This is a genomic window from Vulgatibacter sp. (genome assembly GCF_041687135.1).
Lineage (GTDB): Bacteria > Myxococcota > Myxococcia > Myxococcales > Vulgatibacteraceae > JAWLCN01.
In genome coordinates, this window is sequence record NZ_JAWLCN010000001.1 from 392301 (window position 1) to 448695 (window position 56395).

Annotated in this window: 53 protein-coding genes (2 of these 53 only partly in view); 16 read left to right on the plus strand and 37 right to left on the minus strand. The window is 70.0% G+C overall.

Annotated features, from left to right (window positions below; translation table 11 throughout):
* Positions 1–1218, plus strand: partial view of a glutamine amidotransferase gene (locus tag ACESMR_RS01825; protein WP_373044563.1) — the 3' portion only. 1065 nt of this gene lie to the left of the window's left edge; 1218 of the gene's 2283 nt are visible here — the last part of the coding sequence; its start codon lies beyond the left edge, outside the window; the stop codon is at positions 1216–1218.
* A gap of 89 nt (positions 1219–1307) precedes the next feature.
* Positions 1308–1775 carry a hemerythrin domain-containing protein gene (locus ACESMR_RS01830; protein ID WP_373044565.1) on the plus strand — a complete coding sequence of 156 codons (468 nt, stop codon included), beginning with the start codon at positions 1308–1310 and terminating at the stop codon, positions 1773–1775.
* A gap of 3 nt (positions 1776–1778) precedes the next feature.
* Here ACESMR_RS01830 and ACESMR_RS01835 read toward each other — a convergent pair whose 3' ends face one another.
* The gene (locus ACESMR_RS01835; RefSeq protein WP_373044566.1) at positions 1779–2201 is read right to left on the minus strand and encodes a hemerythrin domain-containing protein; all 423 of its coding nucleotides are present in this window, start codon (positions 2199–2201) and stop codon (positions 1779–1781) included.
* Between the two features lie 711 nt (positions 2202–2912).
* Positions 2913–4244 (minus strand): RNA polymerase sigma factor RpoD/SigA, encoded by a 1332-nt coding sequence (locus ACESMR_RS01840; RefSeq protein WP_373044568.1) that lies wholly within the window; start codon positions 4242–4244, stop codon positions 2913–2915.
* A gap of 252 nt (positions 4245–4496) precedes the next feature.
* Here ACESMR_RS01840 and ACESMR_RS01845 point away from each other — a divergent pair, with 252 nt between their 5' ends.
* From ACESMR_RS01845 to ACESMR_RS01855, 3 genes are all read left to right on the plus strand, one after another.
* Positions 4497–6407 carry a DEAD/DEAH box helicase gene (locus tag ACESMR_RS01845; RefSeq protein ID WP_373044569.1) on the plus strand — a complete coding sequence of 637 codons (1911 nt, stop codon included), beginning with the start codon at positions 4497–4499 and terminating at the stop codon, positions 6405–6407.
* A 141-nt stretch (positions 6408–6548) separates the two neighbouring features.
* Positions 6549–8033: an RAD55 family ATPase gene (locus ACESMR_RS01850; RefSeq protein ID WP_373044571.1), complete on the plus strand. Its 1485-nt coding sequence runs from the start codon at positions 6549–6551 to the stop codon at positions 8031–8033.
* Entirely contained in the window at positions 8033–8407 is a 375-nt protein-coding gene (locus ACESMR_RS01855) for a response regulator (protein ID WP_373044572.1), read from the plus strand. The genes ACESMR_RS01850 and ACESMR_RS01855 overlap by 1 nt, the downstream gene beginning before the upstream one ends.
* On the opposite strand, the gene ACESMR_RS01860 is transcribed toward ACESMR_RS01855, so the two are convergent.
* The 3 genes from ACESMR_RS01860 to ACESMR_RS01870 all read right to left on the minus strand — a co-directional run bounded on the left by ACESMR_RS01860 (position 8404) and on the right by ACESMR_RS01870 (position 11022).
* Positions 8404–9234: a sensor histidine kinase gene (locus tag ACESMR_RS01860; protein WP_373044573.1), complete on the minus strand. Its 831-nt coding sequence runs from the start codon at positions 9232–9234 to the stop codon at positions 8404–8406. The genes ACESMR_RS01855 and ACESMR_RS01860 overlap by 4 nt on opposite strands.
* Before the next feature lie 79 nt (positions 9235–9313).
* A complete protein-coding gene (locus ACESMR_RS01865; RefSeq protein ID WP_373044575.1) occupies positions 9314–10573 on the minus strand; it encodes a M23 family metallopeptidase in 1260 nt (419 codons plus the stop codon).
* Between the two features lie 89 nt (positions 10574–10662).
* Positions 10663–11022 carry a hypothetical protein gene (locus tag ACESMR_RS01870; protein ID WP_373044577.1) on the minus strand — a complete coding sequence of 120 codons (360 nt, stop codon included), beginning with the start codon at positions 11020–11022 and terminating at the stop codon, positions 10663–10665.
* 238 nt (positions 11023–11260) lie between these two features.
* Between ACESMR_RS01870 and ACESMR_RS01875 the strand changes: the two genes are divergently transcribed.
* Positions 11261–12163 carry a DUF481 domain-containing protein gene (locus ACESMR_RS01875; protein ID WP_373044578.1) on the plus strand — a complete coding sequence of 301 codons (903 nt, stop codon included), beginning with the start codon at positions 11261–11263 and terminating at the stop codon, positions 12161–12163.
* A 21-nt stretch (positions 12164–12184) separates the two neighbouring features.
* Here the strand turns inward: ACESMR_RS01875 and ACESMR_RS01880 are convergent, their stop codons facing one another.
* The 3 genes from ACESMR_RS01880 to ACESMR_RS01890 all read right to left on the minus strand — a co-directional run bounded on the left by ACESMR_RS01880 (position 12185) and on the right by ACESMR_RS01890 (position 15493).
* Positions 12185–13432 (minus strand): hypothetical protein, encoded by a 1248-nt coding sequence (locus tag ACESMR_RS01880; RefSeq protein WP_373044580.1) that lies wholly within the window; start codon positions 13430–13432, stop codon positions 12185–12187.
* Between the two features lie 79 nt (positions 13433–13511).
* Complete coding sequence (locus tag ACESMR_RS01885; RefSeq protein ID WP_373044581.1) at positions 13512–14207, minus strand: response regulator transcription factor; 696 nt, start codon at positions 14205–14207, stop codon at positions 13512–13514.
* Positions 14204–15493, minus strand: a complete 1290-nt coding sequence (locus tag ACESMR_RS01890; protein WP_373044582.1) for a sensor histidine kinase — start codon at positions 15491–15493, stop codon at positions 14204–14206. Before ACESMR_RS01890 ends, ACESMR_RS01885 begins: the two co-directional genes overlap by 4 nt.
* A 154-nt stretch (positions 15494–15647) precedes the next feature.
* On the opposite strand from ACESMR_RS01890, the gene corA reads away from it, so the two are divergent.
* On the plus strand, positions 15648–16799 hold the full coding sequence (gene corA / locus ACESMR_RS01895) for a magnesium/cobalt transporter CorA (protein ID WP_373044584.1): 1152 nt from the start codon (positions 15648–15650) through the stop codon (positions 16797–16799).
* Here corA and ACESMR_RS01900 read toward each other — a convergent pair whose 3' ends face one another.
* Both ACESMR_RS01900 and ACESMR_RS01905 read right to left on the minus strand, forming a co-directional pair.
* Positions 16800–18071, minus strand: coding sequence for a multicopper oxidase family protein (locus ACESMR_RS01900; RefSeq protein WP_373044585.1), 1272 nt, complete (start codon positions 18069–18071; stop codon positions 16800–16802).
* 64 nt (positions 18072–18135) lie between these two features.
* Positions 18136–19608, minus strand: coding sequence for a TolC family protein (locus tag ACESMR_RS01905; RefSeq protein ID WP_373044587.1), 1473 nt, complete (start codon positions 19606–19608; stop codon positions 18136–18138).
* Positions 19609–19753: 145 nt separating this feature from the next.
* Here ACESMR_RS01905 and ACESMR_RS01910 point away from each other — a divergent pair, with 145 nt between their 5' ends.
* Positions 19754–20125: a cupredoxin domain-containing protein gene (locus ACESMR_RS01910; RefSeq protein ID WP_373044588.1), complete on the plus strand. Its 372-nt coding sequence runs from the start codon at positions 19754–19756 to the stop codon at positions 20123–20125.
* Between the two features lie 20 nt (positions 20126–20145).
* Here the strand turns inward: ACESMR_RS01910 and ACESMR_RS01915 are convergent, their stop codons facing one another.
* The 8 genes from ACESMR_RS01915 to ACESMR_RS01950 all read right to left on the minus strand — a co-directional run bounded on the left by ACESMR_RS01915 (position 20146) and on the right by ACESMR_RS01950 (position 30459).
* A complete protein-coding gene (locus tag ACESMR_RS01915) occupies positions 20146–20850 on the minus strand; it encodes a VOC family protein (RefSeq protein ID WP_373044590.1) in 705 nt (234 codons plus the stop codon).
* Between the two features lie 126 nt (positions 20851–20976).
* Positions 20977–21990, minus strand: a complete 1014-nt coding sequence (gene cydB / locus ACESMR_RS01920) for a cytochrome d ubiquinol oxidase subunit II (RefSeq protein ID WP_373044591.1) — start codon at positions 21988–21990, stop codon at positions 20977–20979.
* 2 nt (positions 21991–21992) lie between these two features.
* Entirely contained in the window at positions 21993–23453 is a 1461-nt protein-coding gene (locus tag ACESMR_RS01925; protein ID WP_373044593.1) for a cytochrome ubiquinol oxidase subunit I, read from the minus strand.
* Between the two features lie 209 nt (positions 23454–23662).
* Positions 23663–25162 (minus strand): SpoVR family protein, encoded by a 1500-nt coding sequence (locus tag ACESMR_RS01930; RefSeq protein ID WP_373044594.1) that lies wholly within the window; start codon positions 25160–25162, stop codon positions 23663–23665.
* Between the two features lie 6 nt (positions 25163–25168).
* Positions 25169–26281: a DUF444 family protein gene (locus ACESMR_RS01935; RefSeq protein ID WP_373044596.1), complete on the minus strand. Its 1113-nt coding sequence runs from the start codon at positions 26279–26281 to the stop codon at positions 25169–25171.
* Positions 26282–26374: 93 nt separating this feature from the next.
* A complete protein-coding gene (locus ACESMR_RS01940) occupies positions 26375–28441 on the minus strand; it encodes a PrkA family serine protein kinase (RefSeq protein WP_373044598.1) in 2067 nt (688 codons plus the stop codon).
* Positions 28442–28882: 441 nt separating this feature from the next.
* On the minus strand, positions 28883–29689 hold the full coding sequence (locus ACESMR_RS01945) for an ABC transporter permease (protein ID WP_373044600.1): 807 nt from the start codon (positions 29687–29689) through the stop codon (positions 28883–28885).
* Positions 29686–30459 (minus strand): ABC transporter ATP-binding protein, encoded by a 774-nt coding sequence (locus tag ACESMR_RS01950; RefSeq protein ID WP_373044602.1) that lies wholly within the window; start codon positions 30457–30459, stop codon positions 29686–29688. Before ACESMR_RS01950 ends, ACESMR_RS01945 begins: the two co-directional genes overlap by 4 nt.
* A 116-nt stretch (positions 30460–30575) precedes the next feature.
* On the opposite strand from ACESMR_RS01950, the gene ACESMR_RS01955 reads away from it, so the two are divergent.
* Positions 30576–31640, plus strand: coding sequence for an FAD:protein FMN transferase (locus tag ACESMR_RS01955; RefSeq protein WP_373044604.1), 1065 nt, complete (start codon positions 30576–30578; stop codon positions 31638–31640).
* A gap of 72 nt (positions 31641–31712) precedes the next feature.
* Here ACESMR_RS01955 and ACESMR_RS01960 read toward each other — a convergent pair whose 3' ends face one another.
* The 6 genes from ACESMR_RS01960 to ACESMR_RS01985 form a co-directional block, all read right to left on the minus strand.
* A complete protein-coding gene (locus ACESMR_RS01960; RefSeq protein WP_373044605.1) occupies positions 31713–32603 on the minus strand; it encodes a hypothetical protein in 891 nt (296 codons plus the stop codon).
* Positions 32604–32681: 78 nt separating this feature from the next.
* Positions 32682–33107, minus strand: a complete 426-nt coding sequence (gene ruvX / locus ACESMR_RS01965) for a Holliday junction resolvase RuvX (protein ID WP_373044607.1) — start codon at positions 33105–33107, stop codon at positions 32682–32684.
* A gap of 1 nt (position 33108) precedes the next feature.
* The gene (locus ACESMR_RS01970) at positions 33109–34248 is read right to left on the minus strand and encodes a hypothetical protein (RefSeq protein WP_373044608.1); all 1140 of its coding nucleotides are present in this window, start codon (positions 34246–34248) and stop codon (positions 33109–33111) included.
* A complete protein-coding gene (locus tag ACESMR_RS01975) occupies positions 34245–34652 on the minus strand; it encodes a secondary thiamine-phosphate synthase enzyme YjbQ (RefSeq protein WP_373044610.1) in 408 nt (135 codons plus the stop codon). The genes ACESMR_RS01970 and ACESMR_RS01975 overlap by 4 nt, the downstream gene beginning before the upstream one ends.
* 1 nt (position 34653) lies before the next feature.
* On the minus strand, positions 34654–35799 hold the full coding sequence (locus ACESMR_RS01980) for an ArsA family ATPase (protein WP_373044611.1): 1146 nt from the start codon (positions 35797–35799) through the stop codon (positions 34654–34656).
* A 23-nt stretch (positions 35800–35822) separates the two neighbouring features.
* Positions 35823–36731: an ArsA-related P-loop ATPase gene (locus ACESMR_RS01985; RefSeq protein ID WP_373044613.1), complete on the minus strand. Its 909-nt coding sequence runs from the start codon at positions 36729–36731 to the stop codon at positions 35823–35825.
* Positions 36732–36853: 122 nt separating this feature from the next.
* Here ACESMR_RS01985 and ACESMR_RS01990 point away from each other — a divergent pair, with 122 nt between their 5' ends.
* The gene (locus ACESMR_RS01990) at positions 36854–37243 is read left to right on the plus strand and encodes a hypothetical protein (RefSeq protein WP_373044614.1); all 390 of its coding nucleotides are present in this window, start codon (positions 36854–36856) and stop codon (positions 37241–37243) included.
* Between the two features lie 5 nt (positions 37244–37248).
* Positions 37249–38055 (plus strand): ParA family protein, encoded by an 807-nt coding sequence (locus tag ACESMR_RS01995; protein ID WP_373044616.1) that lies wholly within the window; start codon positions 37249–37251, stop codon positions 38053–38055.
* Here the strand turns inward: ACESMR_RS01995 and ACESMR_RS02000 are convergent.
* The 3 genes from ACESMR_RS02000 to ACESMR_RS02010 all read right to left on the minus strand — a co-directional run bounded on the left by ACESMR_RS02000 (position 38049) and on the right by ACESMR_RS02010 (position 39907).
* The gene (locus ACESMR_RS02000) at positions 38049–38540 is read right to left on the minus strand and encodes an HPF/RaiA family ribosome-associated protein (RefSeq protein ID WP_373044617.1); all 492 of its coding nucleotides are present in this window, start codon (positions 38538–38540) and stop codon (positions 38049–38051) included. The two genes, ACESMR_RS01995 and ACESMR_RS02000, sit on opposite strands and share 7 nt — an antisense overlap.
* Positions 38541–38838: 298 nt before the next feature.
* A complete protein-coding gene (locus tag ACESMR_RS02005; RefSeq protein WP_373044619.1) occupies positions 38839–39225 on the minus strand; it encodes an HPF/RaiA family ribosome-associated protein in 387 nt (128 codons plus the stop codon).
* Between the two features lie 67 nt (positions 39226–39292).
* Positions 39293–39907 (minus strand): polyhydroxyalkanoate synthesis regulator DNA-binding domain-containing protein, encoded by a 615-nt coding sequence (locus tag ACESMR_RS02010; RefSeq protein WP_373044620.1) that lies wholly within the window; start codon positions 39905–39907, stop codon positions 39293–39295.
* Positions 39908–40084: 177 nt separating this feature from the next.
* Between ACESMR_RS02010 and ACESMR_RS02015 the strand changes: the two genes are divergently transcribed.
* Complete coding sequence (locus ACESMR_RS02015) at positions 40085–41620, plus strand: zinc-ribbon domain-containing protein (protein ID WP_373044622.1); 1536 nt, start codon at positions 40085–40087, stop codon at positions 41618–41620.
* 15 nt (positions 41621–41635) lie between these two features.
* Here ACESMR_RS02015 and ACESMR_RS02020 read toward each other — a convergent pair whose 3' ends face one another.
* The gene (locus ACESMR_RS02020; RefSeq protein WP_373044623.1) at positions 41636–41815 is read right to left on the minus strand and encodes a twin-arginine translocase TatA/TatE family subunit; all 180 of its coding nucleotides are present in this window, start codon (positions 41813–41815) and stop codon (positions 41636–41638) included.
* On the opposite strand from ACESMR_RS02020, the gene ACESMR_RS02025 reads away from it, so the two are divergent.
* The gene (locus ACESMR_RS02025; protein WP_373044625.1) at positions 41814–42602 is read left to right on the plus strand and encodes a glycerophosphodiester phosphodiesterase; all 789 of its coding nucleotides are present in this window, start codon (positions 41814–41816) and stop codon (positions 42600–42602) included. The genes ACESMR_RS02020 and ACESMR_RS02025 overlap by 2 nt on opposite strands.
* Here the strand turns inward: ACESMR_RS02025 and ACESMR_RS02030 are convergent.
* The 4 genes from ACESMR_RS02030 to ACESMR_RS02045 form a co-directional block, all read right to left on the minus strand.
* Positions 42599–43339: a metallophosphoesterase gene (locus tag ACESMR_RS02030; protein ID WP_373044626.1), complete on the minus strand. Its 741-nt coding sequence runs from the start codon at positions 43337–43339 to the stop codon at positions 42599–42601. The two genes, ACESMR_RS02025 and ACESMR_RS02030, sit on opposite strands and share 4 nt — an antisense overlap.
* A 22-nt stretch (positions 43340–43361) precedes the next feature.
* A complete protein-coding gene (locus tag ACESMR_RS02035; protein ID WP_373044628.1) occupies positions 43362–44015 on the minus strand; it encodes a hypothetical protein in 654 nt (217 codons plus the stop codon).
* 83 nt (positions 44016–44098) lie between these two features.
* Positions 44099–45469, minus strand: coding sequence for a rhodanese-like domain-containing protein (locus ACESMR_RS02040; RefSeq protein WP_373044629.1), 1371 nt, complete (start codon positions 45467–45469; stop codon positions 44099–44101).
* 8 nt (positions 45470–45477) lie between these two features.
* Entirely contained in the window at positions 45478–46002 is a 525-nt protein-coding gene (locus tag ACESMR_RS02045; protein ID WP_373044630.1) for a hypothetical protein, read from the minus strand.
* Between the two features lie 263 nt (positions 46003–46265).
* Here ACESMR_RS02045 and ACESMR_RS02050 point away from each other — a divergent pair, with 263 nt between their 5' ends.
* The 3 genes from ACESMR_RS02050 to ACESMR_RS02060 all read left to right on the plus strand — a co-directional run bounded on the left by ACESMR_RS02050 (position 46266) and on the right by ACESMR_RS02060 (position 48804).
* On the plus strand, positions 46266–46460 hold the full coding sequence (locus tag ACESMR_RS02050; protein WP_373044632.1) for a KGG domain-containing protein: 195 nt from the start codon (positions 46266–46268) through the stop codon (positions 46458–46460).
* Positions 46461–46724: 264 nt separating this feature from the next.
* On the plus strand, positions 46725–47429 hold the full coding sequence (locus ACESMR_RS02055) for a type 1 glutamine amidotransferase domain-containing protein (protein WP_373044634.1): 705 nt from the start codon (positions 46725–46727) through the stop codon (positions 47427–47429).
* Between the two features lie 325 nt (positions 47430–47754).
* Positions 47755–48804 (plus strand): helix-turn-helix transcriptional regulator, encoded by a 1050-nt coding sequence (locus ACESMR_RS02060; RefSeq protein ID WP_373044636.1) that lies wholly within the window; start codon positions 47755–47757, stop codon positions 48802–48804.
* A gap of 132 nt (positions 48805–48936) precedes the next feature.
* Here ACESMR_RS02060 and ACESMR_RS02065 read toward each other — a convergent pair whose 3' ends face one another.
* From ACESMR_RS02065 to ACESMR_RS02085, 5 genes are all read right to left on the minus strand, one after another.
* Positions 48937–50982: a hypothetical protein gene (locus tag ACESMR_RS02065; RefSeq protein ID WP_373044638.1), complete on the minus strand. Its 2046-nt coding sequence runs from the start codon at positions 50980–50982 to the stop codon at positions 48937–48939.
* Complete coding sequence (locus ACESMR_RS02070) at positions 50979–51911, minus strand: transglutaminase domain-containing protein (protein WP_373044640.1); 933 nt, start codon at positions 51909–51911, stop codon at positions 50979–50981. The genes ACESMR_RS02065 and ACESMR_RS02070 overlap by 4 nt, the downstream gene beginning before the upstream one ends.
* Positions 51908–52906, minus strand: coding sequence for an alpha-L-glutamate ligase-like protein (locus ACESMR_RS02075; protein WP_373044642.1), 999 nt, complete (start codon positions 52904–52906; stop codon positions 51908–51910). The genes ACESMR_RS02070 and ACESMR_RS02075 overlap by 4 nt, the downstream gene beginning before the upstream one ends.
* Positions 52906–54507, minus strand: a complete 1602-nt coding sequence (locus tag ACESMR_RS02080) for a UUP1 family membrane protein (RefSeq protein ID WP_373044644.1) — start codon at positions 54505–54507, stop codon at positions 52906–52908. Before ACESMR_RS02080 ends, ACESMR_RS02075 begins: the two co-directional genes overlap by 1 nt.
* A 129-nt stretch (positions 54508–54636) precedes the next feature.
* Positions 54637–56395: the 3' portion of an MXAN_5808 family serine peptidase gene (locus tag ACESMR_RS02085; RefSeq protein ID WP_373044646.1), read on the minus strand. The gene runs 1358 nt beyond the window's last position; only the last 1759 of its 3117 coding nucleotides appear in the window; its start codon lies off the right edge, out of view; the stop codon is at positions 54637–54639.

Below are 56395 nucleotides of genomic sequence, written 5' to 3' on the forward strand. Positions count from 1 at the left end.
ATCAGCTTCTTCATCCTCCGCACGCCGCAGGACAACCCGCGGGCGCAGGAGCACGAGCTGTCGCTCATCCCCTTCCCGGTGGAGGAGATCTTCGACAAGCAGCTCAAATCCTTCGACCTCGTGGTCTTCCAGAACTTCGCCTACCGGCCCTATCGGATGGAGGGCTACCTCCCCAACATCCGCAAATACGTGGAGGAGGGCGGCGCCTTCGTGATGGTCGGCGGCGAGAACTCCTTCGGCGAGGGCGGCTACCAGTCGAGCCCGCTGGCGGAGATGATCCCGGTGGATCCGGCGGGGAGCGCGCCCAACGAGCAGCTCTTCCTGCCCCGGCTCACCGAGGACGGGCTGCGCCATCCGATCACCCAGCTGGCCGCGTCACCGGAGGCGAACCAGCAGACGTGGGCCTCGCTGCCGCAGCTGCCCGGCGTCAACGTCACCAGGCCGAAGGACGGCGCGCAGGTCCTCCTCGATCACCCGCACCTCACCGTCGGCGGCGTCAACGCGCCGGTGCTCGCGGTGCGGGAGTACGGCCGCGGCAGGGCGATGGCGCTCACCACCGACGCCTCCTGGTATTGGTCGCTGGTGGCGGCGGGCCAGAGCGGTGGCTCGTCGCGGACCTACGAGCGGATCTGGTCCAATGCGATTCGCTGGCTGGTGCGGGATCCGGAGCTGACGCCGGTGCGGGTGCAGGTGGTGCAGGACACGGTGGAGCCGGGGCAGCCCGTCGCCGCCACCATCACCGCCCGCCGCACCGACTACGGCCCCGCCGACGGCGCCGAGGTGCAGGTGCAGCTGGTCGACGCGGAGACGGGCAGGGTGGTCGGCGCGCAGCGCCTCGCCACCGGTCCCGACGGCATGGCCCGCGCCGAGCTCGAGGCGCCGGGGCCCGGCGCGTTCAAGGTGAAGGCCGACGCGAGCCTCGCCGGCGCGGCGCTCGGCAGCGGCGAGGATGCGGTGGCGGTGCGCGCCGCCTCGGCGGAGCGCTCCGACGCAAGGCCGCGGCCCGATCTGCTCCGCGCCATCTCCGACGTGACCGGCGGTGGCCACGTCGAGGCGGCGAGCGGCAGCCTGCCGCCGCTGGGCCTGAGCGATCCGGAGGTGGTCGAGGTCGGCAGGGCGAAGGATCGGCCCATCTGGGATCGCTGGTGGGCGCTGGCCGCGCTGGCCTGCTGCCTGAGCGGCGAGTGGGTGCTCCGCCGGCGCTGGGGCTACTTCTGACTGGCGTTCCGGGGCGGGGCGCTTCGTTCCGCCGCGGGGCGAAATCGTCGCGGCACGCCACGTGTAGAACCACGAGGCAAGGAGACGCCATGCACCCGATCTTCGACTACCTGGAAGCGGACCACGACCGGCTCGAGACGCTGCTCGACGAGGCGACGCGGGAGCCGGGTTGGATCGAGCCCGAGCCCTTCGCCGCCTTCCGCCGCGGGCTCCTCCGCCACATCGGGATCGAGGAGAAGCTCCTCTTCGCCGCGGCCCGCAAGGCGCGCGGGGTGCCGGTCGCGGACTTTGCGCGGCTGCGCGCCGATCATGCGCGGCTCACCGCGCTCCTCGTCCCCACGCCGACCGATGCGATCGTCGCCGAGATCCGCGCCATCCTCGGACCCCACAACGAGATCGAGGAGCGGGCGGAGGGCACCTACGCCGAATGCATCGACGCGATCGGTGCGGAGGCCGACGCGCTCTTCGCGCGGATCCGGGCGACGCCGGAGCCGCCGGTGCGGCCCCACTACGACGACAGGCTGCCGCTCCTCCTGCAGAGCGACCGCGACTCCTGAAGCTCAGCTGCCGGAAGCGGTCCGCGCCTTGCGGGCCTGCCGGAGCCGCAGCGAGAGCGCCTGCTCCCACGCGGTGTGGCGCCGGAGCCCGTCCGCGAGCGCCTCGAATTGCTGCAGCGCCTTGTCGATCGCGCGAAGGTGGAGCGCGTAGCGGGCAGCCGTCAGCGCAGCCTGCAGCACGTCGTGATCCTGCTCCATCCGCGCACGCACGACGGCGCCGTCTGCCAGGAGCCGCTCCGCCCACGGGCCGAGGACCTCCTGCGCGTAGGCGACGTGCAGGTGCAGATCGGTGTGGAGCCGCGCCGCCGCGGAACGGGCGCCCCGCACGTCGGGCTCCGCCGCGCGCAGCGAGGCGATCACACCGGCAAGGATCGCCTCGTGGTCGCGGTGGTTCTCCTCCAGCTCGGCAATCCAGGACTGGCGCACGGTCGCTCCTGCTCCCGGGTTTCTCCACGACCTACGACCTACGACCGCCGCGCCGCAAGGTGAGAAACGCCGCACTCCCACGGCCATGGGGTACGGCCATGGGGCGGAAACACACGGTACCTGTCGGCCGCCTCCCATGTCGTCGATATTTCACACACGGTAGCAGATTGCCGGCAGCCCGGCATGACCCGGTGTGTCACAGCCGGTACGGTATTCGAGGTGGAATACGCGGAGTCACGGCGCATCTTGTCCGATGCGCCGTTTCTGTCGCATCCAATGCGGGCAGGAGGCTCGCGATGCGCAGATCGATCGGGCTCGGGGGGCTGGCGCTGGCGCTCCTGGGGGCCTGCGGCGGAAGCGGGGCAGGGGACGACGGCGGGCCCGGGGGCGACTCGGATCCGGCGCCGCTGGGGAGCGTCTCACCAGCGGGTCTCTTCGACGTCCGGCTGCTACCGCGCTACGCCGAGCAGCAGGGCACCCCTCCGCCGGCCGATGCGATCGACCTGCGCCTCGAGGTGGCCGGGGAGGCGGACGGCTCGCTCTCGCTCCGCGTCCAGGGCTCGAGTGACGATGGCCTTCCCCCTCGGCCTGCTCCTGGTCGCCTGCGATGCGGTAGTCGGACCGTCGGTGCCAGCCGAGGAGCGGGGAGCGGGCGATTTTCCATCCGCCGATTGAAGGCGCACGGAAACGACCCGCTCGAGCTCCAGGTGGTCAGTCGTCGTCGGTCGGCGTCAGATCCGCGAAGTCCGGCATCCGCTCCTGCATCCGCTCGCGGAGCTTGCCCACCAGCTTCGCCTCGATCTGCCTGGCGCGCTCGCGGCTGATCCCGAACTGGTCGCCGATCTCCTGCAGCGTGAGCGGCTCGTCGGAGATCATCCGCTTCTCGAAGATGAAGCGGTCCTTGCCCTCGAGGGTCTTGCCGAAGGCCTCGAGCTCCTCGCGGAGCATCGCCTTCAGCTCCGCGTCGCCGAGCTCGTCGTCGGCAGCACGCGCGGGCAGCGAGAGCCTGTCGCCGTAGCTGGCGGCGCCCTCGTCGGAGGAGACCGGCATGTCGATGGAGAGCTCGTCGCCGCCGAGGCGCCGGTCCATCTCCTCCACCTCGCGCTCGGTGACGTTGAGCCGCTCGGCGAGGAGCTTCGGCCCAGCGTCGAAGCCTTCGGCGGCGAGCTTCTGCTGCTCCTTGCGCAGGTTGAAGAAGAGCTTGCGTTGCGCCTGCGTGGTCCCGAGCTTCACCATCCGCCAGTTGTCCATGACGAAGCGGAGGATGTAGGCGCGGATCCACCAGGCCGCGTAGGTGGAGAGCTTCACGCCCTTGTAGGGATCGTATTTCTTCACCGCGTTCATCAGGCCAACGTTCCCCTCCTGGATCAGGTCGAGGACGTTGAAGGCGGCGCGGCGGTATTCGTAGGCGATCTTCACCACGAGGCGGAGGTTGGAGGCGACGAGCCGGTAGGCGGCGTCGAGATCGCCGGTCTGCGCGTAGCGCACCGCGAGGGTGTGCTCCTCCTCGCGGGAGAGGACCGGGTGGCGCGAGACCTCCTGCATGTAGCGCGCGAGCGGGTCGGTGCGGGAGAGGGCGATCGAGGTCTCCGCCTCCTCCTCCTCCTCGTCGACCTCGGTCTCGACGGGCAGCGGCACCACTGCAGCGGGCCGCTTCTCGACCTCGACCACCTCGGCTTCGGCTTCCTCTGTGTCGAGGCCGAAGATCTCGGGGGTGATCTCCCCCTCCTCGGGCTCCGCCTGGACGAGCTCCGCGTCGACCACCTCGGCCTCGGTGGGCCTGCGGGCCTTCGCCGTCTTGCCGGTCGGCGTCGCCCGCTTGCGTGGCGCCTTCTCCGCCGGGTTCTTGCGGGGGCGGCCGCGGGGCTTCTTCTCGGCGGGCGCCTGCTGTGCAGCGGCGGCGCTCTTCGGGGGCCTGCCGCGCCGCTTCTTCGGCGCCGCCTCTTCTCCACCGGACGCGCCGGGACCTTCCGTGCCGGGCTCCGGGGGAGCCGCAGTCCGCTGCAGGTCAGGCGTCTCCTGGGACTTGCGCGGGTGCTTCACTGGTTCTTTCCGGAGAAATTGCTGCGCAACGTGGCGGGTGATATAGGCGTTGCGCTCTCTATGCAAGCGTCCGTGCCACCCTGAAAATTCCCTCGGAACTGCCGAGGAAGCCAACGGGCGCTGCTCTCCGAACCGGTCACGCGGGTTGCGAAAACCGGCACCGGGGAGCTTTCCCGACGCGCCTTCCGGCGCGCAGTACCAGATGGGGTCGGAGGCGCCCGGGCGCCCGGCCCCTGCAGGGGCCGACACGACATGGACGAAACGCTTCTCCCCGCCTCCGAAGCCACCGAACCGACCAGCGAAGAGACGACGCCGTCGAGCGAGTACCAGTCCGACGTCACCTTCGCCGAGCTGCCGCTCTCCGACGAGATCAAGCGCTCCATCGCCGACCGCGGCTACACCCATCCGACGCCGGTGCAGGCCCAGGCGATCCCCAAGGTGATCGAGGGCAAGGACCTCATCGTCCGCTCCAAGACCGGCACCGGCAAGACCGCCGCCTTCTCCATCCCCGTCCTCGAGCGCCTGCCCGCAGGCAGCCGCAAGCCGCTCGGCCTCGTGCTCTGCCCCACCCGCGAGCTCGCGCTCCAGGTGGCGGAGGAGGCGACCGCCCTCGGCCAGCACAAGGACCTGCGCGTCGCCGCGATCTACGGCGGCGCCCCGATGGGCGCGCAGGTGAAGGCGCTGGAGGACGGCGCCGAGCTCATCGTCGGCACCCCCGGCCGTGTCTACGACCACATCCGCCGCGGCACCCTGGACCTCTCGGGCGCGATGGTGGCGGTCCTCGACGAGGCCGACGAGATGCTCTCGATGGGCTTCTTCGAGGAGGTCACCCGGATCCTCGACAAGCTTCCGAAGAGCCGGCAGACCCTGCTCTTCTCGGCGACGGTGCCGCCGGACATCGAGCGGCTCATCCGCAAATACCTGAAGGATCCGGAGACGCTCCTGCTCTCCGGCGACGTCTACACCGTCGAGGGCATCGCCCACGTGGCGTACAAGATGGTGGAGGACTACCCGAAGCCGCGGAACCTGCTCTACCTCCTCGAGCTGGAGAACCCGGATTCGGCGATCATCTTCGCCAACACCCGCGACGACACCTCGCTCGTCACCGCCGTGCTCAACCGCAACGGCTACGACGCCGAGCTGCTGAACGGCGACCTGCCGCAGAAGGAGCGCGAGCGGGTGATGGCCAAGGTGAAGAAGGGCGAGGTCCGCTACATGGTGGCGACCGACATCGCCGCCCGCGGCATCGACATCAGCGACCTCTCCCACGTGATCAACTATTCGCTCCCCGAGGATCCCGCGGTCTATCTCCACCGCGTCGGCCGCACCGGCCGCATCGGCAAGACCGGCACCGCGATCTCGCTGGTGGGCGGCCGCGAGTACCTCACCCGCGGCACCCTCGAGAAGCAGTTCAACATCCAGTTCGAGGAGCGGAAGCTCCCCAACGCCGAGGAGGCGCGCAAGCTCTGGACCGAGCGGCACGTCGCCGAGTTGCGGGAGGGAATGGGCGCGTCGGTCTTCGAGGCCTTCATCCCGCTGGCGCAGGAGCTGAAGAAGCGCACCGACGGCGAGTTCCTCATCGCCTACGCGCTCAAATACTTCTTCCAGCACCACCGGATGGAGAAGGTGAAGGAGAAGCTCCTCGCCGAAGGCGCGGAGGCAGCCCGCGAGGAGGCGCCGCCGCGGCGTCGCGAGCGGGAGGAGCGCCGCGATCGTGGGGCGCGCGGCGAGCGCGGCCCGCGCCGCGAGCGGCCCGAGCGCCGGGAGCCCCGCGAGCGTCGTCCCCGGGCGGTGACCGGCGAGGAGGGCGAGGTGGCGGCGACGCTGCCCGTGCCCCACGTCCACGCCACCGGCAGCGTGGAGGAGCCCGCAGCGCCGCCCACCGAGGAGCTGGAGGGCGAGCCCCGCGAGGATCGCGGCGCCAAGCTCTGGGTCTCCCTCGGCGAGGAGGACGGCCTCGACGTGGAGGGCGTCAAGGCGGCGCTGGCGGAACTCGGCGGCGCCGACGCCGGCAAGGTGAAGCACATCGACGTGCGCCCCGCCCATTCCTTCGTCTACGTGGAGCGCGATGCGCTCGACGCCTTCCTCGCGGCGAACGGCAAGAGCCGGGGCGAGAAGGAAGTGAAGGTCGAGCGAGCGCGGCGACCCCGGCGCCGCCGGTAGAGCAAGCAGCCGAGGGCCGCCGCTCCGCAGAGGACGGCGGCCCTCGGCGCATTAGGGGTGGCAGCTACTTGCCTGCCGTGTTTGTCTGCAGTGCCAGCGGTATCGTGCCGCTAATGGCACGAAGGGGAAAGGAAGGGCGCCATGATCGAGGAGAGCGAGCTCCCTCCTCTGCTTCAGCGGATCCCCACCGGCGTTCGAGGCCTCGACGGGATCCTCGGCGGTGGCCTCTTCCAGGCGGGGATCTACATCCTCGCCGGCAGGCCCGGCGCCGGGAAGACCACCATCGCCAACCAGATGTGCTTCGACCACGTGCGGGGCGGTGGTCGGGCGCTCTACGTGACGCTGCTCGCCGAGACCCACGGGCGGATGATGGCGCAGCTCCGCCAGATGAGCTTCTTCGACATGCAGGCGGTGGGCGGGCCGGTGAAGTACATCAACGGCTTCTCGGCGGTGGAGAGCCGCGGCCTCGCCGGTCTGCTCGAGCTGGTGCGCAACGGGATCCGTGAGCACCGGGCCACGCTGCTCGTCCTCGACGGCATGGTCACCGCGAGCAACTTCGCCAACTCGACCGTCGACTACAAGCGCTTCATCAACGAGCTCCAGACCTGGGTCGGCGTGATCGGCTGCACGGTGCTCTTCCTCACCAGCGCCGGCGGCGCTCCCGGCGAGCAGCCCGAGCACACGATGGTCGACGGCATCATCGAGCTGCGCAATTCGACGTTCGGCCTGCGCACGCTGCGCGAGCTCTCCGTCACCAAATTCCGCGGCAGCGCCTTCACCGAGGGCGGCCACCCGTACCGGATCACCTCCGACGGCGTCGTCGTCTTTCCCCGGCTCGAGGGCTACATCTCGCCGCCGCCACCCTTCGACCCCGGGCGCCAGGAACTCCGCCCCTTCGGTGTCTCCCGCTTCGACACGATGCTCGGCGGGGGCGTGGGCAGCGGCTCCACGACGCTGCTGCTCGGCTCCTCCGGATCCGGCAAGACGATCCTCGGCCTCCACTTCCTCGCGGAGGGCGCCCGCCGTGGCGAGAAGGGGCTCCACTTCGGCTTCTACGAGATGCCCGGTCCGCTCATGGACAAAGCGGATCGGATCGGGCTCGGCTTCAGGGCCCACGTGGAGGCCGGGCGGATCGTCCTCCACTGGCAGGTCGCCGCGGAGCGGATCCTCGATGCGCTGGCCAGCGAGCTGCTCGATCTCGTTCGCACCCATGGCATCAAGCGGCTCTTCATCGACGGCCTCGTCGGCTTCAAGGAGACCGTCTACGCCGACCGGCTCGCCGGCTTCTTCTCCGTGCTGGTGAAGGAGCTCTCCTGCCTCGGGGTGACCACGGTGATCACCGAGGAGACGCGCGAGCTCTTCGTGCGGGAGATCGAGATCCCCACCTCCGGCGTGTCGGCCATCTTCGACAACATCGTCTTCATGCGCCAGGTGGAGATCGGCTCCGAGCTCCACCGCCTCATCTCGGTGATGAAGACCCGCGACAGCGCCCACGACCGCGGCCTCTTCGCGTTCGACATCACCGGCAGCGGCATCGAGGTCGGTGAGAAGTTCCCCGGGCCGCTGGCGATCCTCGGGCAGGCGCGGGATCCGAACGCCCCCGACCCAGCGAACGGAGCGCCGTAGTGGAGGCGCGCCCCCTGACCGTGCTGGTGGTGGACGACGAGTTCACCATCGTGGAGACCCTGGCGGAGATCCTCTCGTGGGAAGGATACCGCGTGGTCACCGCGCCGAACGGCAGGGAGGGGCTCGCTGCGCTCGAGAAGGACGTTCCCGATCTGGTGCTGCTCGACATGATGATGCCGGTGATGGACGGGCTGCAGATGCTCGAGGAGATGCGCCGCCGGCCGGAGGTCCGCCACGTGCCGGTGGTCTTGATGACTGCGGCGCCGATGCAGCTTCCCAGGGGCGAGCAGCTCTACGACGCGCTGCTGCTCAAGCCCTTCGGACTCGATGCGCTGACGAGGACCCTCGGCAAGGTGCTGGGCCGGCAGCTCTAAGCCTGGAGTGGTAGCCGGACGGTGAAGGTGGTGCCCGCGCCCCTGCAGCTGTCCACGGAGACGCCGCCGCCGTTCACCTCCGCGAGGTGGCGGGCGATCCAGAGGCCCAGGCCGAAGCCGGTCACCCGCATCGCCGACGGCAGGCGGACGAAGCGCTCGAAGAGCCGCTCCCGATCCCCCGGCTCGATCCCGGGGCCGTGGTCGCGGACGTGGATGCAGGCCTCCGCTCCCTCCCGCTCGATCGCAATCTCGATGGGCTGGCCCGGCGCGTACTTCATCGCGTTGCCGAGGAGGTTGGCGACGATCTGCTCGACGTGAACCGGATCCCAGCGGCCCTCGAGGCAGGGAGCGCCGACGACGGTGCAGGCGCAGCCTGCCCACGCGAGCGCATCGGCGTGCTGCTCCACCAACTGCCGCACGATCTCGACGAGATCCGCGTCGGAGGCTGCAGGGACGATGCGGCCCGCCTGGAGCTGCGCGGCGCTGAGGAAGGTGGCGAGGAGCTGGTCGATCCGCCCGACCGCGCGGTGGAGCCGCCCGAGGCGCTGCACCAGCCACTCGGCGGGGACCTCGTCGGCGCAGTTGCGAACGCGGCGCGTGATCGCCTCCACGCCCATCGACAACGTGCCCAGGGGGGTACGCAGCTCGTGGGAGACGGTGGCGATCAGGGATTCGGTGGCGCTGGCCGCATCGCCGAGCGCCGCTTCGAGCTCGACGATCCGGGCCCTGGCGAGCTGCAGCTCCTGCCGCAGCACCGCGTTCTCTGGGCCGAGGGCCGAGGGCACATCGTCCTGGGCTGCGGCGGGCTCGGTTCCGATTTCGGGCATTGCGTCCCACCTGCGCACGCCCGCTGCCGGGCTGTCAATTGGCGGGCACTACCCATACAGGCAGTGCTGCAGGGTGGACCTACTGCACCGTGGGCTGCGGTGCCGACTCGGTGGTCGCGAACGCCGCGTTGCCGTCGAGCTGGAGCACGTAGGGATCGATCGCCGCGCGGAAGGCCGGCAGGTCTGCGTCGGGGATCGGATCCGCCGGCGGGAATTTGAGCGCGAGCGGGTTGACGAAGGCGCCCTTGCGCTTCACCGCGTAGTGGAGATGCGGTCCGGTGGAGCGGCCGGTGGTGCCGACGTAGCCGATCACCCGCTTCTGCGCGACCTTGGCGCCGGGGCGGATCCCCTCGGCGATCCGCGAGAAGTGGCAGTAGATCGACTCGAGGCCGTTGTTGTGGCGGATCGCCACCATCTTGCCGCAGGCCCCGCCCCAGCCGGCCTTGGTGACGGTGCCGTCGCCCACCGACCAGACCGGGGTGCCGGTGCCGGCGGCGTAGTCCACGCCCTCGTGCTTCTTCATGTACTTGAGGGTGGGGTGGCGGCGCATGCCGTAGCGCGAGCTGACGTGGGCGAATTTGAGCGGGCTCTTGAGGAAGGCGCGCCGCGCCGCCTCGCCGTTCTCGCCGAAGTACTCGACCTGGCCGGAGCGCGGGTTGTCGTAGCGGAAGACCCGCTTCTTGCCGACGAGCTGCCCGTCGTACTCGGCGGCGAGGAGCGCGCCGTAGCCGATGCGCTTGCCGTCGTGGGTGTGCCGTTCGACCAGCAGCTGGAACGTGTCGCCCTTGCGGGGGTCGTTGTAGAAGTCGATGTCCCAGGCGAGGACCTCGCCCATCTCCACCGCGAGGGAGGGATCCTCACCTGCCGCGAGGAGCGCCTCGTAGAGCGAGGACTCGAGGGTCGCGGAGACGCGCACCACCTCGGTGGTGATCTCGAACTCCCGGGCCTTGCCGACGAGCTTGTCGCCGTCTGGATGGACCAGGTACTCCTCCACCGGACCGCGGCGGAACTCGAAGAGGTGCAGGGCGCCGTTCTCGGTGGTGACCCGGAACTCGTCGCCTGGGCGGGCCTTGCGGAAATCGAAGATCCCGTCGAGGGCAGCGACGATCTCGTGGACCTTCGTGAGCTCGACGCCCAGGCGGCCGAGGGCCACCGAGATGCTCTCGTTGTTCTTCATCTGCCCCGACTGCACCGTGAGGTTGCGGGGCGGCTCCTGCGCCGGTGGCGGCGGAGGAGGCGGCGCCTCGACGGGCGCTGGGGTTGCTTCCGGCTCGGCGCCGGAGCAGGCCGAGAGGCTGGCCACGAGGGCAGCGGCGAGGACGAGGGCGAGGCGACGCATCGGGCCGGAACCCTACCACCGGATGTCCGCTCGTGGAAGGAAGCGGGCGGCGGGGTGGGAGCCGGGGGCCTGCCCGGTCGGCAATGCCTTCAGGGCACGACTTCGACGCGGCGGAGGAGCAGGGCCTGGTCGCTGTCCGGCTCGCCGCAGAGGGGAAGCCCGCCGGCGTCGAGCGAGATCACCGCACGGCGCCCCCGCAGCGCCGAGAGGCCGACGGTGTGGGTCTGCGGCATGGCGATCACGCCCCACGCCCCCACCTGCATGCCGCGACCGGTCACCCAGTCGCCGAGCGGGAGGAGCTGCTCCGTCCACGCGGCGCCGGCCCCTGCCCGGAGGTGGATCTCGCTGGCGGGCAGGGACCATCCGCCGGCAGCGGCGAAGATCGCCTCGGCCCGCGGTGCGGGCAGCGGGTAGGCCGAGCCCTCCGCCGCGTAGCCGCCGAAAGCCACGCGTCGACCACGAGGGTGAAGCTGCCGTCGATGAAATTGTCCCGGTCCCGTGCCTCGAAGGTGCCGTGGCCTTCACCGACGAGCCGATCCCCCGCGCGGCGGAGGTCCCACTCGGCGAAATGGAGCTCCGTCCAGAAGCCGTTCGAGACGTCGGTGTGCAGCGCCATCCGTCAACGAGCGGAGATTCTCCCGGGCCCTGGCGTTGCCTGGGGCAGCCACGCATGCCGACCATGGGCCGATGGTCCCCCGGCTCGCTGCGCTCCTGCTCCTGCTCCTCGCCGCGCCAGCTGCGATGGCAGCCGACGAGGCGGCGCCACCCGAGGCGGAGGAGCCACCAGAAGCAGCGCAGGTGGCGGAGCTGCCGTCCGCAGCGCCCAGCGTCGAGGGCGTGCGTGCCGTCTACGCCCTGGTCAAGCCGACGATGCGCTTCGACTTCCTCTCCGAGTTCCTTCTCGAGATCGATGGGGCCGTCGGGAACCGCGAGGCGGCGCAATTGCTCCTCGTCGGCGGCGTCCTCTGGCAGTTCCAGCCGGGCTGGGTCTCGACCACGGCGGGCCGCGTCTTCCTCCAGCAGACTTTCGACACCAACACCGGCGAGAGCGCGCAGATCAACCAGCGCATCGACCGCTTCCTGAAGGAGGACCTCTCGGTCTTCGCCTCGGGGGTGGTGCGCCACAATCCCTTCCAGGGGATCCGGCTGCACTGGTTCGGCGTCCTCGGTGCGAGCTACACCGTGTGGCTCGACGAGGAGCCGGGCCTCGAGGTGCCGCACCATTGGTGGGTGGTGCACGTGGGCGGTTTCTACGGGCGCGAGTACTACGTCGTCCCGCCGCAGGCGCCGCCCGATTCGGTGCTCGAGGAGGACGAGCGGGCGAACGCGGGGCTGACCGTGGGCGGCTGGTACCGGCACGTCATCGCCGACGGCGTCTTCTTCACCTTCGAGGCGGATCTCTTCTCGGATTTCAACGAGCCCGACAACTTCCACATGGTCACGTCGGCGCTGCTCACCACGCGCCTCGTGGGGCCACTCTCCTTCGTCGTCGGCGTGGGGCTCGGCTTCGACGGCGAGCAGCCGCTGCCGTCGCTCCGCCGGACGGACTTCGTCTACAACACGGCGCTGCGGCTCGCCTTCGGCAGGTGAGGCAGACGAGGCCGGTGAGGGTCAGGGGACGAGCTCCACCCGCTCGAGCACCACGTCGGTGGGAGTTGGGCCCCATTGCGCGCACGCGCCACCGCGAGCACGTCCGCTGACGGAGACGGCAATCCGCTCGCCCCGCAGCGGGCCAAGGTCCACCGGCAGGAGCGCCGGCGCCTCGACGACATCCCAGCGGCTGCTCGTGGGCGCCTCACGCGCCCCCGAGGGCGCGAGGGTGTGCTCGAAGCGCGCCGCGTCCGAGGCGATCGTCACCACCACCTCCTGCCTCGCGAGCCCGTTGCCCTCGTCGTAGCCGACGTGGAGGAGATCGATCTGGAGCACCGGTGCCTCGGTCTCCGGCACCACCGCCTCGAAGGCGAGGACCCACGGGTTCCAGGCGAACCCGAGGGCGCCGCCCTCTCTGCCGAAGAGCTCGGACGCGACCGAAGGAGCGAGGGGCTCGAGTCCCGCAGCGGCGTAGCCGTCGAAGCTGGTGAGCAGCGGTGCCGGTGCCGTAGTGGGCGCGGCGACGGTCGGCGTAGACCAGCGCAGCGTCCGCGCGTGACCCGCAGCGTCCTCGACCTCGACCTCCACCTCGACGGTGTCGCCCCAGGGCAGAGCCGCCGCGGGCACGACCCGCACGTTGGTGGCGAAGTGACCGGCGTCCTCGACGTGTCCGGCGATCTGCCTGCCGTCCGCTTCGATCCTCGCCTCCGCCGGGAGGCGCACGGGCTCGTCGACCAGGGCGACCAGCCTGCCGAGAGGCGAGAGCCAGGTCGCGTCGTCCAGGTCGATCAGCGCCGGCAAAGCCTCCACCCGCTCGCCGGTGAGCGGGCCCTGCAGATCGCCACCATGGAAGAAGTCGCCTTCGAATTTCTCCCACACGCCGACCGCCTCCACCTCGAGCCGGTCGCCATCGACGCGGAGCGCGAGCCGGTCCAGATCCCACCGGGTCCAGTTGCACGCCGCTGTCGAAGGTTTATCGAGAAGCGAGACCGCTTCGACCACCACGGCGTCGCCTTCCAGCCTGCCCGGCACGACGGCGCCGATGCCGTTTCCGAGCACCAGGGCCACCTCCGTCCCGTCGCCGGCAGGGCGAATCCCCACGAGAAGCTGGCGCTCGTACGGCGGCAGGTCGCCAACGTCGCTCGCGTCGGCCTTCCACTTTCCGGCCCGAAGGGAGGGGGCGGGTATCTCCGGGTCGACGGGACGGCGCTCCGCCTCGTAGGTGCAGGCGACCAGCATGCAGGCGACGACGGCGACTCGGTGGATCACGGCGCAACCCCCACGGCGTTCAGCGAGAAGAAGGCGCCATCTCACCCTCTTGTGAAGGCGACTGCAACAAATGGCGCCCTCAGCGCACGAAGCGGTAGCCGAAGCCGCGCACGGTGACGAAGTGGCGCGGCTCCTCCGGATCCTCCTCGAGCTTCACCCGGAGGTTGCGCACGAAGTTGTCGACGGTGCGGGTGGTGCCCACGTAGCCGTGGCCCCAGGCGCCGTCGAGGATCGAGTCGCGGGAGAGCGCCTTCCCCTCGCGCTCGATGAAGTAGAGGAGCAGCCGGTACTCCTGCGGCGTGAGGTCCACCAGCTCGCCGCCGCGCTCCACCTGCTGCGCCTCGGTGTGGACGGTGACGTCGCCGAAGCGGATGTCGCGCTTCTCGTTCTCGCCGTTGCGGCGCCGCAGCACCGCCTTCACCCTGGCGAGCAGCTCCGCCAGGCCGAAGGGCTTGGCCACGTAGTCGTCGGCGCCGAGATCGAGGCCGAGGACCTTGTCGGTCTCGGCGCCCTTCGCCGAGAGCATCACCACGCCCATCTGCGATTTGGCGCGGAGCTCCTTGAGCACCTCGAAGCCGTTCCGCCCGGGGAGCATCACGTCGAGGATCACCACGTCGGGGGAGCGCTCCAGTGCGAGCTTCAAGCCCTCCTCGCCGTCGCGGGCGGTCATCACCTCGAAGCCCTCGTAGGAGAGGTTGTGCTTGAGGCCGTAGAGGATCGAAGGGTCGTCTTCGACGATGAGGATCCGTGCACCTGCCGCTGCCCCGTTGCTCACGCGCTCGCCTCCACCCGGGGCAGGATCACCGTGAACCTGCTGCCCCTGCCGACTTCTCCGCCGATCTCGATCCGGCCCCCGTGGTCCTCGACGATCCGCTTGGCGATCGCAAGGCCCAGCCCCGTGCCTTCGGTCTTGCGGGTGAGCAGATCGTCCACCCGGTAGAATTGCTCGAAGATCCGCTTCCGCTCGCTCTTCGGGATGCCCGGCCCGTTGTCCGCCACCTCGAAGGCGACCCGCTTGCCGCTGCCGTGGACCCGGAGGTGGATCTCCTTCTCCTCGGCCGTGTACTTCCAGGCGTTGACGAGGAGGTTGAAGAGTACGAGGGCGAGCGCATCGCGGTCGACCTCGACCTGCCCGACCTCCGGGGCGATGGTGAGCTCGACCAGTCCTTCCGGCGCGAGTTGCTGCCGTTCGAAGACGGCGACCGCCTCGCGGGCCACCGAGGCGGCGGCGACGGGGATCTTCCGGTAGACCTTGCGGCCGCTCTCGATCCGCGCCCAGTCGAGGAGCCGATCGACGAGCTCGGCGAGACGCTCGGCCTCCTTGTCCAGGTGCTCGAGGCACTCCTCGCGCTCCGCCTCGCTGCGCACGCGGTGCAGGCGCAGGGTCTCCACGAAGAGGCGGATCGAGGTGAGCGGCGTGCGCAACTCGTGGCTCACGTGCGAGACGAAATCGCTCTTGAGCCGGGAGAGCTTCGCCTCCCGGTAGACCGCGCGGGAGGTGAGCACGATGCCCACCGCGATGAAGCCGTAGAAGAGGGCGAGGAGGACGACGTAGACGACGCGGTTGGTCAGCGCGATCGACGCCGGCGAGTCGTCACCGGGCAGCCGAACCACGAGGCTGTTGCCGGAGAGGGCGCCGGTGAGCGGGCGCTCCACGATGGGGGGGCCGAGCTCCGCCGCCACGGCGGCGGGGGCCTTGTTGGCGATGGAGCGGAGGAGGGCCTGGATCGCGTCCTCGTCGCGGGTCTCGCCGAGCCGGACCAGCTCGAAGCGGGCGTGCTCCTCCGGGAACATCTGCGCCGCCAGGGCCGGGACGCGGCGGGCGAGGGCGAGCTCGGTCGGCGTGGCGGCGCGTTCGGCTGCGGAGATCTCGGCGGCGAGGGCTTCGGCGAGGCGGTCGAGCTTCTGGCCGTAGAGCTCCTCGAGCTTCTTCTCCACCGCGGCGCGCTCGTGCTTGATCGCGAGGATGCCGAAGGTGGAGAGGGCCAGCGACGGCACGCAGACCGTGAAGATGAGCAGGTAGAAGACCTTGCGAAAATCGAAGAGGTCGGCGCGGCGCACGGTACTTCCCGTCCACGAGGAGGGGCCACCCTACCACCGGGGCGTCCCGGTCGCAGCTGGGGCTGCCTGCGGAAGCGAGCCCACGCCCCCCGGCTGCCGCCCGCCCGGGCGGGGCCGCCCTTGCATCGCCCCCGGCCGCGGCCACCGTTGGGCGATGAGCGAGGGCCAGCGCAGGCACCGGCGGCCGCCGGCAGGGTCCGATCCATCCGTCCTGGCGACGGGGGCGCGGACCGGCGAGGCGCCCCTGCGGCTCGTCCAGTACGACGCGCACCGCTTCGAGAGCCGGGCGCTCCTCGAGGTGGCCGCCTGCGCCGACTTCCTCTCGCGGCCTGGCGTCACCTGGATCGACCTCGAGGGACCGGGCCGGGTGGAGCTCGCCGCGCTGCAGCAACTCCTCGGGCTCCATCCCCTGGCGGTCGCCGACGCTGCCCATCCGCCGCAGCGCCCGCACTACTCGCTCTACGGCAACTTCGAGCTCTTCGTCCTCGCTGCTGCGGACGACGGGGCCGGGCACGAGCAGGTGAGCCTCTTTCTCGGCGACGGCTGGATCGTCACGATCCGGGAGCGGGCCGGAGATCCCTTCGAGCCGGTGCGGCAGCGCCTCGAAGGTGCCGTGGGCCCGATCCGGGCGCGCGACGCCGCCTTCCTCGCAGCGGCGCTGATCGCCACGCTGGTGGAGGAGTTCTTCGAGCCGCTGGAGCTCTTCCGCGAATCGATCGAGGAGCTCGAGGACGCGGTGCTCGGCGGCAGCCGCAAGCCGCTCTTCGGCTCGCTCCACCGGCTGCGGCGCCGGCTGCTCGGCCTGCGGCGGGCCATCGGTCCGATGCGGGAAGCGATCCTCCGGGCGCTGCGCGCCGAATCGCACCGGTGGAACGCCGATGCGAAGCTCCATCTGCGCGAGGCCGGCGAGGATGCGGCGCAGCTCCTCGAGATGGTGGAGACGGCACAGGGATCCGCCGCGTCCCTCGGCGACCTCTACCTCTCGGTCGTCGGCTCGCGGACCAACGAGGTGGTGACCCTGCTCACCCTGGTTTCGACGCTCTTCCTGCCGATGACCTTCCTTGCCGGCGTGTGGGGCATGAACTTCCGCTTCATGCCGGAGCTCGAGTGGCGGTACGGCTACCTCTTCGCGTGGGCGGTGCTCCTCGGTTCGGCTGCGGTGCAGGCGATCCTCTTCGCGCGCAAGGGCTGGTTCCGCTCGCTTCGGGCACCTTGGGGAGCCAGCGAGGTCGGCGAGCGGGGGACGCTCGCCGCAAGGCGGAGGAAGCGCGTGCGCCCGCGGCGGGCGGCGGCGCGGGCGCGCTGATCAGGTCGCGATGCCGTCACGGGCGAGCTCGTCCGCGGAGGCGGTGGTGGCCACGCTGCCCCGCGGGTACGCGTACCAGCCGTTCGGATCCGCGCGGTCGGGATCCTTCCGCACCTTGAGCACCGTGAACATGCCGCCCATGTCGATGTACGAGAAGGGGCCCTCGCCGCCGCGCATCGGCAGGCTGTTGGGCGGCATCTGCATCGGCATCTCGCCCATCCCGCCCATGCCCTTCGTCCCCATCGTCATGTAGGCGGGGAGCACGCGGCTCATCCGCCGATCGAGCTGCCTCGTGTCGGCGCCGACCATGTTCGGGAGACCGTGCCCCATCTGCATCATCACGTGGTGGGTCATGTGGCAATGCATCGCCCAGTCGCCTTCCTCTTCCGGCACGAACTCGATCACGCGCGTGCTGCCCACCGGCACGAGCACGGTGGTCTCCGGGTATTGCGCCGAGCGGGGCACGTAGCCGCCGTCGGTGGCGGTGACGTTGAACGCGAGGCCGTGGAGGTGGATCGGATGGTGGTCCATCGGCCCCAGGTTGCCGAAGCGGATGCGGACCCGCTCGCCCTTTCCCACCACCAGCGGCGCGGTGGCCGGGAAGGCCTTGCCGTTGAAGGTGAGGACGTTGAAGTCGCTCATCGCGTTGGGGTCGGGGCGGCGCGCGCCTGCCTCCATCTTCCATTCGTGGGCCATGAGCACGAAGTCGCGGTCGACGCGGGGCCCAGGCTCGACCCGCGGGTGGACGATGAACATGCCCACCATGCCGAGCGCGATCTGCGTCATCTCGTCGTAGTGCGAGTGGTACATGTACGTGCCCGGGTACTTCACCACGAACTCGTATTTGAAGGTCTCGCCCGGCTCGATCGGCCGCTGGTTGAGACCCGCCACCCCATCCATGCCGGCGGGCAGCACGAAGCCGTGCCAGTGGACCGTGGTCGCCTCCGGCAGCTTGTTGGTCACGTAGATCCGGACCCGGTCGCCCTCGTTGGCCTCGATGGTCGGACCCGGCGTGCCGCCGTTGTAGCCCCAGACCTCGGCCTTCATCCCCGGCGCGAACTCGTGCTCGAAGGCTTCGGCCACGAGGTGGCCGACCTTGACGCCGTCGACGATGCGCCACTGCAGCGCCTGGCCGTTGGGGGTGACGAGGCGGGAGTTGCCGCGGCCGATGCCGGCGCGGGCGAGTGGTGCCGCGACCGCGTCGGCGCTGGCGAGGATCGAGGCGCCGGCTGCGGCGAGGCCGGTCATCTTCATGAAGGAACGGCGGTCCATCTTTCGTCTCCGGTGGTTCGTTTCGTTGGGGCTGACGTGCAGGGGCAAGCGGGCTTACAGGCCGCTAGTGGCTGTCGCCGCCGCTGGAGGAAGGTGCTGCCGCTGCCGAGGAGGGGGCGGCGCCGCCCTCGACCCGCGCACCGGACTGCACCGCTTCGAAGGCCGCTGCTGCGGTCCAATAGCCGCGGAGCGCGTCGACGTGGGCGAGCTGCGCCTCGAGCTGATCGCGCCTGTACTGGAGCAGCTGGAAGACGCCCACCTGCATCGCGTTGTACTGGAGCACCGCCTCCTCGAGGACCTTCGCCCTGGTGGGCAGGACCGAGCGCTCGTAGTGGCCGAGCTCCGCGTGGGCGATCCGGAGGCGGTTGCGCGCTGCACGGGCTGCCGAGCGGATCTCGGTGGCGAGGGCCTCGTGCCGCGCCTTGAGCGCTGCGAGGCTCGCGCGTTCGGCGGCGACCGCGCCCTGGCCGCGATCGAAGATCGGCAGGGAGAGCTCGATGCCGCCGCCCATCGCCCACTCGCCCTCTTCGCGCTCGCCGAAGGCGCGGAGCGAGACGTCGGGGATCCAGCCGGCGGCGCTGCCGAGGCTGGCGCGGCTCGAGCTGGCCTCCATGCGCTGCTGCAGCTCGGCGAGCTCGATGCTCGCGGCGATGGCGCCCTTCTCCGCTGCTTCGTCCTCGATGGGGAAGGCGGCCGGTGCCGCGGGCAGGGCGGCGGGGAGGGTGAAGGTGGTGGCCTCGCCGTGGAGGCCGAGGAGGCGGTGCAGCTTCTCCCGGGCGTCGTGGTACTCGAGCTCGAGCTGCGCCGAGCGGATCCGGGCGCCTTCGTAGGCGGCCTCCTGCGTCGCGGTGTCGAGGGCGATGGTGTTGCCGGCGACGAGGAGCGCGCGGGCAGCGTCGCGTCCCGCCACGAAGGCGTCGAGGGCCTGGTTGGAGAGGGCGAGCTTCTGCTGGGCAGCCTGCGCCGCGTACCAGGCGGAGCGGACCTCGAACGCGGTCCGGATCGCCGCCGCCTTCGCCCGGAGCCTGGCGGCGCCCACCTCCGCCGCAGCGGCGCTGCTGCGGAAGGGGGCGAGGAGCGCCCGGGTGATCGGGTACTCGATGGCGACCTCCGCGGCGCCGTGGTGGGGGACGCCCTCGAGCTCGAGGTGCGGGTTGGGCAGGACGCCCGCCTGGCGCTGGAGGCCGCGGGTCATCTCGAGCTCGTGGCGGACCGCCCGGAGCTCGCCGTTGTTGTGCAGGGCGATCTCCACCGCGCGCTCGAGCGTGAGCTCGTTGCCGCTCCCCTGCCGGGCGGAGGCGGGCAGGGCATTTCCGGGCGAGGCAGGGCCGAGGCCGTACCAGCCGGCGGTCGACTCGCCGGGCAGCGGCGGGTCGGTCTCGAGGGAGAGCCCGAGGCGGGGCAGCGGGGCGGTCGGCGCATCCAGGCTGGCGGCGGAGGGTCCGCCTTCCGCGGCGGCGGGGGCAGCGGCGAGGAGCGCTGCGGCGACGAGGGAGCCGCTGCTGCGGCGGATGGCGGTGTGGGCGAAGCGTTTCACGGTCGAGCCTCCAGGGTTCGACCGGCAGACGTGGCGGGATGCGGGCGCTTACACCTCGCGCGTTCGGTGGGTGGGCATGCGCGGCGGGTGTAATGGATCGCGCGGAGCGGCGTCGGCCCGGGCAGAACCCTCGTGGAGGAACGCCATGCAGAAGCTCGTTCGTGTTGCCCTTGCTCTTGCCCTCGCCCTTCCCGCCGTCGGCGCCAGCCTGCCTGCCGAAGCAGCCGAGGCTGCAGCGGAAACGAAGGCCCGTGTGATCGACGTGGTGGTCGACGGCGGCTACCAGCCCTCGCGCATCGAGGTGGGCCACGGCGAGCAGGTCGTGCTCCGCTTCGTCCGCAAGGACTACTCGCCGTGTGCTGCCGAGGTGGTCTTCCCTTCCCTCGGGATCCGGAAGGAGCTGCCGGTGGACCAGCCGGTGGAGATCGAGATCCCCACCGACAAGCTGGGGGAGATCGAGTTCAAGTGCGGGATGCACATGCTCAAGGGCAAAGTCGTCGTCGTCCACCGCCACTGAAATTGGCGGGCCCGAGCGGCTCAGTCGCTGTGCGGGCCCACCTTCACCTTGCCGCGGAAGGTCCAGTAGAACACCGCGGTGTAGTCCGGTGCATGCCGAGGCCTGCGATGGGTCACGCCGAGCATGGTCTCAACGGTAACGCGCATCGAAAACGGATCCGCCGTCGAGCTCGGTGAATCGAAGACCAGCCACGGCACCGTTCTCCACGACCCATGCGCAGAGGCGAACGAAGTCGCGGCACGGTCGACGCGACCGGGCAGCCGGGTCGTGACCTCCTGCAGGATCCAGCCGTTGCCGTCCGGGTCGCGGAACGAGGCGTATGAGCCGTAGCTGAGATGCTCGGGCGCCGGGCCGCGAAACTTGTCGCCGAAGGGGCCCGGCGGTGACGAGTAGTGGAAGACCTCGCTCACCTCGACGCCACGCTCCACCAGCTCGGCGCGCGCCGCCTCGATGTCCGAGACGACGAGGAAAAGACTCTGGGCGGAACCGGGCGCGGCGGTCGTGACGTCCGTGCCCAGATGAACCGACACTTCAGAGCCGGGGGGCGTGAGCTGGATCACCCGGGCGCGGCCCTTGCTGAAGTCGGCATCCAGCCGCCAACCGAGCCCCTCGTAGAAGGCCTTCGCACGATCGAGATCCGAGACAGGGAGGGCGACCACCTCGAGCTTCAGGTCGGTCTTGTCGGCGCTCGTCTGATCGCGATGACGGGATTCGCTGGCGTTCACGTCTCTCTCCCGGGTCGTGCGGACGGCGGGCATCCGACCCATTCACGCGCCCAACAAAGGCATATGAATCCGGAGGGGCGCGGGCAAACGCGGGGTGGCCCATCGGTCTGCCGTCGCCCGCGCGGCTCAGTAGCTGTGCGGGCCCACCTTCACCTTGCCGCGAAAGGTCCAGTAGATCACCACGGTGTAGGCGACGACGAAGGGCATGCCGAGCCCTGCGATGAAGGCCATGATCGTGAGCGTCTTCTGCGAGCTGGCGGCGTTGTAGATGGTGAGGCTGTTCTCGATCTCGCGCCCGGTCACCAGGGCAGGGAAGAGGGCGATGCCGAAGAGGAAGACGAGCGCCGCGATCGTCGCCGACGAGGAGACGAAGGCGTAGACGGGCCGGCGCTGGTAGATCGCGCGGGGCACGTTGGCCACCGCGAGCACGTTGAGGACCACCACGATCCAGGCCCAGGGGTGCTCGTCGAAGTTCTGCAGGGAGCGGGGCACGGCGACCAGCGTGGCGATGGTGACGAGGAAGTAGAGGACGAGGAAGAAGCCGAAGGTCCGCCAGATCTGGTGGTGGATGCGCTCCTGCAGCGCTCCCTCGGTCTTCAGGTAGAGATAGATCGAGCCGTGCATCGAGAAGAGCGCAACGGCGAGCGCCCCGCAGAGCAGCGCGTACCAGTTGAGCAGGTCGAAGAAGGTGCCGACGTAGATGCCGCGGGCGTTCAAGGGGACGCCGTACATGGCGTTGCCCACCGCCACGCCGAAGAGGAGGGTGGCGAGCAGGCTCGCGCCGAAGAAGGCGTGATCCCAGGCGTGGCGCCAGCGGGCGTTCTGCACCTTGCTCCGGAACTCCAGCGAGACGGCCCGGAAGATGAGCGCCAGCAGCAGGAGCATGAACGCCGTGTAGAAGCCGGAGAAGACCGTGGCGTAGGCCTCGGGGAAGGCGGCGAAGAGAGCGCCGCCGAAGGTGACCAGCCAGACTTCGTTGCCGTCCCAGATCGGGCCGATGGAGTTGAGGATGGTGCGGCGCTCGAGATCGGTCTTCGCCACCGGATGGAGGATCCCGACGCCGAGATCGAAGCCGTCGAGGATGGCGTAGCCGGCGAGGAGGACGCCGAGGAGGACGAACCAGAAGATGTTGAGATCCATGGTCAGCCTCCCATCTTCGGCTCGGTGAAGGACTCCTCGTGGCCCGCCCGGTGCGCGGCGGTCTCGAGGTAGTCCTCCAGCGAGGTCTTCTCCTTGTGGTGCGGCAGCTCGGGGCCGTGCTGGATCTTGTGGTTGAGCAGGAAGATCCAGAGGGCGAAGAGCAGGGCGTAGATGATCCCGAAGCCGATGATCGATCCGAGCACCTGGCCGGCGACCACCGACTCCGAGACCGAATCGGCGGTGCGGAGGCCCTGCACGAACTCGCCGTTCTGCCACGAGGGGTAGACGGTCCACGGCTGCCGGCCCACCTCGGCGGCGACCCAGCCGAGCTCGTTGGCGGCGAAGGCGAGGACCACCGCCGGCACGAAGAGCCAGAGGAGCCAGCGCTGCTCGAAGAGCGTTCCCCGCCAGCGGAAGAAGGTGCCGAGGAGCGTGATCGCGATGAAGAACATCCCGCACGCCACCATCAGGTGGTACGCCTGGAAGGTGAGCCAGACCGGCGGCCTGCCGTAGACCTCCTCGAGCTCGGCGAGCCCCTTCACCTCCGTCTCGAAGTCGTTGTGGATGAGGAAGGAGAGGAAGCCGGGCAGGGCGATCCCCCACTCGACCCGCTGCGTCTCATCGTTGGGCCAGCCGAAGAGGTGGAGATCCGCTGGCGCCTCCGCCCGGTAGATCCCCTCCATCGCGGCGAGCTTTGCCGGTTGGTGTTCGGCCACCATGTTGGCGTTCGAGTGGCCCGAGACGAGCTGCGCCAGCGAGAAGATGGTGCCGAAGAGCAGGCCGCCGCTGAAGGAGCGCCGCGCGAAATCCGTGTGCCTTCCCTTGAGCAGGTACCAGGCAGAGATGCTCATCACGAAGAAGGCGCCGAGGATGAAGGCGCCGAACCAGACGTGGACGAGGCGGTCGACGGTCGAGGGGTTGAAGACCATCGCCCAGAAGTCCTGGATCTCCGCACGGTGGAAGATCTCGCCGTTCACCTCGTAGGGCCGCACCGCGAAGCCGGCGGGGGTCTGCTGCCAGGAGTTGGCGACGGTGATCCAGATCGAGGAGAAGATGCCGCCGATCGCCACCATCAGCGCCGCGAAGAAATGCATGCGCGGCGAGACCCGGTCCCAGCCGAAGACCAGCACCGCCAGGAAACCCGACTCGAGGAAGAAGGCGAAGATCCCCTCGGCGGCGAGGGCGGAGCCGAAGACGTCGCCGACGTAGCGGGAGTAGACGGCCCAGTTGGTGCCGAACTGGAATTCCATCACGATGCCGGTGGCGACGCCGAGGGCGAAGTTGAGCGCGAAGACCTTCGTCCAGAAGCGGGCGGCGACGTCGTAGATCACCTGCTTCGTCCGCAGGTGCATGCCGATCAGGTAGACGATCACCACCCCCAGGCCGATGGTGAGCGGCGGGAAGAGGTAGTGGAACATGATCGTCAGCGCGAACTGCAGGCGGGCGAGCAGGACGACGTCCATCGGGCACCTCGGTCGGTGGGACGGTGCTGCGGTCGGGTCACGCTGACCGACCGCGCCGCGTTGCACAACGAGGGATGCATCGGCGGGGTGGTGCGGCGTGTTGCCTGCCGTCGGTTCACGAACAGCGGCGGCGCTGCCTCATGGCGTAGGAACGCCGAAGGCCACCGCCCGGGTGGCCTTCGGCTGCTGCTGCTCGCTTGTGCTTCGGCTTAGAGCTCGGCCTTGCGGTCGGAGTGCTCCTTGCCGTCGAAGCGGAGGATCACGCTCTTGCCCTCGACGCGGGTGAAGAGATTCACCGGCCGCCGCCAGAGGGATTGCACGTTCATCAGGGTGAAGCGCGCGTCGTCGATCTTGAGATCCACGCCGTCGTGCTTGTGCACCAGCATCAGCTCCGAGCGGTTGTCCCAGTTCGCGTCCACCACCTCGATGATCGGCTGGCCGAAGTTGGTGAGCTGGTGGAGGAGCTTCTCCTTGATGCCCTTGAAGTCGCGGCTCAGGATCTCCCACGCCTGGTGCTTGTCGTTGTAGCCGTAGACGAAGAGTTTGTGCTCGAGGCAGAACTCGGGCGTGAGGAACTCGTCGATGAAGGTCACGTCGTTGTAGTGCTTCCTCACCTCGAAGATCTTCTGCCGGCCCAGCCCGAGCTGTTTGTCCCAGCGCTGCCGTTCGGCCATGTCGTCGCAGTCGTCCCACTCCTTGCCGAACTTGCCCTTGTTCCAGCGATCCTCGATGTCGCGGTAGAGCTCCAGGCCGATCTTGTAGGGGTTGATCGAGCCGGGCCGCATCGAGACCGTGCCGGCGTGGTGGTCGGCGTAGTCGATGACCTCGGAGTCCCGCAGCGCGCGGGTGGTCATAATCGTCGTATGGGCAAAAGATGCCCAACCTTCGTTCATTATCTTCGTCTGGCCCTGTGGCGCGAAGTAGTAGGCCTCCTCGCGGATGATCGCGAGGATCTCCTGCTCCCAGGGCTCGAGGGGCGCGTTCTCCAGCAGGAACGCGAGCACGTCGCGCTCCGGCCGCTCCGGGAAGCGGCGCTTCCTGTTGCGCTCCTCGTCCTGCTTCTGCTGCAGCGCCGCCAGGTATTCGGGCGGGTTGATGAACTTGCTCATGTATTCGCGGTCGCTCTTCAGGCCGCGAATGCGCTCGTCCTCCACCTCGCCAGCGGGGACGTGGGACGGGCCGCGCTTGATGTAGGGCGCGTGGTAGTCGATCAGGTTCTCGAGGGAGAGGCAGCGATCGATGAAGTCCTCGATCGGCTCGATGCCGATCCGGTCGATCCAGCGGCGCACGCGGGTGGCGTGGTTCGCCATCTCGTCCATCATCTTCCGGTTGGTGTGGGCGAACGAGAAGTTGTTCTTGAAGAAGTCGCCGTGCCCGTAGACGTGGGCCATCACCAGCTTCTGATCCACCTCGGGGTTCGACTCGAGCAGATAGGCGTAGGTGGGATCGTTGTTGATGACCATCTCGTAGATCTTCGAGAGGCCGTACTCGTATCCCTTCGAGAGCTGCTCGTACTGCATCCCGTGCCGCCAGTGGGGATAGCGGTTGGGATAGCCGCCGTACGCCGCGACCATGTTCACTTCGTCGTAGGTGAGCAGCTCGAAGATCACCTCGTAGAAATCGAGGCCCATCTCCTTGGCGTAACCCTTGATCTCCTGCTCGAGGTCGGCGAGGCGCGGCGGGAGGGAACGGTTGCTGAAGGAAGGCATCGCTCGTCACTTCCCCTTCCCGAGAAAGTCCTTGATCGAGGTGTAGATCGCGTCCTTGTCGGCGATCTCCGAGAGCGCCACGCGCTCGTCCTCCTGGAAGTTCTCGCGCAGATCCTTGATGAACTGGCCGGAGCCGTAGGGCGATTCCACCTGCCCGTAGGCGAAGAGATTGACCTTGGGAAGCATGCGCTCCCGGACCACGTCGACGCAGAGGCGGGTGTCGTCGGCGCTCCAGTTGTCGCCGTCCGAGAAATGGAAGACGTAGGTATTCCACGCGTGGGGCGGGTACTCGTGGTCGATGATGTCCGCTGCGAGCCGGTAGGCCGAGCTGATCATCGTGCCGCCGGACTCCCGGGTGTGGAAGAAGGTCTCCCGGTCGACCTCGCGGGCCACGGCGTCGTGGATGATGTAGCGGGTGGCGACCCCCTTGTACTGCTTGCGCAGCCACGTATCGATCCAGAAGGACTCGATCCGCACGATCTCCTTCTGCTCGTCGCCCATCGAGCCGGAGACGTCCATGATGTAGACGATCACGGCGTTCGATTCGGGGACCGGCGTCACCTTCCAGGAGCGGTACCTGCGATCCTCGCGGTAGGGGATGATCACCGGCCGGTCGGGGTTGTAGGTGCCCGACGCGATCTGCCGCCGCAGCGCCTGCTTGTAGGTGCGCTTGAAGTGGCGGAGCGACTCGGGACCGGTGGTGTTCACGCCCGTGTATTTGATCCGCTCGGTGACGATGCGTTCGCTGCCCTTGGGCTCGATGCGCGGGAGCTCGAGCTCCTCGCCGAGGATCTCGGCGAGCTCGTCGAAGGAGACGTCGACCTCGAGGATGTGCTGGCCCTCTCCCTGGCCGGCCTTGCCCTCGCCGTCGCCGGGCTGCTCCTCACCGGGCGCGAGGATCTGGCCGACCTCGCCCTCTCCCTGGCCCACGCCGCCCTGCTGCTTGGGCCCGTAGCGGAAATGGGGAATGTCGATGGTGGGCAGGGGGATGGTGATGAACTCCTTCCCCTTCTTGCCGACCATCTCACCCTTCTGGATGAAGCGGCGGAGGTTCTGTTTGATCTTCCCGCGGACGATGTCTTTGAAGCGGGCATGATCCTGTTTGATCTTGATCGTCATCGCGAGTGAGCCGGCGTCTGGGGTGGGCGGAACGGACGCCGCAGCCGGCGGTGGCCGCGGCGTCCCGGTGCATCGGTGGCCTGCTCGAGCTCGCTAGTCCTTGGCGTCGCCGCGGGCGAAGATCGAGGCGACGAAGTTGAGGACGTCGGTCGAGCAGATCTCGCAGTAGCCGTAGTTCTTGATCAGGCGCTCCTTCACCACGTCGATCTTCTCCTGGGTGTCGCGGTCGACGACGGAGGAGACGAGGTTCTTGAGCTTGATCGTGTCCTTCTGGTCCTCGAAGAGCTTGAGCTCGAGGGCCTTGTGGAGACGTTCGTTGGTCCGGTAGTCGAAGGTCTTGCCCTCGATCGCCAGCGCGCCGATGTAGTTCATGATCTCGCGCCGGAAATCGTCCTTGCGGCTCTCGGGGATGTCGATCTTGTCCTCGATCGCGCGCATCAGCCGCTCGTCGGGCTCCTCGTACTGCGCGGTGTACTTGTTCTTGACCTTCTCCTTCTGGGTGTAGGCCTTGATGTTGTCGATGTAGTTCGAGCAGAGCTTCTTGATCGAATCCTCGTCCGCCGAGATCGCGCGCTGGACCTCGTTCTTGACGATGTCTTCGTACTCCTGCTTCACCGTGCCGAGGATCTCGCGGTAGCGCTTGCGGACCTCCTCGCTCGAGATCAGCGAGTGGGTCTTGAGGCCGGCCTCGAGCTCGTTGAGGACCATGAAGGGATTGAGGCATCCCTCTCCCTTGTCGCTCACCAGGGCGTTCGAGATCTTGTCCTGCACGTAGCGGGGCGAGATGCCGTCCATGCCCTCGCGGAGCGCCTCCTTGCGGAGCTCCTTGATGTTGTCCTCGGTGTAGTTGGGCAGGCTCTTGCCGTTGTAGAGCTTGAGCTTCTGCAGGAGCGTCAGGTTGTGCTTCTTCGGCTCCTCGAGGCGCGTGAGCACCGCCCACATCGCCGCCATCTCGAGGGAGTGGGGCGCGATGTGCTTCCCGCGGATCTTCTTGAGGTTGTAGTCCTTCTCGTAGATCTTCACCTCTTCCGCCAACTTGGTGATGTACGGGATGTCGATCTTCACCGTGCGGTCGCGGAGCGCTTCCATGAACTCGTTGTTCTGGAGCTTGCGGTACTCCGGCTCGTTGGTGTGGCCGAGAATCACTTCGTCGATGTCGGTCTGCGGGAACTTCTTCGGCTTGATCTTGTGCTCCTGGGAGGCGCCCAGGAGGTCGTAGAGGAAGGCCACGTCGAGCTTCAGGACCTCGACGAACTCGATCACGCCGCGGTTGGCGATGTTGAACTCGCCGTCGAAGTTGAAGGCGCGCGGATCGGAGTCGGAGCCGTATTCGGCGATCTTCCGGTAGTTGATGTCACCGGTGAGCTCGGTCGAGTCCTGGTTCTTCTCGTCCTTCGGCTGGAAGGTGCCGATGCCGACGCGGTCCTTCTCCGAGAGGATCAGGCGGCGCACCTTCACGTGCTGCACCACCTTCGACCAGTCGCCCTTGTACTCCGTCATCAGCTCCTTGAAGACGTGACGGCACGCAGGGCAGAGCTCGCCGCCGGCGGTGATCTGGAAGCCGGCGCCCGGCGTCGAGAGCTGGGCGAAGACCTGCTCGCGCCACTCCTGCGGGATGAGGTGCAGCGGCTCCTCGTGCATCGGGCAGGGCATCACCTCGCGCTCGACGCTGCCGTCGCTCTTCCGCTTGTCGAGCATCCAGCTGAACGTGTAGAGCGCGCCCTCCGGCGTCCGCGAATAGGCCTCGATGCCCTTCTTGAGCAGGCGCGCGATGGTCGACTTGGAGGAGCCGACCGGTCCGTGCAGCAGGATCACGCGCTTCTCGGTGCCGTATTGCTCGGCTGCCGACTTGAAGACGTTGACCAGCTTCATCAGCGGCACGTCGAGGCCGAAGATTGCGTCCCTGCCGCCGAACTTCTCGTCGTGGAAGAAGTGGTAGCGGATCAGCTTCTTCTTGTTGTCGATGTACTCGGTCTTCCCGTGCGACAGGATCATGTCGTACAGGCGCTGGAACGCGGTCCGTGTGACCTTCGGATTCTGCTGGACGATGCGGAGATAATCTTCGAAAGAGCCCTCCCAGTGCTGCTCCTGGTAGCTCTTCTGATCCTGCATCGACGCGATGCGAGCGACGAGGCTCTCCATCTCGTAGGCTTCCTTCATGAGCTCGGGCTCCTTCGATGGCGGATAGGGGACGAGGCACCGAATGTAGGGACGGGTTCCCGGCGGGGAAACCCAGGCCCCATCAGGGCCGTCTCCCTCTGCGTACGACTGGTCGGGACGGTTGAACCCGGGGCGGGCGTGGGCCCGCGGGTCGAGGTCTCGACCGCTCGGCCCCGGCCGCGGGATCGGACCGCGGCGACTACCCGGGGAGCTGCTGCTCTACTTCCGGATTGTGGTGCACCGCTCCGCTTCGCGGCAAGGTGGGCCCCCGCATGTGCAGGGAACGAAACACCCACGAACGGTTGCGCACCGGGCACGGGATCGCCGTGCCTGCAGGGAGCACGCGGCGACGCCGTTCCGCGGTGGAACCGCCGGCTTCGTCTGCTCCATCTTCGGCAACCAGGAAGTCGGCGTTTTCTTCCCGGCCTGCCGGAGATCCAATCAGAAGTGGGTGAGCGAGCCGTCCGCCTTGGCGCGCCGCACCGCTGCGGCGAAGGCGAGGAAGGCGAGGGGCACGAGCACCGCCGCCGCGATCGCGAGGAGGCGGAGCTGCGGCGCCACCGCGGAGGGCCCGGCGCCCTGGAGGAGCGAGAGGCGCAGCCCCTCGAGCGCGTGGGTGAGCGGGAGGATCTGGGCCACGGCCTGCAGCGGCGGCGGCAGCACCGCCACCGGGAAGAAGACGCCGCCGAGGAGCACGGAGGTGAGATCGAGGAAGGCCGCCACCGGATCGCCGCGCTTGAAGCGCAGGGTGAACGCGGCGGAGAGCAGCCCCAGCGGGACGTAGCTCGCCAGCGCGAGGAGAAGCACGAGCGCTGCAGCGCCGAGGTTCGCGTCGCCGAGCGGCAGGCCGAAGATCGACCAGGCGCCGAGGAGCAGCACCGCCATCCGGAGCGCGGCGCCGAGGAGCGGGGTCTGCACCGACAGGAGCACCGCACGCGCCGGGCCCACCGGCGTGGCGAGGATCGCCTCGAGGGTGCCGGTCATCTGCGCCTCGCGCACCCGCCGCGCCAGCTGCAGCAGCGCCGCGTGGAGAGGCGCCGCTGCGGCGAAGCCGATCAGGGTGAAGGCGAAATAGCTCCCGCCATAGGCGGCGATGAGGCGGGTGGGGCCCACCGTCTCGCCCACGTAGTAGAGCGTGACGAGGAGGGCGAAGGCGGAGACCGCGCCGAGGAGGACGTTGGCGCGGTAGGAGGTCTCCACCTGCAGATCGCGGCGGAGAAAGGCAAAGGCCTGGCGCAGGAGCTTCACGCGGCCTCCTCGTCGGCCGCGAAGAAGGCTGCGTGGAGCGCGGGCTCCACCTCGCTCCAGCTGCCGCCGGCGCGAACCCTGCCGTCGAGGAGCACCACCACCCGGGAGGCGAGGGCGCGGGCCTCGTGCAGATCGTGGGTGGTGAGGAGCACGCCCAGGCCGTCGCGCTCGACCAGCTCCTCGCGCACGAAGCGGCGGAGGCGATCGGCGGCGCCGGGATCGAGGGTGCGGGTGACCTCGTCGAGGAGGAGCGCGGCGGGGCGGTGGAGCAGCCCGCGGGCGATGGCGACCCGGGCCTTCTGCCCGGCGGAGAGGGTGCGGAAGGGGCGGTCGAGGAGGAGGCGGAGGCCGAGGCGATCGCCGAGCTCGTCGATCCGGTCGGCCAGCGGCCTGCGCGCGATGCCATGGAGGGCGCCGAAGAAGGCGAGGTTCTGCCGCGCCGAGAGGCGCCACTCGAAGGAGCGCTCGTCGGCGACCACGTAGCCGACCCGGGCCTGTGCCGCCTCGGTGGCCTGCGCGGTGTCGACGCCGCAGACGCGGGCGTGGCCGTGGGTCGGGCGGAGCATGCCGGCTAGCAGCTTCACGCAGGTGGTCTTGCCCGAGCCGTTGGGGCCGAGGAGCGCGACCACCTCCCCCGGCGCGACCTCGAACGAGACCCGGTCGAGGGCCAGGACGCTCGGCGTGCGCAACGGGGACCGCAGCCACGCAGCGAAGGAGCGCGGCGCCGGGTAGTCCTTGCTGGCGTCGGAGAGCTGCAGGGCGGGATGCATCGCCTCCATCGTACACCGCCCGCCCGCCGCTCCTTCCCACGAACGGAAGCGCCGGCGGTTGCAGTGGCCGCGGCGTGGGGCTACGACGGCACGAACTTGCTGCCGCGGATCGGATCATGCGCCTGCTCGCCTGCCTGCTTCTCGCCACCTCCTGCGCCACGACCACCGCAGGGCCCGCGCTCGATCTGCCGCCGGGAACGGAGGAGACGGAAGGGGCCCTGCCAGCGGTGGTGCCACTGGGCGACGGCTTCTTCGCCGCCTCCTTCCCGACGATGGGCACGGAGATCTCGATCGTGCTCGGCGCACCGGACGCCACCGTCGCCGCGCGGGCGGTCCAGGAGGCGCAAGACGAGCTCCGGCGCCTCGACGCGCTCCTCTCCGAGTGGCGGGCCGACTCGCCGATCTCGGCGGTGAACCGCGCCGCCGGCGGCCCGCCGGTGGAGGTGCCGCAGGAGCTCTTCGATCTCGTGGCGCTTGCGCTCGAGGCGGCAGAGCGCTCGGGCGGCGCCTTCGATCCCACCTGGGCCTCGATGCGCGGCTTGTGGCGCTTCGGCGACGCGATGGACGGCACCGTGCCGCCCGACGGAGCGATCGAGAAGACGCGGCGCAAGGTCGACTGGAGGCAGGTGCGACTCGACCCCGAGGCGCGCACCATCGCGCTGGGCGAGCGGCAGGCGCTGGGCCTGGGCGGAATCGCCAAGGGATACGCGGTCGACAGCCTCGCCGCGATCTTCCGCCAGCGTGCGCTGCCCGACTTCGTGATCCGCCTCGGCGGCGATCTCTATGCGGCCGGAAGCCGCAACGGCAGGCCCTGGCGCGCCGGGATCCAGGACCCGCGCGACGGCGACGCCACCTTCGCCGTGGTGGAGATCCGCGACCAGGCCTTCTCCACCAGCGGCGACTACGAGCGCTTCTTCGTGCGGGACGGCGTGCGCTACCACCACATCATCGACCCCGCCACCGGCCGCCCGGCGACCAGGAGCCGCAGCGTCACCGCCCTCTGCCCCGACGCCCTCACCGCCGAGGTGGTGACCAAGCCGGTCTTCATCCTCGGGCCGGAGAAGGGCCTGCCCTACACGAAGGCGCAGGGCTGCGAGGTGGTGGTGGTGGACGCGGCGAACGTCGTCCACATCAGCGAAGGGCTGCAGGGCCGGATCGAGTGGCGGCAGCCCACGCCCTAGCCGATGGTTCTCGATGGGGAGCCGCATTCCTCCTCGTAGCTCGATCGCGGCCAAGCCGCTCGGTCTGGACGGCTACAGCCCCGAGAGCACGCCGCTCTCCCGCCATTCGCCAGAATTCGCGTAACGTCGAAGCACGCGGAAGGCGTGGGGCTCCATCCCGTTGTGTCCGAGGAGGACGATGTCCTCGGTTCCGCTCGGGTAGGTCCAACTGTTGGCTCGTGCGAGTTCGCGGATTCGCTCGACGTACGCAGAGATTCCGCTTTCGCTCGCGTGGTAGCCGAACATGACGCGCAGTGGCGCGTAGCCGAACATCAGCTTCCAGAAGTCCGCGAGGAAGGCGCGAAGGTTCCAAGCGTTCTCATGCTCGATCAGCACGGCGGGCTGCTCGTACTCCGTCCAGTCACGGAACAGGGTGAAATCGAAGCCGTATTCCCGTCGCAGTTGGCGGGTAGCGCCCTCGTTCTTCCACGTGCGCGGCGCATCCTCGAGGTAGTGCGAGCAGATGCCCAGACCTGCATTCCGCGCCACCAATGTGAGGCGGTCGGTCATGAACTGGGTCCAGCCGCTCGCTCCCGGCACGGTGTCGTGGCCACTCCAGTCCGTCGGGAGCGCTTCCTTCAAGAGCGTCAAGAAGCGATCTCCGTCGAGCAGCCCACCATGCGCGACAGCCGCTGCGTTCTCGTCCGACTCAAAGTCTCCAACCTCGCTCTCGAAGTCGTTGCTTGCCTTCGCAGCCGCCGCAATCTCCTTCATCGAGACGGGCTTGAAAATTGCATTTCCGAGGCGCGCGGGATCGTCTGCGAAGAACTTCGCATAGCCACTGGTGAGCATCTGGTAGCTACTCGCCGGAAGCTGCCGCGACGAGACTGAACCAAGGACCTGGTTGACAGTCTCGAGCGGCAGTCGCCCGAACGTGCAGGCGTAGAGGATGGCGCGTTCAGCAGGAGTATAGCGGGGAGCCAAGGGAGAGACCTCCAATAGGCGTTCACTGGCAGTGTGGTGTCGTGGTACCACGCGGCAGGTGCCGGAGCTAGTTCTCGGCTAGATCCCCTGCTCGGGAGAGCCGCTGTCGAGGTAGCTTTTGAGGATCACCACCGCCGCCACGGTGTCGATCACCGCTTTGCGCTTGCGGGCGTCGACGTTCATCTCGCGCAGCATGCGCTCCGCCTCCCACGTGGAGAGCCGCTCGTCCCAGAGCACGATGGGCAGGGCGAAACGCGCGGCGACGTGCTCGGCGAAGCGCCGGGTCTTCGCCGCCCGCGGCCCCTCGGTGTCGTCCATGTTGATCGGCAGGCCGATGACGAAGCGCGCAGGCTGCCGCTCCTCGACGATGCCGGCGAGCTCGTCGAGGTCCTGGGCGAGGTTGGAGCGGCGGATGGTCCGCACCGGCTGGGCGGTCCAGCCGAGCTCGTCGGAGGCCGCCACGCCGATGGTCTTGTCGCCGACGTCCAGTGCGAGGAAGACCACGTCAGGCCCCCGGCACCTGCGCCCTCTCGTCGGGCGCAGGCTGTGGAGGCGATTCCTTCCGCTCCAGGTCCTCGTCGGTGATCCCTTCCGCCTCGTCGCGGGCCGCGTCGGCGAGGAGCACCTGCTTCATCCGGTCGAGGCTCGCCTGGGTCTGGGCCACGAAGCCGCTCTGCACGCCGACGCGCTCGGCGGTCGAGAGGGTGCGCTCGTAGATGCTGATCGCCTTCTGCACCAGGACCCGCACCTTGCGCCGCAGCAGCCCGCGGTAGAGCTGCGCCTCGCTCTCCTCCATCCCCTCGGGAACCGGCGCGGTCATCATCTGGTCGTAGAGCGTCTCGTAGAGACCGCCCACCCGCTGCCCCGCGGCGGTGCCCCAGTGGACGTTGCCCATGCGGATCGCCCGGAGGTAATGGCCCTGCGCCGAGAGGAGCAGCTGCGCCTTGTACTCGAGCTCCTGCCCGAGCTTCTCGGTGTCGTCGACCGCCTTCAGCTGCACTGCCTCGAAGTGGAGCCGGTAGATCTCGCCGACGAAGAATTGCGCCTGCGCGGGCCAGTAGTCGTTGATCCGCTCCTCCGCCTTCTCCGACTCCTTGCGGTAGAGGGAGAGGGCGTTGCGCAGATCGATCTCGGCCTGCCCGAGATCGCCCATCTCCACCTTGCAGACGCCGATGTGGGTCATCGCGCGGATGCGATCCTGGGCGCCCCAGGGCGCGGCGGTCAGCGGCTGGAGCAGTGCCATCGCTTCGTCGTAGCGATCGAGGTGGTAGAGCGCGGTGGCCGCCCGCCAGACCGGCTCGAGATCCGACGCCGGCGAAAGCTGCGGATCGATCACGGCGCGGTAGCGATCGAGCGCGAGCTGCCACGCCTCCATCGCCTCGTAGGCGGCGCCGGCGTTGAACATCGCGTCGTGCCAGTGGCGGCTCTGCGGAAAGGCGTCGCCGAGGCGGGCGAAGCAGGCGGCAGCTCGGACGTAATCCTGCGCCTGCCAGGCGGCGGTGCCGCAGGCGAAGAGCTCCTCGTCGTTGAAGGAGGCGATCTCGGCCTGGAGGGGATCGAGCGTCGCCTCGTCGGGCCGAACCTGGGTGCCGGCGCAGCCGGCGAGCGCCACCAGCAGCGCGGCGCAGCAAAGCGACTTCCTCATCCGGCCATCACCTTCACCTGCACCGTGCGGCGCCGCGGTCCGTCGAATTCCACGAAATAGATCGCCTGCCACTGGCCGAGGAGCAGCTTGCCGCCCTCGACGAGCACCGTGGCGGAGGAGCCGATCATCGCCGCCTTCATGTGGGCGTGGGCATTTCCCTCGCCATGCTTCTGGGGCCGGTCCCGCGGCACCATCCGCTCCAGCGCCTCGAAGAGATCCTCCTTGAGGGCCGGGTCGGTGTTCTCCTGCACGGTGATCCCGGCGGTGGTGTGCGGGCAGAACACCACCACCGTGCCGGCGGTGACGCCGCTTTGCTGCACCACCGCCTTCACCTTCGCGGTGAGGTCGACGAATTCGTCTGCGGTCTGCGTCTGGATCTCGAGGACGTTCAGGGTGCGGGGCATTTCATGCTCCGGGGAAGAGATGCTGGCCCAGGCTCCAGAGGCCGGGGAGATCATAGACGTCCGTGTCGAAGCGCGGCACCTGCAGCTGCCGGGTGGGGTGGCAGGCCCGGCGGAGGCGCTCGAGGTGGCGCGCGTCGAGCTGCGCCATGGCGCGCGCCTCGAGGAGCGTCCGCTCCAGCCGCTCGGAGAGGGGCGGGGCGCCGCCGTCCGGGAGTCCGGCGCGGGCGAGGCCATCGGCGAGATCCGCCGGGGTCGGGGTCGGGAGCTCGTCGAGGAAATCCCGATGGACCCGGTTCGCCACCACCGCGGCGATGGGCATGCGCTCCTGCACGAGCAGGTCGTGGAAGTAGATCGCCTCGTCGATGGTGAAGGCGTGGGCGGAGGTCACGAGCACGAAGGCGGCCTCGTCGGAAGCGAGCAGCGCCTTCACCTTCGCGGCGCGCTCCTTGAACACGCCGTAGGTGCCCTGGATTTCGACCATGAAGCGGCCGAGCTCCTGGAGCGTCTCGCCGCCGGTGAACTTCGAGAGCGTCCGGGCCACGTAGTTGCCGCCGAGGTTGAAGAGGCGCATGCCCATCCGCCCGGCGGCCAGGGCGGGGCCGAGAATCACCCGCGCCGCCTCGTTGTCGAGGAAATCGAGCACGCGGTTCGGGGCCTCGAGGAAGTCGAGGGCGTGGGCGGTCGGCGGCGTGTCGAGGATCACGAGGTCCCACTCGCCCCTGGCGTAGAGCTCGTGGAGCTTCTCCATCGCGATGTACTCCTGCGAGCCGGCGAGGGCCGAGGAGAGCGTCTGGTAGAAGCGGTTCTGGAGGATCGCCTCGGCCCGGTCGGCGGGCACGGTGCGGTGGATGAAGTCGTCCCAGGAGCGCTTGAGGTCGAGCATCATCGCCCAGAGCTCACCCTGCGGGGCGAGGCCCGCCTCGCGGAGCCACCTCTCCTCGACCCGGGTCTCGAGGTTGCCGATGTTGGCGAGGCCAAGGGCGTTGGCCAGACGCCGCGCGGGATCGATGGTGAGGACGATCGCCTTGCGCCCCTCGACCGCGGCCCGGAGCGCGAGCGTGGCGGCGACGGTGGTCTTGCCCACGCCGCCGGAGCCCACGCAGACGATCACGCGCCGCGTGCGCAGCGCCTCGTGCGGATCCAGCACCCCTTTTCCGACAGCGCGGGTGCTCACAGCGTTCCCTCGGCAGCCAGCAGCTGCGCGACCGCGTCGATGGCGGGCCTGCCGAAATCGCCGGCTGGCGCGAGGAAGGGGATGTCGACGATGGGGAGGTGGAGCGCGCCGTCGAGCTTCTCCCGGTAGCGGCTGGTGAGGTTCGCCCGGATCGCATGGGCCCTGGCGGCGTTCGCCGCAGCGTCGAGCGCCGGGGGCTCGAGCATGCGGTCGAGCCCTTCGAGCTCCGCCGGGGTGAAGCGCCCTTCGTAGGCGCGGTTGAGGAAGACCTTGCCCGGCGCCATCCGCAGGGTGCCGCGAACCGCGGTCCCCAGCTCGATGGTCTCGTTGACGGGGAGCTCCTCGGGCAGGCTCACCAGGTTGACGGCGGTGATCGCCGGGTCGACGAGGAGCGCCTGCATCCACTCGGCGTCGGTGCGCATCGCCCCCGGGGGCACCGTGTCGATCAGCACCTGCGGCACCCGCAGGAAGGTGATCCCGTGGCCGGTGGCGGGCGCGTCGACCAGCACCAGATCCCACTTCTGCTCGCGGACGTGGTGCAGGATCTTCCCGAGCATCACCAGCTCGGGAAGCGACGGGATGAAGCGGAGAAAGCGGGCGACGAAGCGGTTCTCGAAGACCGCCTTGTAGACCGCCTTGTATTTGAGCTGCAGCAGCGCGTATTCGCGCATCGACTCCTGCGGCCGGACCACCACCGCGTCGACTCCGTCGGCGACCCGCCGGATCTCCGTCCCCGCAGGCCGGCCCCCGAGGAGCACCGAGATCCGCTCGTGGGTGTTCACCTCGCAGACGAGGACGCGCTTGCCCCGGGCCGCTGCGACCAGCGCCAGGGCAGCGGTGACGGTGCTCTTGCCCACGCCGCCCTTTCCCGTGGTGAAGAGGAGGCGGCGGTCGAGAAGGGACATAGGCGCGGAACCTATGCGCCGGAATGCCGCCGGTCAACGAAGCGAAGGCGTTGCATGGGCAGGCGCGCGTTGACATGGGAAAGGTCCCGCGGGAGATTGCGCCCGCATCACGGAGGTGGGCCGTGGATATCCGCAGCAATCCGGTCGTCAAGAAGTTCGTGGAGGCAGGGGAGGCACAGGTGGGCCGGCTGGCCAACCAGCTCCTGTCCAACGAACGATTCGTCATGGCGATCCAGCAGATTGTCGCCGGCACGCTGGCGGCGAAGGGCACCCTGGACAAGAGCCTCCGTGGCGCGCTGGCCACGATGAACCTGCCCTCGACCGCCGACGTGGAGGAGCTCCGCCGGCGCCTCGACGATCTCGACCGGACCATGGTGGAGCTCGACGCCAAGCTCGACCGGCTCGAGGACCGGCTCGGCGGCTCGGCGGCGCCCGCCGGTGCTGCCGGCGCTGCCGGGCAGCCGAAAGCCGCCCCGAAGAAGCGGGCGCCGAAGAAGAAGCCCGAGGCCTGAGAACCGTGCGCCGCATCGCCTTCATCAACGAGAAGGGTGGCTCCTGCAAGACCACCCTCGCGGTGAACACCGCCGCCTGGCTCGCGCAGCACCGGGACGCCCGGGTGCTCCTCTGCGACCTGGACACCCAGGGCCATGCGGGCAAGAGCCTCGGCGTCGACGTCCGGGGCTTGAAGCCCACCATCGCCGATCTGCTCTGCGACCCGGCGGTGCAGGTGAACGACGTGGTGCGCGGCACGCCGGTGGAGGGGCTCGACCTCCTCGCCTCCAACAAGGAGATGGCGCGCTTTCCGGTGGAAGTGGCGGCGCTGCCCGACCGGGATCGGCTGCTTCGAGGGAAGCTCTCCGATCTGGCGGGCTACGACTACGTGATCTTCGATGCTCCGCCGTCGATGGGCCTGGTCACCACCAACATCATGCTCGCCGCCGACGAGATCGTGATCCCGGTGGCGATGACCTACTTCGCCCTCGACGGCTGCGCCGAGATCATCGAGACGGTGCAGGGGGTGCGGGAACGCTTCGACCACCAGGCGCTGCAGGTCTCGATGGTGGTGCCGACGCTCTACCGCAAGACCGCGCTGGCGGACGAGATCCTCGCCAAGCTGCGGGAGCAATTCCCGGCGGAGATCTGCCGCACGGTGCTCGGCTACAACGTGCAGATCGACGAGGCCCAGAGCTACGGCCAGACGATCTGGGAGTACGCCCCGACGTCGAAGGGCGCGCTCACCCTCGAGGCGATCGCCCGCGAGCTCCTCTCCCGGGGCAGCACGGTGGCGGCCTCCGCGAAGGCCGCCACCGCTTCCAATCAGTAGGGCTCGGTTGCCGGCTCGCCGGCGTAGCCCGGCGGCGGGTTCCGCTCGAGGCGCTCCCGCTCCTCCGCTGCAGCGAGGGAGTCCTCTTCCTGGGTGATGTCCTCCGGCGAGAGCGTCTCGCCGGGCTGCATCATGTGCTCCATCTGCGCCGCGTAGTATTTGATGGGGTAGCGGCTCCGCTGCAGCTTCCACCCCTTGTACTTGTTGACCAGGCGCCGGAACCGTTGCGCGGCGAGATCCACCGACCGGTAGATGTCCTCGGACTCTTCGATGACGTTGAGCGTCTTGGTGTGGGGCATCTCGAAGGTGATGCGGCAGCGCTTGTCGATGCCACCCTTCGGCCCGTTGTTGTCCGAGAGCTCGATCTCCAGGCGGGGACCTTCGCGGTCGTAGACCCGGCGCAGGGGCTCGACGATGTGGGCATCGCAGAACTCCCGGAGGGAGTCGGTCAGCTCGAGACCCAGGGCCTTCAGCTCGATGTGCATGCTTGGGTGCCTCCCGAAATGCAGCTTTCTACGGCTCAAGGTGGGGTGCGATCCGGCGGGACGCCACGGCGGCCCGGCCCCCTCTTCTCCGGGGGGCGAGGGAGCGGCGGCCCTGCCTTCCGGTGTCCCGGGGACAGGGGCGAAGGCAGCCAGGCAGCCGGGCGGTCGCGCAGGTGCTGCGTCGGGCGCCAGGAGAACGCAGAAGTTGCGGCGGGTGGCGAAGGGGGGCGCTTAAACGACTGCGCCCCGCCGTGGGGCGGGGCGCAGCTTTTGCCGATGCCCTGTGGCAGGGGCGGGGTCAGAACTCTTCCTGCTCCTCACCCGCTTCCGCCGGCGTCTGCGGGACGTGGTTGCGGATGTCGTCCCGCCGGCGGCGGTCTTCCTTCTTCTCCACCCCGCGCCGGAGGGCCTCGATGAGCCGGTCGGCGGCGATGTCGATCGCCTCGTGCATGCTCGGGCGCATCTCGCTCACGTGGATCGGCGAGAGGCCAGGGGCCCGCAGGTCGATGCGGCACGACTTGTCACCCTTGCCGTGCTTCTGGCCGAAGTGATCGGCGAGCTCGATCTCGAGCCGGGCTGCGGTGTCGTCGACCAGCTTTTCCGCGCGGTCGTAGACGTGGGCGCGGCAGCGCTCCTTGAGGGATTCCGTCAGATCGAGATGGTGACCGTGCACGATGAACTGCATCGCGTCCTCCTATCCGGCTTTCTCGCCGGCTGCCTTCGTCCTACTGCATGCCCCGTGCCGATATTCCCTACTTGTGCTCCTCGAGCTTCTTCTCCAGCTCCGCCAGCTTGTCGCGGAGCGCCTGGACCTCCCGGTGCAGGGTGGGTAGGCCGGCGACCGTCTCCACCGCCCGGTGGAGCCGCTCGTCCAGGCTGCGCTGCCACTCCTCGATCCCCTGGCGCGAGGAGCGGATGAACTCCTGCGCCTGCTCGAGGGAGTTGGGCTTCTTGCCGTCGGCGGAAGCAGCCGCCTCGTGTTCCTCGCGGCGGAGCACCCGGGCCATCGCGTGCTCCGCCTCGGTGCGGAACGCGGTGACGCGCGGGGTGAGCTCGTCGCTGATGAAGGCCTGCAGCTTCGAACCGCCGGTCCGGATGATCTCCCGCAGCATCGGCAGCGGCATCTTCGAGGTCTTCTTCTCCTCCTCGAAGATGATCTGCGCCATGGTGACCGAGGTGAGGTCCTCCTTGGTGCGGTTGTCGATGATCTGGACCTCGGTGCCCGCCTTCACCATCTCGGCGATCTCGTCGAGGGTGACGTAGCGGCTCTCCACCGTGTCGTAGAGCTTGCGGTTGGTGTATCGCTTGATGATTTTCGCCGGCCGCTCGGAAGCGCCCGCGCTGTCGTTCGTCTCGTGCTCTGCCAAGGTGTCTCTCGCGCAGTGCGCTCGTTCCAGCGCCGGTTACCTCTCGATGATTGCGGGGCAAAAACCCCCTTGTCAATCGGGCCTTGGGGCTGGTTTCCGCCTGCGTGGGGTGCGAAACTCGCGCTCGCCCATGGGGGGACGCCCCCGGGGCGATGCCGCGCGAGCGGAGGTTTCACGGTGATCGTCGAGTGCGCCGGGTGCAGCACCCGTTTCCGTCTGGCTGACGACAAGATCCGCCCCAGCGGCACCAAGGTCCGCTGCTCGCGGTGCGGCGTGAGCTTCGTGGTCAAGCCGCCGATGCAGGCGCCCCCGCCCCTGCCGCCACTCGACGAGCCCTCGGTCCACGAGATGGAGACGCAGGTGGCGCAGGTCCCCGACGACCTCCTCGCCGGGCTGCGGGCGGCGCCGGCGCAGGACGAGACGACGCGCATCACCCAGGTGCCCGCGGATCTCCTCGCCGAGCTCCGGGACGGCCTGCGCCCGCCGCCGCCTCCGCCCCCCACCGCAGGCTGGGAATTGCCGCCTCCGCTCCCGCCTGCGCCGCCGCCCCTTCCAGCCGCGCCGCCGCCACTTCCCGCCCCCGCCGCTCCCTCCGCCGACCGGGGTACCAACCTCTCCGCCGGCCCGGATCTCTTCGCCGACCTCGACTTCGGCGACACCCGCTCGCCGCCGGCGCCCTCGATCAAATTGCCGCTGCCGCCGCCGGTGGAGGACGATCCACTCGCCATCCTCGGGCCTGCGCCGGCGCTGCCGCCCCTCGGCACCGGCGCCGTGGAGCGCTTCGCGCCGGCGCCGCAGTCGCTGGTCGGCCCGCCCCGTGCCGTCGAGAGCCCCCGTGGCCTCGAGCTCGACATGGGGGGCTGGGTGCCGCCGGCGGCAGCTCCCGCGGCGGCGGCGCCGTCCGGGCCGACGGGCTTCGACCGCAATGCCTCAGGGCTCGAGCTGGCCACGGAGCGCTGGACGGCGCAGCCTGCGCCGCCGCCGTCCGTCCCCGCGGCAGCGCCGACGGTGGGCGCGCCGCAGCGCGCTGCAGCGCCGGAGCCCCAGCTCGAGCTGGCGGAGCCGCCGGTCCGCAAGGTGGCGACGATCGGCAGGACCCGGCCGCCGGTGCCTCGCCAGGCGCCGGTGGAGCGCCAGCGGACGCGGCCGGTGCTCGGGCTGATCTCGGGGGTGGCGGTGCTCCTCACCGCGCTGGCCGGTTTCGTGGTGGCGCGGAACGGCGGCTCCCTCGACCTGGGGAGCAGCGAGATCCTCGCTGCCTTCGGGATCGGTTCGGCCACCGGCCCCGCAGGCACCACCGAGCTCCGCATCGAGGAGCTCGCGACCGGCCGCTACCCCACCGCCGGTGGCGATCTCTTCTTCGTGCGGGGGGAGATCGAGAGCCACGCGGCGGAGGCCCGGGGCCCGGCGATCCGCGTGGTGGCGGAGCTCCGGGACGGCGAGCGGGTGGTGGCCCGCGGCGAGGCCTTCGCCGGCGGCCTCCCCTCGCCGGAGGAGGTGCACGCCCTCCACGACGCCGAGGAGGCCACCGCCCTGGCACAGCGCCGCGGCGCCGGCTGGAGCAGGACGCTGGAACCCGGCGCCCGGGCGCCCTTCCTCGTGGTTCTCGGCGCGGTTCCCGCCGATGCGGAGGCGCTGCGGCTGGTCGTCACCGCGGCGCCCGCACCGGTGCCCGCGGCGCCTGCGCTTCCTGCGGTGGCGGCGGATCGTTAGCTTCCGCCCCTGGCGTCAGCCCTTCGCGTTCTTCGAGGCGGGCGGCCTGCCTGCGCCAGGGCCGGCGACGGACCTGCGGAGGTTGTGGACCGCACGCCCCAGCGCCTCGCCGAGGGCGGGCATCTTCGCTGCGCCGAAGACCAGCAGGACGATGAAGAGGATGATCAGCAGTTCACCGAGGTTCGGCACACCCATGCAGCACACTCCCGAGGCGGCAACCTACCACGCCTCTCCCTTCCGGCGCGACGACCGGCCGCTGGTCTGGGCACACCGGGGCGCCAGCGCCTACGCGCCGGAGAATACGGCTCCCGCCTTCGAGCTGGCCCGGCGCCAGGGTGCCGACGGGATCGAGTGCGACGTGATGCGCTGCGGCTCGGGCGAGCTGGTGGTCTGTCACGACGAGCGGCTCGATCGCCTCTGCGGGATCCCGGTCGCGGTCCGGGAGCTGCCGCTGGCGGAGCTGCGCCGGCTGCCCGTGCTCGCCGCGCGCTTTCCCGGCGCCGGCGGGACGATCCCCACCTTCGAGGAGGCGGTGGAGGTGGCGGGCCCGGCGATGCGCTGGAACGTGGAGCTCAAGGTCGACCGCCACGCGGACGCAGAGCCCCTCGCCCGTGCTGCCGCCGCAGCGGTGGCGCGCCTCGGCCTGGAGGAGCGCGTGCTCGCCAGCTCCTTCCACCCGCTGGCGCTGCTCACCCTGCGGACCGCTGCGCCGGCGCTGCCCACCGCCTACCTCTGGGAGGGCGACGGCGCGGTGCTGGGCACGTGGCACCGGGCGTGGGGCAGGATCACCGCGACCGCGGCCGTGCACCCCGAGCACCGGCTCGTGGACGAGGCCGCGGTGCGGCGCTGGCACCGGGCGGGGCTGCTGGTCAACACCTGGACGGTGGACGAGCCGGAGGAACTCCTCCGGCTCCGCGCCGCCGGCGTGGACGGGGTGATCACCAACCGGCCCGACGTCGCGATCGCGACCTACGCGCCTTAGAGCAGCCGCATCGGCTTGAAGCCCGCTGCGTCGCAGGAGGCGAGGGCGTAGCGCACCCCGCCGTGCTCCCCGGTGAAGCCCGCGGCGATGCCGGGGCCGTGGAGGTGGCCGTAGACGCAGACCGCCGGGTGGTAGGACTCGATCACCGGCGAGAAGGTGGTCTCCCTGGGGCCCGCGTAGACCGGCGGGAAATGCATGCAAGCGACGCGGATCGCGTTCGGATCCTTGTCGGCGATCCGCCTGGCGGCTTCGACGCTGCGCTTGAGCCGTTCGGTGTCGCGCTCCACCAGATCGGGCCGGAATTTCTCCATCCCCATCTCGCCGCCCTCGGCGCCGGGAAGCGGCGGCGCCTCCGGCGCGGTCCAGCCGCGGACGCCGGCGATCACGTAGGGGCCCTCCTGCCAGGCGCTGCCGTTGTGGAGGAAGCCCCGGATGCTGGGGTAGGGCGCGAAGAGCTCCCGCAGCTTCTTCTGGCTGTCGGGCCACCAGAAGTCGTGGTTGCCCTTGAGCAGGACCTTGCGGCCGGGCCGCGCGTCGATCCAGGCGAGGTCGGCGGCGACCTCGGTGGGCCGGGTCGCCCACGAGATGTCGCCGACGACGAGCACCAGGTCGTCGGCCCCGACCTCGGCGTCCCACGCGGCGGCGAGGGGAGCGGGGTGGCCGGTCCAGCCGAAGACGTCCATGTCCTTGGCGCGGTCGGAGGGGAGATGCAGATCGCCGATGGCGAAGAGACGCACACGTGCCTTTCGTCGGGGCCGCTCAGCTGCCTGCGGGCAGCGCCGCGCTCTCGGGGAGCGGCAGCAGACGGTCGATGGTCTGGAGGAGTTCGGGCTCGCCCGCGTCGCGCAGCTGCCGATCGAGGGTCGCCCGGGCGAGCCTGCCGCGCAGGCGCCAGGAGATCTCCGCCTTCCGGCACCGGGCCCAGGCATCGGCCTCCTGCTCGAGGACGGCGGCGAGTTTTGCGCTCGCCCGTTCGACGGCCTGGCAGCCCGCCCGCAACGCCGGGTCGTAGCGCGCCTGCAGCGGGTGTCCGTGGAGCCGTTCGCGGAGCTCGTGGACGAGCCGCACCTCCTCCTCGATCGGGACGCAGGTGTAGGCCTGCGGTCCGTCGGGGAAGAGGCGGATGAAGAGGGGATCGCGGCTGTCGCCCCGGGTGAGATCGAGGGCCGCCAGCGAGAGATCGGCGATCGTCGCATCGAGCTGCCGATCCGCAGCGTCGCAGGCGCGGTAGGCCTCTTCGGCCGCGCGCCCCGCAGCACGCCTCGCCTGCACCGCGGCGCGGAGCTCCTCCTGCGCCAGGGCGAAGAAGGAGGCCACCGGCGCAAGCGCGGTGCGTCCCGCCACCGCAGCGAGGAAGGCATCGCCCCGATCGAGGAGGTCGCCGCAGGAGAGCTCGTCGAAAGCCACGGACATGGGGCGCATCCTGCACGGCGGCAGCGCGGTGGTAAAGCGCCGTCCGCTTTGCTCGGGCAGCCCGGTGGCGCCGGGGCTGCCGTTCAACCTCTACCGTCCACGGGGTGGCCCGCCGCCTTCCAGGCGGTGAGTCCACCGAGGAAATTGGCCACCCGCTCGAAGCCCGCCGCCTGCAGGAGGCTGGCGCCGATCCCGCCTCGGTGGCCCACGCTGCACATGCTGATCACGAGCCGATCCCGGGGCAGCTCGCCGAGGTGCCGCGGCAGATCACCGACGAAGATCCGGCGTGCACCGGGAAGGCTGCCGCCCTCCCACTCGTCTGGCTTGCGCACGTCGAGCACCACGGCTTCCTCCCGCTCGAGCAGCCGCGGGAGCGACGCCACGTCCACGGTGGCGGTGGACTCCACCGGGCGACCGGCGTTCTGCCAGGCCTCGAAGCCGCCCTGCAGGTGGCCCTCGACCCGGTCGTAGCCGATGCGGAAGAGGGTGCGTGCCACCGCCTCCACGTCGGCCCGTTCCGGCAGGACGAGGACGATTGGCTCGTCCGGCGCTGCCACCCAGCTCAGGTAGGCGGTGAGGCCACCGAGCCAGACGTTGATCGAGCCGGGGACGTGGGCGCCGCCGAAGGCCTGCGGCATCCGGGTGTCGATCACCCGGACGCCCTCCTCGCGCAGCCCCTCGAAGCGATCGAGGGCCAGGGGCACGAGCCGGGGCGGCGCCAGCTCGATCGGCGGGCCCTCGAGGTTCCAGCGCTCCATCCGGCGGAAGTAGGGGGGCCGCACCTGCCGCTGCGCGCGCTGCCGCTCCACGAAGGCGGCGCCGTCGGCGAGGAGGCTGGGGTTGTGGCGGCGCTCGAAGCCGAGGGTGGAGAGATCCCGCTCGGAGATCGCCCCGCCGCAGACCGAGCCGCCGCCGTGGGCGGGCTGGAGCACCACCCAGTCGCCGAGGGGGAGGATCTTCTCGAAGAGGCTCCGGTGGAGGGTGCGTGCGAGACGCTCCTCCTCCTCCGGCCCGTAGAGATCGGTCCGGCCCACGTCGCCGACGAAGAGCGCGTCGCCGGTGAAGGCGAAGACCGGCTCGTCCGCTGCGTCGGTGTCGCTCATCGCCCAGGTGAGGCTCTCGTCGGTGTGGCCCGGGGTCTCGAGCGCGCGGAAGCGGAGGCTGCCGACGCCGATGGTGTCGCCCTCCCGCACCGGCTCCCCGTAGCCGAACGGCAGCCCTGCGCCGTGGAGGATCCCCGCGTCGGTGGCCGCGGCCAGCGCCGTCGAGCCGACCACGTAGTCCTCGTTGCGGTGGGTCTCGAGCACCCAGCGGATTCGGAAGCCCTGCTCGTCGGCGAGGTGGAGGTAGACGTCCACGTCCCGCCGGGGATCGATCACCACCGCCTCACCGCCATCCGCAAGGACGTAGGAATGGTGCGAGAGCCCCTCGCTCGTGATCCGGCGCCGGAACACCGCCGACCTCAGACCTGCGCCGTTCGCGTGTGATGCGTGCGGGTGTGGTGCCGGCGCACGATTCGCCCCGGTCGCGCGGCGCGCTCCTGGAAGGGCAGGAAGGTGAGCGAGAGCACCATGCCGAAGACGACGTGGGCGACGATGGCCCTGCCGATCGGCATGAGCGCCACGAAATCGCCGGCGCCCACCCACTTCGCCACCGCGTAGTACATCACCGCCCAGGCGAGCCCGCCCCACCAGGCACCGACCATCAGCGTCAGTCCCTTGGGCTGCCCCCACATCGTCCAGCCGTAGGTGATCCCCCAAAACGCAGAGACGGCGAAGTGGATCAGCAGGCCGATCAGGATCTGCCCCACGGACGGCGTGAGGACCGCCACGCCGAAGAGCCCGTAGCCCGCCATCTGCGCCATCAGCCAGAAGCTGCCGCCGGTGGAGAGGCTGACGAGGCCGAGGAAGATCGCCAACGCGAGGCCCGCGACCAGGCCGGCCACCGCGCCCCAGAGCGTGCCTTTGGTCAGGTTCGATGCCGCCATCTTTCGCCTCCCTCCGCCGCCAGTGCCCCGACGGGCCGTTGGTGCTGCCCAGCTAACCTTGCTGTGCGGCATTCCCCCCGCAAGGGAGGAGGGGGGCGGTGATCTCCACACGGATGGTCCGCCCTGGGCGGGCGCTGGCGCTCGGGCTCCGGGCGCGGGGTGCACATGCGCCGGACCGTGTCCACCTTGAATTTGTGTCCGAAACCCGACTTCTTCGGTGAACGGCAAGGGAGTCGGACCGCAACCGAGAGAGGAGGAACGAGATGGCAATCCGTCGTGGCTCGAACGTCAATCAGGGTGGTTCGCGTGGTGGCATGACCGTGCAGGAGGCCGGCCGCAAGGGTGGCGAGACGGTGCTGCAGGAGCGCGGGCCGGAGTTCTTCTCGCAGATCGGCCGCAAAGGCGGACAGAAGGTCCGCGAGCTGATCAACGCGGGCAAGCGCGGCGGCAACCGCTGACGCTCGGCGTGCGCTAGCACGCGGCCCCAGAACGCGCGCGGCCGCCCGGAGACGGGCGGCGGGCGCGACCAGCGCAGAGACCGACGGCGCCTGCCGGAACGCCTCTGCATCGGACGGCAGAGCAGGGTTCCCGGCGCGCACGCGCGCTCCTGCTCTGCCGTGCTGCTTGCTCGCGCCTGGCGCGAGAGGCGCTCTTTCGTTTGCTCCGCCTCCGGCGGAGCGAGCTCGTCTTCGCGAGCTTCCAATGCCTGACGGAGGGCGAAAATGGCGAACGAACTGCAGGGTCTGCGCGTGGCCTTCCTGGCCGCTGACGGCGTCGAGCAGGTGGAGTTGCAGCGGCCCTGGGAAGCGCTCGAGCGCGCTGGCGCCCACGTCGAGCTCCTCTCGATCAAGGGGGGCAGGCTCCAGGCATTCAACCACCTCGACAAGGGCGACACCTTCGAGATCGATCGCAAGGTGGGGCAGGTGGAGGCCGACGAGTTCGACGCGCTCGTCCTGCCCGGCGGCGTCGCCAATCCCGACCGGCTGCGTACCGATCGCGACGCGGTCCGCTTCGTCCGCGCCTTCTTCGATCAGGGCAAGCCGGTGGCGGCGATCTGCCACGCCGCCTGGACCCTGATCGAGGCCGGCGTGGTGGCGGGCAGGACCCTCACCTCCTGGCCGAGCCTCCAGAGCGATCTGCGCAACGCGGGCGCCCGCTGGGTGGACGAGGAGACCCATCTCGACGGGCACCTGCTCACCAGCCGCAAGCCCGACGATCTGCCGGCCTTCAGCCATCGCATGATCGAGCTCTTCTCCCACGCGCTGGAGGCGACCACCGGCGGCTCCGTCGAGGGCGTCGCCCGCAGGGGCCTCGCCGCCACCCGCGGCGGCCTGATCCAGCCGGGCAGCCCCACCGACAGCGTCGACGAGGCGAGCGAGGAATCCTTCCCGGCGAGCGATCCGCCCTCCGGCCCCAGCGCGATCTGACGGGCCGGCGGCCGCGGCGCCCGCGTCTGCCTGAACATCACCCTGCCGGGCCTTCCCGGCGGGGTGAATCGCGTTGGGGAGCCTGTCGGTTGTCCGACCGGGCAAGTCACCGATTCTGCGGACGATCTTCACCGCTGTCCTCCATCCCACAATGCGACTTCTGGCTACCCCCCCGGGTTCCGGGCGTGCCCTTGCCGGCTCGCCCCCGACGAAGCATCTACGTTTGCGTCTCCTGTGAGGTCGGGGTTGCCGACCAGCCGGTCGGCTGGCCTGCGGGAGTCTTTTCTGGGGTGCAGCTCTGCCCGGGGGGCACGGAGTGGAGGACATGTTTCGTCCAACCGAACGTGAAGCAGCCACGGGAACGCCGATTCCGGGGCCGGAAGCGCAGCAGAACGTCGCGCTGTCGACGGCGCTGGAAGCCGGTCCCTCGTCACCCAGGGCCGTGGCCGAACGGGTGGCATCCGCAGCAGCCTGCGACGTGGTCGTCGCCGCGGATCTCGACGCGCCGTTCATCGGCCCGACCTCCGTCTATGGACGGGGTCTCGCCGACGAGGCGGCGTGGCGAACGGCGATCCGGGTGGCAGCGCAGGTTGCCAACGCCGCACCGCGATCCCGCGGGGACAGTTGGGCCGGCTCGCTGGCCGAGCTCTCCGGGGGGCGTGGCGACACCGCGATCCTCGGAGGGGCCCGCGCGGTCCTGGTGATCCTCCGCTCGGAGGGTGGCAGACCGAGGACCCTGGTGGTCGCAGCCAGACGGGAAGGCGAGTTCGGCGATGCCGAGCGCCGCGCGATGACCGCCGCAGCGGCTCGCCCGGAGCCGCGGGATCCCGTGATCGTCGCAGCGCTGGAGGCGGTGGCGAGCCGCACCGGCGTGCCGCTCGGCCTGCTCCATGCCGGCAAGCTGATGTGGGCTGCGGGTCCGCTCTGGCGGGCACTCGGCCTCGAAGGCGGCGCGCGGCTGGGACGGGCCTTCGCCCACGGCGGGGCGCCGGCTGCCGCCGGCAGGCTCGAGGACGCTGCCCGGACCACCGGTCCCGGCGCCGACCTCGACATCACCTCGCTGCCCGGTGAGCTGCAGCTGCTGCAGGCCACCAGGCCCGCCGACGTGGCGCGCAGCGCCCGCCTCGACGAGCTGGGCAGGCGGTGGCGGCTCTCCCCTGCGGAGCGCGCCGAGCTGCAGCACCTGATGCTCGGGCTCTCCTGCAAGGAGGCGGCGGCTCGGCTCGGCGTCTCGCCGGAGACGATCCGCGGCAGGCGCAAGCAGATCTACCGCAAGGCCCGGGTCGGCGGCGCCGGACCGCTGCGGGCGCTCCTCGACGGCGTCACCGACGACGAGGACGCGCTCGGCGGCACCAACACCGCGGTCTCTGCCTGACGGCCCGACCGGCGCTGCAGCATCGGCAGCATGCCCATCGGCCCCCGCTGCGGCGGGGCCGCACGGGGCTGCCTGCAGCGCGGTGGCGACCGGCGGGCGGATGGATCGCCCGCCGATACCGGGCCAGCCCCTTCAGCCCTTGGTGGGCTCGCCCTTCTCCAGCGTGAACCGCAGCCTCCCCGGCTTGCCGGGCTTCGGCAGCGTGTTCTCGTGGATCAGCACCCACATTCTGCGGCTGTGGGGCGAGAAGACCCAGGCGTAGGTCGAAGGATCGTACTTGGAGCTGAGGCGCGGCGCGTCGCCGAAGGCCTCCGGGACCTCGACCTCCACGAGGAAGAGCTCGATGAGGCGGCGGCCGCCCTCCGGCGGCTTCTCGTCGTAGAGCCCGGAGAGCAGGGCGCCGGGGCGCGTCTTCGCCCAATACTGCGAGGCGCTGGCTTTGGGCAGCATCGCTGCGGGCACCCGCACCTGCACCTTGTCACCGCGCACGGTGGCCTGCACCGGCGCCTTGCGGGTCGAGCCGCGGTCTACCGGCAGCGGCGCGGTGGGATCGCCCCAGAGCTCCCAGGAGAGCGCGGCGCGCAGGGTCTTGCGCCAATCCTTGTGGCCGCGGCGCTTCTTCAGCTCGACGGTGGCGAGCAGGTAGTTGCGGGCGGTGACCAGCGCCTCGCCCATCGTCTCGCCGTCGTGCAACTGGGCGTTGACCCAGGCCCTTGCGAAGCCGGAACCACTCGCCGAGTAGACCGCCATGTAGCTGCCGAGTACGGCGTTGGCGCCGCGCTCGATGAGCAGGTAGGGGTCGGCCCGGTCGAGGGTGTAGCAACCCTGGAGGAAGAACGCCGCAGGCGGCAGCGAGGACGCCGGCGCCGGCAGGGCGTCGTCGTCGAGGGTGAGGTCCCGCGGGTGGCCCTCCCAGAGCACGAGGCCGTGACCCGGCAGCTCCTTCCGGATCAGCTCGCGGTCGATCTCGTCGCGGTAGAAGGCCTCGGTCTTCACGCCGACGTTCTTCAGCTCCGAGGCGGTGGTGCGGCTGATCGTCTCGCCGAGGATGAATTTGTGATCCGCGTTGGCGAGGATCAGCGCGCCGTCGCCGTCGGATTTGATCTCGGCGCCGTGGACCAGGCGGCTCACCCAGCGGGAGAGATCGTAGACGTCGAGCGCCGCGAGCCTGCCGGAGGCGCGGTCCGCGGGGCCGCCCATCGGATCGTTGAAGGGCGGCACCTTGTGGATGCGGGGGTTGGTCACTCCGCGGGCGACCTGGTCGATGTCGGCGATCTCCGCCATCGGGATCGCGAGGTAGTCGCCGACGATGCTCACTGCCTCGTAGGGACCGCTGCCCGCCTGCTCCAGCGCCTGAACGGCCTGCTCGGGGCTGCGGCCGGCGCCGACCCCCTTGCCGACGAAGGCCAGCGGCGCCCCCTTGCCGAGGGCATAGGGGATCGAGGCGAGGGAGAGCTTCGGCGGCTGGAACGGACCCTCCGCGTCGGCGGGAGCGGTCACCACCAGGTGGCGGCTCGCCTTCACCCGCTCGCCGTAGGCGGCGAGGGCCTCGTCGCGGGAGAGGACCCGGAGCTTGCGGCCTGCTGCAGCGGCGAGGGCCGCCGCATCACCGCCGCCCACCACGACCACCTCCGCGGCGCCGAGGCGCCTGGCGAGGGCGCCGGCCTCGGTGGCTGCAGCGGCGAGATCGCCGTCGGCAACCAGCAGCGGGGCCCGGTCGGTGGAGGCGAGGAGCGACGCGGCCATGCCCGCGCCGAGATCGATGCCGTCGGCGACGTAGACCACCGGCGCCTTCGCCTTCGGGCCCCAGGCGGCCTTCGCCAGCGCGGAGTCGATGGTGGCGTCGTCCGCCTCGATCCGCTGCACCTTGCCGGGGATCTCGAGCTCCACCGAGCGCGAGCCCGGCGGGCCGATCACCACCACGTTCTTCGGCGCGAGCCGCCGCAGCAGCTCCTCGGTCCAGCGCTCCTCGCCCTCGTTCCAGAGGATCACCGGCGGCAGGTCGGCAGCGGCCTTGCTGCGCTTGCCCGGCGCCTCGGCTGCGGCGGCGTAGGTGGGGAGTACCCGGCGCCAGGAGCTGCCGTAGACGAGCACGGCGTCCGCCTCGAGGGCGGCGGAGGCGGGGAGGGCGGTGCCCAGGGAGAGCAGGGCAGCACCGAGCTGGAGGATGCGCTTCATCGACTTGCCTCCGCGGCGGGCTTGGTGACCTTCCAGCGGAAGGAGATCTTCTCGACCCCGCGCCGGACGATCAGCGGGCGATCGCCGTGCGAGAGCTTCACGAAACGGGCGGGGAGCTTGCCCCACTGGTCCCTGGGGACCGACATCGGGAGCCAGTCGCCGCCGCTCTTCACCTCCACCCAGGTGGTGAAGCGCCGCCGCTTGCGGAGGACGTCGACACCCTGCACCGGCCGGGCGGGGATGCCGCTGGTGCGGAGGAAGGTGGCGAAGAGCCGGTCGAGGCCGCGATCGGCAGCGTGGCCGGTGCGGGTGGCCTTGAGCACCGTCTTCGATCCCTCCGGCTTGCGCTCGTAGGTATCGGTGAGGTCCCAGGCGATCCGGATCGCGTCCTTCTCGCCCCTGGCGAGGCGCGGCGTCGCGAAGTGGATCAGCTTCTCGCGGATGAGCGGCGAGGTGCTCTGCAGGTTCCGGGTGGAACGCAGCCAGGGCTCGTCCTCCGGCGAGGGATCGCCGGTGGAGACCGGCGCCGGCGGAACCTCCACGCTCAGCGGCCGCAGGGCCACCGTGAACTCATAGGTGATCCGCTTGGCCCCTTTCAGCTTCGGCCAGGTGAGGATCGCGAGCCGGTTGCCTTCGCGCATCGCCTCCTCGACCTGGAAGCCGCGGGAGAGGAGCTTTTCGGCGAGGAGGGTCTGGTGCTCGTCCGACTGCACCAGCGGCACCTCGAGACGGGCGTCCTCGCCGTTGCCGACGACGCGAACCGAGAGGCGCACGGTGCGCACCAGCGGCTTGCCCTCGGTCGGTGCCGGGGCTGGGGCGGCCTGCGCCTCCTGCTGCTTCTGGGCCTCCGCCCGCGAACAGCCCGGGAGCAGGAAGGCGAGAAGGAGCAGCGGCGCTGCGAGGCGCGCGATGCGGCGGGAGCTCTTCATCCGACGTTCTCCAGTACCGGGACCTCCGCCGGAGCGGGCAGCGCGTGGGGCCGCGAGCTCGCGGCGATCTCCCTGGCGAGCGCGATCCGGGCGGCGGTGTCGAGACGCGAGGTGTCCACGCGCTCGATCTGCTCGAGAGGCACGAGCAATCCCTGGAAGTTGGCGATCTGGATGGCGAGACCCGGCCGCGCGTTGAGCTCGAGGAGGAGCGGGCCGTGGTTCGCGTCGAGGACCACGTCGACGCCGATGTAGCCGAGGCCGGTCATCTCGGCGGAGAGCGCGGCGATGCGGAGGATCTCGTCCCAGTGGGGGACGGTCATCCCGATCACGGAGTTGCCGGTGTCGGGGTGGACCTCCACCAGCCGGTTCGACTGCACCGCGTGGTGGGTGCGGCCAGTGGCGATGTCGACACCGGCGGCGATGGCGCCCTGGTGCAGGTTGGCGCGGCCGTCGCTGCGCCTGGTGGGCAGGCGCAGCATCGCCAGCGCCGGCACGCCCTTGCAGACGATGACGCGGACGTCGGGGACGCCGCCGAAGGAGACCGCCTGGAAGGTCGGGTGCAGCTGCACCCGGTACTCGATCATCGCCCGGTCGGTGTTGCCGGCCAGCGAGTAGAGCCCCGAGAGGATGCCGCTGGCGTAGTGGCGGACCTCCTCCTCGGTGAGCTTGACGCCGGAGCCCTTCACGTAGAGCGGCCCGTCGCGGCCGACGACGACGAGCACGCCGTTGCCCATCGCGCCGCGCACCGGCTTGATCACGAACTCGTCGTAGGGCGCGAGCAGCTTCGGCAGGTTGCGCAGATCGCCGTGGGCCTCGACGGTCCCGTAGAGCTCCGGCGCGGGGATGCCGAACTCCCTGCAGAGCGCCTTGGTCTTGAGCTTGTCATCGACCAGGGGAAAGAGGCGGCGCGGGTTGTGCTTCGAGATGAAGCGCGCGTTGCGCGCATTGATCCCGAGGACGCCGCGCTCCTTCAGCTTGTCGAAGAGACCGAACATCAGATCGCCTTCTCCAGCCCGCCCTTGCGGAAGGCGCGGAAGCGGGTCCACTCGCTGAGGCGGTAGCCGGTGTAGCGGCCGAGGAGGAGGAGCACGGCCAGCGTCACCAGGTGCACCTCGGGGAAGGTGAAGACGAAGGCCTGCAGCGCCTCGCTGGCGATCACCCAGTAGCCGCAGGTGGAGACCACCAGCGTGCCGAGCACCAGCTTGGTGGCGTTGCGCGGCCCCTCCTCGACGATGGCGATGGAGAGGCGCTCGATGGTCATGGTCACGATCACGATCGGGAAGAGCGCGATGGTGTAGGCGTCGTTGAAGCCCATGTGCTGGGCGACGACCATCACGCCGGCGATGATCAGGATCACCAGCGTGAGCAGGAAGGAGAGGCGCGGCACCATCAGCAGCTGCGCCCGGTTGAGCGCCCACCTGCCCCCGAAGCCGATCGCCACCACCAGGCCGAGGAGCGCGACGCCGAGGCCGACGCCGGACTCGCGGAAGGCGAGCGAGATCAGGATCGGCATGAAGGTGCCGAAGGTCGGGACGCCGACCACGTTGCGGAAGAGCGCCACCACCAGCGCGCCGAGGGGCACGAGCAGGAGCACGCGGTAGAGCTCCTGGGTCTTCACCGGCAGGGCGAAGAGCGAGAGCTTGTCGATGAGCCGGTCGGAGTTGGCGACCCGGCGCTCGTAGATCTGGTACTGGGTCTGCGCCTCGCGCAGCATCGAGACGCGGTAATCGACCGCCTCGACGTAGCTCGCCTCGAAGGTCGGCGCGTCGCCGACGTGGAGGACGAGGCGCTCCTCGGGCAGGAAGCCGATGCTGCCGCGGACCGGATCGAGGGGCCACCACTTCTCGCCGAGGCGGGCCTCGACCCAGTGCTCCACGCTGGGATCCTTCTTGTCGACGAGGGGCACGCCCACCACCACGCGGGCGGGGATCCCCGCGGCGCGGAGCAGCGCCACCTCGGCGCGGGCCTTGCCGTGGGCGCCGCCGCGCTCGCGCTGCAGCACCGCCAGCGCGTCCTGCGGGCCGTCGTGGCCGTTGGTGGTCTCCACGTCCTTCACGATGAAGTCGTGGATCTGCTGCAGCGCCACCGCGCGATCGTCGCGCCGCACCGAGAGCTCCTCGAGGAGCTCGGAGACGGTGGCGCCGTCGGTCTGGATCGCCTCCTCGGGACCCAGGAGCGAGGTGAACTCCTTGCGCTCCTCGTCGCCGAGTGCCGGGGCGCTGGCGGGCAGCACCGCCCGCGGGCCGTCGCTCTTCCTGGTCTGCACGGAGAAGCGGTAGACGAGGCGGCCGGGGCCGTCGGGCCTGCCCACCGCAACGCCGACGCGGTTGCCGTCCTTCGGGCGGATGTAGAAGCGCATGCCGTCCGCGCTCACCCGCTCGTCGTAGATGCGCTGCCCGCCGCCGTCCGCCGGGAGGAGGAAGGTGAGACGGGTTCGCTCCTCCGGCGCGGTGAGGCGGACCTCCGTCTGCACCGACCAGCGATCGGGCGCAGGCTGCGGGCTGATCTCGTAGCCGAGGACCCCGACCTTGTAGGCGATCAACGCGACCGCGGCGACGACGAAGGCACCGGCGACAGTGAGTAGACGAGGTGACACGGGAGGAGACTCTCTCACAAAAAAGCCTGTGAAACAGGCCTCTTATGCTTGCTGTGCCAAGGAGGGGCGATACGGCACGGCCCGCGCCCCTCGAGGGGGCACGGGCCTTCTCGTGCCGGGCCTCCGACCTCAGCGGATGGGTGTGGCCTTCTGGGTCTTCCCACCGGCATCGGACTTCGCCGCGATCTCGCCCTTCCGGCGGAGGACGGTGAAGGCCCTGCGGCTGGTCAGCTCGTTGCCCTCGCGGGCCACCACCACCACGTGGTTGGCGCCTTCCTTGAGCGGGAAGCGGGCGTCGAAGCGGAGCTTGCCGTCGGCGCCGCCACCGGGGGCGAAGAAGACCTTCTGGTCGTTCACGAAGACGAAGACGTCGCGCAGCTCCGGATCCTCGACGGTGCCGCCGAGCTGGTAGTGGTCGTCGTCCACCGCCACGCCGCCCTTCGACGTGTCGACGTCGAGGCTGATCCGAGGCGGGTTGCGCCACATCCTGCTCTCCACCCCGGCGAAGGCAGCCTTGCCCCTGGTGGCGAGCTTCTCCTCGGCCTCGAGCTGCACATAGCCGATGCGGCCCTTGTTCCACTCCACCCGGGCCCACGGGCCCACCCGCGCCTCGACCGGAAGCACGGCGCCCTTCTGGATCCGGGCGAGGGTGGGGGAGTCGCTGTTGGGCGCTGCCCGGACGAAGCCGTCCTTCGCCACGCGGAAGAGGCCCTTCGCCGGCTGCGCCGCGAGCTGGGCGCCGTCCACCGGGATCTCGAGCTGCTCCACCACGATCTCCTCGAGCTTCTCGTCGAAGACCAGGAGCTGGAGCGGCACGGTCTTCTCCGCGTAGCCCTTTTTCAGCTCGAACTCGAAGTGGCCGTTGCCGAGGGCGCCGGGGGCCAGCTCGCCGAGCTTGTGGCGCCCCTTCTCGATGAAGATCTTCTCGTTGCCCTTGTTCTTGATCGACGCGTAGGTCACGTCGCTCGAGGCGCCGGGGCCGACGTTCTTCACGTCGAGAGCGAGGGTGAGCTTCTCACCGGGATCCGGCATGCCGTCGCCGTCGCCTTCCTTGTCGATCACCTGCCAGGTGAAGGCGAAGCGCGGCTTGGGGACCTCGACGATGTCGAGCTCGGCGTGCAGCTCCTGCAGCTTCTCGCCCGAAGCATCCTCGAACTTCACCACCACCGCGTCGCGGCGCGAGGCGAGGTCCTTCGGGAGCTCGACCTCCACGGACCAGCTCTTCTGCTGGCCGGGGGCGAGGGCGCCGATGAGAAACTCCCGGCGATCGAGGTAGGGGTTGCTCTCCGACTCGGTCCAGGCGCGCAGCTGTGCGAGCGGCGCCTTGCCGGTGTTCTTCACCTGGAGCTGCATCTGGACCTTCTCGCCAGCCCGGATCGGCGTGGCGGGGCCCGGGGTGAGCGTCGCCTCGAGGGGACCGCCCTTCACCGCGGAGGCGGGGGTGACCGTCGCCGCTGCAGCCGACCAGTCGACGCCGAGGTCGACGATCGCCTTCTCCATGCGCTTCTCCTCCACGGCGGCGCGCTTGGCGACGAAGTCGCCCATCGCCTTCAGCTGGCCGCTGCGGGTGGAGGAGGGGACCGAGAGCACGAAGTCGCGAGCGAAGCGGATCTGGAAGTCCTCGACGAATTCCTCGGAGAGCTCCTCCTCGAGTGCCTCCTCGTCCTCGAGGGCGGCCTCGTCCTCGTCGAGCTTCACGTCGTCGCGGAGGTAGCGGAGGCTGAGGAGCGGCTTCTCGTCGGGGCTGCTCTTCTTGGCGATCTTCTCCGCGCCGTCCGCCGGATTGGCCAGGTGCGCGTCGAGGTCGGCCTCGCGCATGGTCTTCACCGGCGCGAAGAGGTTGACCTCCTTCTTGTCCACCCGCGAGGGCACCAGCTCGATGTCCGGG

Bases quoted from the DNA above. Each gene is read 5' to 3' on its own strand.
- ACESMR_RS02025 (WP_373044625.1), top strand. From the start codon at position 41,814: ATGCAGCACACTCCCGAGGCGGCAACCTACCACGCCTCTCCCTTCCGG.
- ACESMR_RS02020 (WP_373044623.1), bottom strand. From the start codon at position 41,815: ATGGGTGTGCCGAACCTCGGTGAACTGCTGATCATCCTCTTCATCGTC.
- ACESMR_RS01970 (WP_373044608.1), bottom strand. From the start codon at position 34,248: ATGAGGAAGTCGCTTTGCTGCGCCGCGCTGCTGGTGGCGCTCGCCGGC.
- ACESMR_RS01850 (WP_373044571.1), top strand. From the start codon at position 6,549: ATGATCGAGGAGAGCGAGCTCCCTCCTCTGCTTCAGCGGATCCCCACC.
- ACESMR_RS01845 (WP_373044569.1), top strand. From the start codon at position 4,497: ATGGACGAAACGCTTCTCCCCGCCTCCGAAGCCACCGAACCGACCAGC.
- ACESMR_RS02075 (WP_373044642.1), bottom strand. From the start codon at position 52,906: ATGTTCGGTCTCTTCGACAAGCTGAAGGAGCGCGGCGTCCTCGGGATC.
- ACESMR_RS01950 (WP_373044602.1), bottom strand. From the start codon at position 30,459: ATGCATCCCGCCCTGCAGCTCTCCGACGCCAGCAAGGACTACCCGGCG.
- ACESMR_RS02005 (WP_373044619.1), bottom strand. From the start codon at position 39,225: ATGCAGTTCATCGTGCACGGTCACCATCTCGATCTGACGGAATCCCTC.
- ACESMR_RS02045 (WP_373044630.1), bottom strand. From the start codon at position 46,002: ATGGCGGCATCGAACCTGACCAAAGGCACGCTCTGGGGCGCGGTGGCC.
- ACESMR_RS01985 (WP_373044613.1), bottom strand. From the start codon at position 36,731: ATGTCCCTTCTCGACCGCCGCCTCCTCTTCACCACGGGAAAGGGCGGC.
- ACESMR_RS01935 (WP_373044596.1), bottom strand. From the start codon at position 26,281: ATGACGATCAAGATCAAACAGGATCATGCCCGCTTCAAAGACATCGTC.
- ACESMR_RS01900 (WP_373044585.1), bottom strand. From the start codon at position 18,071: ATGGACCGCCGTTCCTTCATGAAGATGACCGGCCTCGCCGCAGCCGGC.
- ACESMR_RS01830 (WP_373044565.1), top strand. From the start codon at position 1,308: ATGCACCCGATCTTCGACTACCTGGAAGCGGACCACGACCGGCTCGAG.
- ACESMR_RS02050 (WP_373044632.1), top strand. From the start codon at position 46,266: ATGGCAATCCGTCGTGGCTCGAACGTCAATCAGGGTGGTTCGCGTGGT.
- ACESMR_RS01925 (WP_373044593.1), bottom strand. From the start codon at position 23,453: ATGGACGTCGTCCTGCTCGCCCGCCTGCAGTTCGCGCTGACGATCATG.
- cydB (WP_373044591.1), bottom strand. From the start codon at position 21,990: ATGGATCTCAACATCTTCTGGTTCGTCCTCCTCGGCGTCCTCCTCGCC.
- ACESMR_RS02060 (WP_373044636.1), top strand. From the start codon at position 47,755: ATGTTTCGTCCAACCGAACGTGAAGCAGCCACGGGAACGCCGATTCCG.
- ACESMR_RS01940 (WP_373044598.1), bottom strand. From the start codon at position 28,441: ATGAAGGAAGCCTACGAGATGGAGAGCCTCGTCGCTCGCATCGCGTCG.
- ACESMR_RS01975 (WP_373044610.1), bottom strand. From the start codon at position 34,652: ATGCCCCGCACCCTGAACGTCCTCGAGATCCAGACGCAGACCGCAGAC.
- ACESMR_RS01860 (WP_373044573.1), bottom strand. From the start codon at position 9,234: ATGCCCGAAATCGGAACCGAGCCCGCCGCAGCCCAGGACGATGTGCCC.
- ACESMR_RS02055 (WP_373044634.1), top strand. From the start codon at position 46,725: ATGGCGAACGAACTGCAGGGTCTGCGCGTGGCCTTCCTGGCCGCTGAC.
- ACESMR_RS01875 (WP_373044578.1), top strand. From the start codon at position 11,261: ATGGTCCCCCGGCTCGCTGCGCTCCTGCTCCTGCTCCTCGCCGCGCCA.
- corA (WP_373044584.1), top strand. From the start codon at position 15,648: ATGAGCGAGGGCCAGCGCAGGCACCGGCGGCCGCCGGCAGGGTCCGAT.
- ACESMR_RS02065 (WP_373044638.1), bottom strand. From the start codon at position 50,982: ATGAAGCGCATCCTCCAGCTCGGTGCTGCCCTGCTCTCCCTGGGCACC.
- ACESMR_RS01865 (WP_373044575.1), bottom strand. From the start codon at position 10,573: ATGCGTCGCCTCGCCCTCGTCCTCGCCGCTGCCCTCGTGGCCAGCCTC.
- ACESMR_RS02070 (WP_373044640.1), bottom strand. From the start codon at position 51,911: ATGAAGAGCTCCCGCCGCATCGCGCGCCTCGCAGCGCCGCTGCTCCTT.
- ACESMR_RS02035 (WP_373044628.1), bottom strand. From the start codon at position 44,015: ATGTCCGTGGCTTTCGACGAGCTCTCCTGCGGCGACCTCCTCGATCGG.
- ACESMR_RS02000 (WP_373044617.1), bottom strand. From the start codon at position 38,540: ATGCACATCGAGCTGAAGGCCCTGGGTCTCGAGCTGACCGACTCCCTC.
- ACESMR_RS01930 (WP_373044594.1), bottom strand. From the start codon at position 25,162: ATGCCTTCCTTCAGCAACCGTTCCCTCCCGCCGCGCCTCGCCGACCTC.
- ACESMR_RS01910 (WP_373044588.1), top strand. From the start codon at position 19,754: ATGCAGAAGCTCGTTCGTGTTGCCCTTGCTCTTGCCCTCGCCCTTCCC.
- ACESMR_RS01955 (WP_373044604.1), top strand. From the start codon at position 30,576: ATGCGCCTGCTCGCCTGCCTGCTTCTCGCCACCTCCTGCGCCACGACC.